Source organism: Aureimonas jatrophae (assembly GCF_900104035.1).
GTDB classification, from domain to species: Bacteria; Pseudomonadota; Alphaproteobacteria; order Rhizobiales; family Rhizobiaceae; genus Aureimonas; species Aureimonas jatrophae.
In genome coordinates, this window is the sequence record NZ_FNIT01000016.1 from 1 (window position 1) to 57,141 (window position 57,141).

A 57,141-nucleotide genomic window follows, 5' to 3' on the forward strand; every position below is an offset into this window, starting at 1 on the left:
ATCGAAAGCAGCAACGGCTCACCGCCCCCCGAGAAATGGACCGCCACCTCGCCATAATAGCTCAAGGCATCGTCCACGCTGTCATCGTAGAGCCCGACCTCGATAGGCGCGTGCCGCCCGAGAAGGCTTGCCGCGTCCGTGCCGAGCGCTTCGGCCAGCTTGCCGAGCTTGTCGTCGGGAATCGGCGCTGCTTCCGTTTCCCAACGCTGGTAGTTCGGCTGCGAAACGCCAACGGCAGCCGCGACCTTCGCCTGCGTCAGGCCCACGCGCGCGCGGAACTCCTTCAACCTATTCGTCATCAGCACCTCCTATTAATACGTATAATATACGTATTAATAGGAGGGAAAGGGCGACTGTTCGTTGTGATCGGGGCTGGTTCGTTCAACAAACGGCCTCTCACATTCTCACAAGCGAAGGCCCTCGCCAGTGACGAGCAGGACCGCAGCCGATCAGGAAACGCGTTGGAGGGCCGCTGGCGGCCTCAAGCCGTTGGCACAACCCTTGCCCCTATCCTTCTCAAAAGCTTTCCACGGGCCGCGAAGCGGCTCGTGACCGCAGATCCGACCGAAGGGAAGGAAGAGATGGTTTGGGTTTGGTTTTTGGATGACAGAAGTGTCACCCCCTTATCCTTCGGGTCGAACACCGCCTCGAAGGGCCGGAACACGGCCGCCGGCGTCTCCGCCAGCCACCGGGCTAGGCCCTTCGCCTCCTCGTAGAACGGCGCGACGAGGGCGGTCAGCTTCACCGTGAGCCCGAGATGCATGCCTCGCGCGCTCCGCCGGATCTCCAGCTCGACATAGCCGAAGCGCACAAGGTCCACGAGGTAGCGCCGGATGGTGCGTGTCGAACGGGCCATGATGTTGCCTGCCGTGCCCTTGGTGATCGACGTCTCCCGGCCCTTGCCGCAGCGCGCTCGCAGCACCTGGAGGAAGGCCTTGGCGTTGGGCGTCAGGCGGTCGTCGCGCGCGGCCGTGGTGGCCATGGGTTGCGCGTACTGACGGCTGTCGTTCGGCGATGGGCGCTCGTGCCGAGGCCGGGCCGCGGGCGGGTGCGCTTTCCCTCCCCTGCCCTGCCCGCCGTCAGCGCCTTGCGCCTTCGCTGTCATCGCGCCGATCGCGGCCGAGCGGCGCTGTGCCTCGGCGATCGACATCAGCCCGGCGCGCTGGTCGCGCCAGATCGCGGCGCGCGCGGCGAAGTCCGGATGCGGTGCGTCCGGCACAGCAGAAACAAGCGCAAACAGGTCCGTTCCGGCGTCCGCCCCTGTCTCACAGGCGCGCGTCAGCACGGGCACGCTCACGCGCGTGCGGAGGTGTTCTTCCGTCATGGTCTCTTCCTTGCGCGAGGCAAAAGGAGGCCGTGGCGGGAAGCCGCGTTTTCACTTGACGATGTGGATGAGGAGGCTTAAACCTGAGGCTGCTTACACATCAGATTGAGGCTCCGGCGGCTCCCGCTTCGGGGCCTTTTTCTTTGCCTATGGCGTCTCCTGAGGTTGCGATGTCTGACGCTCGCGCGTGCCGACTGGCGAGCGTGAGAGCGAGGTCTCGTGGAGGGCGCGGGTGAACGGAGCGGCGTGGCGGAAACACGCGCGACGCAGGCGATCACCGCTGTGCCTCTCGGCACAACGGTGATCGCCTGCGTCGACTGGTCTAAGCTTCGTCATCCCTTTGCCCTTCCGTCGGGCAAAGAAAAGGGGTTCGCCGTTAAGGCGTCCGCTGCACAAATTCAGTCTTGCGGCGCAGAGTCGGAAATGCGAGTCTCGTGTTGCGACACGACGAGAAGGCTTCCGGGACGCTTGTTTCGGGGGCCTTTTCTTTGCTTCAGCCGTCCTTCCGTTCGGTTTCAGTTGTGCCGTCCGCTCGCGGCGGAGGGTTAGGTTCGCCGCGCGTTGCCGCATAGTCCTCGTAGAGGGCTGGCAGCCGATCGGCGAGAAAGTCGGCGAAGTCCGCTCCGAGCGACCGGTCGATCACCAGACGCGCGTCGCGGCCTCTGGCCATGAGCGCAGCGATGCGGCGTCCCGAATGCAATGCCAGGATCGAGCGCTCGCTTGCCGTCGCGGCAGCCGGTGCCCCAGCGCGCAGTGCCGCCGTGAAGCGCTCGTCGGAACCGGCGGGCGTTGCTCCTGTCGCGGCGAGATGCCGGCGGATGCGCTCCAGCGCGTCCGCGGTCCCGGCCAGCTCCGCCAACGCCTGCCACCGGCCTCGGCCGATCTTCGGCGCCCGGCCGATCCAGCTTAGAATGTCAGGAGGGATGGATCGGGCGATGGCCAGAAGCTTCGAGGCCTCTGCCTTATCGATCGCGAGCGCGCGCTGAATCACGGCGCGGCCCTGTCCCTGATCCTCCAGGCGCGCGGCGAACACGGCGCGCTCGATGAAGGTCAGGTCCTGGCGCGCCGCGTTCTCTAGCCCTTGCGCCACCGCCAGCGCATCGTCGTCCATCTCGCGCACGACCGCGCGAACTGGGCGAGCGAGGATGCGCGCGGCGCGAACGCGGCGATGCCCGAAGGCGGTCTGATAGCGGCTCGGATCGGCGGGGTGGCGGCGCAGGAGAACCGGGACCTCCTGCCCGTTTTCGCGGATCGAACTCGTCAGCGCGTCGATAGAACTAGTGTCCTCATCGTCGGGAAAGCGATCGGCGAAGGGCGATGGATCGACTAGAGCGGGATCGATTTCAAGGATGCGCGCCCCGTCCGTCAGGCTCTGACGAAGCGCCTCGTTCTCGCGCTCGACCTGGCTGAAGCTATCTTTCATGGAGCGGACAGAACCCGACGGCACGCGTGCGGCACGCGTCGGGTTGTCTGCGGACAACTCGCCCGTCTCCGGCGGACGGCTGGCGAAGAGCGAGGCAATCGATTGGGTGCGCTTGTTCATCGGCCCCAGGCCTCAGCGAGAAGGCCCGCGATCTCACCATTCACTGCGTTCATGCTGTCCAGCGCCCGCTCGTAGGCGACGCGCCCCACCGAGCCGCGCTCCAACTCGTAAAGCGACTGCTTGGTCAGGCCCGCATTGGCGATCGCCGTGGATTTCCACGCGGTCGCCTGCAGCACGTCCGTACCGAACAGCCCGCGCAGAAGCGCCACAATCTGCGCTTCGGGAACGTCGTTTGGGTCGTGTCGAGTCACCACATAGCGGATGAAGTCAAAGTTGAGGGTTCCACCAGCCTCCTCGATCACGCCCATCAGGTCCGCTGTCATAAGAAGAAACTGGCTCATGGAGGCTACATCCACCATCTGCGGGTGAATGGTCACCAACATAGCGGTTGCCGCGTTCAGCGCGCCGACCGTCAGGAAGCCAAGCTGGGGCGGGCAATCTACCACCACGACGTCGTAGTCTTCACCAACCTCCTCAATGGCGGTCGATACGCGCCGGAAGAACATTTCTCGGCCACGACCGCCCGCTAGCATGGCGCGCGGCGTTTCGTGCTCGAACTCCATTAGTTCCAGGTTGCCGGGAACCAGATCGATCCCGCTGAAGTAGGTCGACCGCACCACTTCGCGCATGGGCCGGCGTTCGCCGTCGTAGCGGATCGCCCCGTAAAGGGTCTCGTTCGCGCCGATGTCGAACTCAGGCTGGTAGCCGAACATGGCCGACAGCGAGGCCTGCGGATCGAGGTCGATCGCTAGCACCCTGTAACCGCCCAGCGCCAGATACTGTGCCAGATGAAGCGCGCTCGTGGTCTTGGCGGACCCGCCCTTAAAGTTGGCGACGGCAAGCACCTGGAGTTTTTCACCAGCGCGTCGCCGGGGCACGAAGGCACGGGCGTCACGGGGACGGTGCCCGGCAAGAAAGGTTCGTAGATCGTTCATCTGCGCCAGACTATAGGACCGCCGCCCGCCGGGGGTTAAATTCGGAAGCGGCCCCAGGCCATCCAGCGAAAGCTGTCTGAGATATCCATCCGAAACGCCGAGGATGCGCGCCGCGTCACCCGACGAGAACGATCGTAGCGTCTTCTGCGCCGCCGGCGGAAACATCGCGTCCCGCATCGAGCGCAGCTGTCCCGACAGGAGATCGGCGTGGCGCAGGATGTGATCCGTGGTGGACGGACGCGGGGAAGGAGCAGGGGCCGGTCGGTTCATCTCTCGCTCGGGTTGGTCAAAACGGTTTTCGTGCGTTTAACGCTCTATATCCGTCTACGATAGGTCTCATGATTCCTAGCGAGTCGCAAGACTTGAATCATTCAGGTTCACAAGCTGCGATATCGCCATTCTCGCGGCGCCAATCTCCGACGACCCTCCGAGTTGTCAGCTGACAACCAATCGACAAACCATGATGGATTGTAGCAGTCGCAAGAGCCTGACAGCTTGAACGACTTCAACGGTCTCTAACCGCAAGCGGAGACCATCCCAATCGACGCCGCGCGGTCGGTTCGGTCTCGGACCCCTTACCGGTACCGTGCTTCGAATAGGTCCTCGACCGCTCTACGCAGAAGGCAGGCGATACACCGACCCGCTAGGTCCTGCGGCCGGTCGTGGATCACGTGGCAGTGTTGGCAATGGGCTCCCGCGTTGCCGGCGACGTCGTGGTTCAGGTGGGTGCAGGCGAGTTGCACGTGCGTCCAGCGGTACGCGACAGTCTCGGAACGGTCGGCACGGTCGGCCAAGTCGGGAAGGGGCGTGCGAAGACGTCGGCCCCGGTTGTCGCGTCAGACCGTGCGAGCAGCATCGAACCAGCTGCCGTCAGCGAGCGTGCAAACGAGCTGGCCGTGTGGGCGACCGCAGTGCTCACAGAACCCCTTGGCACGGCGGAAGCGCACCGAAAGCGAAAGCTCGCGCCAGTCAATCGGGTAGAAGCCGCGTAGCTCGCGCTCAATGGGCACGATCGGCCCGCTCGCCTGCATGTCAGCGTGCGAAAGCGCAGCGCATCGCATCGCGCAAGGCTGTTGCCAGCCTTGCCGTATGGTGTGGGTGCCGATGGCCGTGCGCCTGTTTCGAGCCGTATGTGTTGTGCGCTTGGGTTGCCGGCATGACGGGCGACCGGCAGATAGGTCATCATGACGGCACGAGGGGACAGCCGCGATGGGATCACCGGAAGCCATCGGACAGGGGACTGCTTGATGACACGGCACAGCCCCAACCAGATCGACCTCTTCGCATCCGCTGTCGCCGCACCCCCGTGTGATGAACCGCCCGGGTCAACGGTACGCCCCAAGCGTGCCAAGGCAACCCCAACGCGGACCCTGGCTGGTGCCCCGCACCTGGACGGTCCACCGCTGGTGCCGGCTTTGTCCAATCTGGAGGACATGGCGGGCGCGCTAGAGGCGAGCGGTGCCTACCGCGTCCTGAGGCAGGTCCCCAGCCGTCCCGTCAAGGCTCTGCGCGGCGGCTCGCTGCCGCCGGGCATGCGGCTCGGCGTCGTCCTCGACACCGAGACCACCGGCCTCGACTGGCGCCGACACGAGGTGATCGAGATCGGCATGGTGGCTTTCCTGTTCGACGAGACCGGGATCGGTGACACGGTGGACGTGTTCAGCGCCCTGAACCAACCCGACGGCCTCATTCCGCCAGAGATTACCGAGTTGACCGGCATCATCGACGAGATGGTGGCGGGCCAGCGCATCGAGCCGGGCGCCGTGTCGCGCTTTGCGGAGCGCGCCGATCTGGTGATCGCTCACAACGCCAAGTTCGATCGCCCCGTGGTGGAGCGCTTCGCGCAGGGCTTCGATGAGTTGGCCTGGGCCTGTTCGCTGAGCGAAATCGGTTGGGCGCAGATGGGCTTCGAGGGCACCAAGCTCCGCTACCTCGTCGGGCAGTGCGGCTGGTTTCATGCCGGGCACCGCGCGGTCGACGACTGCCATGCCCTTCTGGCGGTCCTTGCGGCCGCGCGGCGAGCAGGGGAGGCGACGCCATTCCAGCGCCTTCTGGCGGCGTCCGCCAAGCGACGCTGCCGTGTGTGGGCCGATGGCAGTCCCTATGAGCGCAAGGACGATCTGAAGGCGCGTGGCTACCGTTGGAACGACGGGTCGAACGGGCAAATCAAGAGCTGGTGGATCGAGGTCGACGAGGACCGGCATGAACAAGAGGTCGCCTTCCTGCGGGACGAGATCTACCGCGGCACGGGAGACGAACCCTACCTGCAATGGCTGACCGCCAAGGAGCGGTTCAGGGCGTGAGAGCGGTCTGATGACGACAAGCGGGAAGGGCAGGGGAGCCGGACGGCGGCATCGCGAACGCGTGCCGCCCGTGCGCGAGCAGCCGGCGCCAAGGACGGACCAGACCCGTCCCCATCCATCGATGGAGGAGCGCTTGGCCCCTGCGTTCGCTATTATCGATCCTTGGGGGCCGTTCACGCCCAGCGATCACAAACGGATCATGGACGAGCTCTGGGGTGAGGAAGAGGAGGGAGCTGACGCAACATTGTGAACACCATGCCGATGTGAGCATGCTTCGGGTGCTCCGCCGGACCGGGCATCATGCGCTACTTCATTAGGTGCCGATCTGTTCGCGAAACCATCGGGTGACGGCTCGCAGGTTCGTCTCGGAGCGACGCGATGCCTTGATGCAAAGGTAGTAGTCGTCGTGCGTGGGCAATTTGGTATCCGACAGTGTTTCGAGCGTGCCGGCGGCGAGCGCTTCTTCGGCCAGGAAGTCGGGTACGAGCGCAATGCCCAAACCTGTTCGAGCCACTTCCAAGGCTGTCACGTAGTGCGAGACCTGCAACCAGCGTCCGGAGTGCACGTCGTCGAGCCGGACATTCGCGATCTCGCACCAAGCTATCCAGTCGTCGCCAATTCGCGACGGATCCAGCGTCGTTGTTATGAGCGGCAGTGGTTTCCCATCACGTACCTCGGCATGAGGCGAGCGCACCGCGATCAGCAGTTCAGGCCGAAGCCTCAAGGACCAGAACCCCTGTTCCTTCGGCAGCGTCGTGACGAAGGCGTCGGCGACGGCATCGGTGAGCTCGGGATCGCTGGCATACATCTTCAGCTGCAGGTCGATCTGTTCGTGATCGCGCAGGAACGAGGCCAACCGTTTCACGAGCCACCCGGGCCCGAAGCTGCTGCAGATCGCGAGGCGGACGGTTCCGCGATTTGCCCCGACGACGTCGGCAACCGACTGGTCGATCTGCCTGAACGCCATCTGCACGCGATCCGCCAATTGGCGTCCGGCAGGGGTCAGTTCGATGCCTCGACCCGACCGCGCGAAGAGCCGTTCACCCATATCCTCGGTCAGCGCACGCAGTTGATGACTGACAGCGCTTTGCGTGACGCCCAGTTCGTCTGCAGCCCGCGCTATCGAGAGGTGACGCGAAACAGCCTCGAAAGCTTCCAACGCCCGCATCTTGGGACGCCGGACATCACGCACCGACGCGCTCCATGATCGTCCGATCCTTGGCAAGCCCTATCCGAACTCTCGTTTCGGCAAACCGCATGACGCTCGCCACCGGACGAACTTGGAATACGCAGGACAGGAACTCCTGAGGCCACACCGTCCGTGCGCCTGGGTGAACGTCGCGCATCCATACTCCGCCATCGAATTCCTCGACCGTCCTAGAACTGGACACCGAAGCCTCATGGTAGGCCGGCGCAGACGATGACTCGATATGAGTATTTCTCATCTCCAGCGAGAAAAATTCGCACATCGAACAGCTGCGAAATCCGTCCTCCTGCTCCTGCGTCAAGGCTGCGGTAAGAAAGACAACCTACAGATGATGCCGGGTAGTTTATACCAAAACTACTGCCACACAGCACCAAAGTCCGTCCGATGATCTCAAAACGCGGGCTCTGTCTCATCGCCGCCATGCTGTGCCTTCTGTCAACGGAAGCGCATGGTGCTGACGCGACGGTACAGGACATGCAGATCGTCGGGAGGGCCCTTTCGTTCAAGGAGGGACACCGGCGCGGCACGATCGAGATCGCCATCGTCTACGACGGATCCGATGGACGATCCGTCTCGGAGATGCGGGCGGCCGTCGCGGCCCTCGGAGCCGGACTGCGGGTCGGCGACAGCGAGTTGAGACCTGTCGCGGTCGAGCAGTCCGCCTTCAAGTCGGCATCCGACTACGGCGGCGTTTTTGCGACGGGGAGCGTCAACCAGGGACTGCTGCGTAGCGCCTTGGGTAGCAGCGGCGTGCCCTGCTTCACACTCGACGTCGGTCAGGTCAGCAGTGGCGCGTGCACCGTCGCGATCCGTTCAAGACCTTCGGTCTCGATATCGATCAGTTCACGCAACGCGGCAGCGGCGGATGTCCGGTTCGCCACCGCCTTCATCATGATGGTTCGCGAGATATGAGTTCTGTCAGCTTCTGGGTGCTGACCCTGCCGATACTGGTGCTCGCAACGTCGGCGGAGGCGCAGACCGTCGACTACACCGCAGCCGAGCAGATGTTCGGCGAGCCGGTGACGGTTTCCGCGACCGGGAAGCCGCAGAGGGCGAGCGAAGCGCCGGCGTCAATCGATATCGTAACCGCCGAGGACATCCGACGCTCGGGTGCGACCGACCTGCCGTCCGTTCTGCGCTTCGTGCCAGGCCTAGACGTCCGGCGCTATGGGCAGTTCGACGCCGCCGTCGGCATCCGCGGCTACAACACCGCGCTCAACCCGCGGGTGCTGGTCCTGCTCGACGGGCGGCAGGTTTATCAGGACGACTACGGTTACACGCTCTGGTCCCAGATCCCCGTGACCCTTGCCGAGATCCGGCAGATCGAGATCATCAGGGGACCGAACGCCGCGCTCTACGGCTTCAACGCCGTGTCCGGCGTCATCAACATCGTGACCTACGATCCCCTGCGGGATCGAAAGAACGTCGTCGACCTTCGTGGCGGCACCCAGGCACAGGTCTACGGCGAGGGTACTGCGACCGTGCAGGTACCCGACCGCCTCGGGGTGCGCGTCTCAGCCAAGGGAACGCGTGCCGACGAGTTCTCCGGCAACCGCACCGCGGACGCCATCGACGCTCCTCATGTCGGAACGGGCTCGGTCGATGCACGCTTCCGTGTTAACGAGAAGGCCCAGCTCGATATCGCGGCAACGGTCGGTACGATCGAGACCGACTACTACCAGGACCTCGGCTCGTACATTCCGCTCGAGAACACCTCGGACAGCCTACGCGGAGCGCTGAGCGTCGATACGGCCATCGGACTGATGCAGTTCGACGTCTACCGCAACGCGACGACCTTCGCGTCGGGCGGATCCCAGTTCGATCTCGCCTGGAAGCAGGACGTCACCGTGGCGAAGGTAAGTGATCTGGTGCGTTTGGGGAGCGACCACACGATCCGCGTCGGCGCCGAGTATCGTCGAAACACGATCTCGTCCGACGCGTTCGGCGGCGAGATGGGCAGCGATCTGTTCGCAGGATCGGCGATGTGGAACTGGCAGATCGTGCCGAGCCTGTCGCTGACGAACGCCGTGCGCATGGATGTTATGCGGATCGAGCGTGGCGAGGCCGACATCCCCGTTCCAGGTGTCGGCTTGCCATTTGGGGAACGCCGCATAACGGAGCCAAGCTTCAACAGCGCGCTGCTCTGGTCGCCGACGGATGTCGACACCTTCCGTTTGAGCGCGGCTCGCGCCCTGCAGCTGCCCAGCCTCGTTTCCTACGGCCTGCTCTACTCGCAGGGACCGATCACCGTGGCGGGAACAACGGATCTCGATCCGAGCGCGGTCGTCAACTACGAAGCCGGCTACAGCCGGAAGCTTCCCGGACTCGGCGCGCAGATCAACGCTTCGGTCTTCGTTCAGGAGAGCGACAGGACCATCGGATCGCCGTTCGCGTCCGGCTTCAACTTCACCCCTCAAGGCCAAGTCCTGGCGCTCGCCCGCAACTTCGATGGGTCGAGTGCGGTCGGCGGGGAGATCGGCATCGAGGGAGCCAGCGAAGCCGGCTGGCGATGGAACCTTTCCTACGCGCTAGCTCATATTGATGACAGATCGCCTGCCGACCGCCTGGCCGAAGCCCCTTCGGTCAACTACGCCGAGCAGAACCCCGCTCATTCGGTCGTCGCGGGCTTGGGGTACACCTGGCGCAAGCTTGAGATCGACGCGCGGGCCAAATGGCAGTCGGCGTTCGCGGACTTTCAGTTCGACGAGACGATGGCCCGGACGGTCGCCGTCGAAGTGCCGGACTACGTCACCTTCGACGCACGCATCGGCTACAGCATCGACGAGCATGCGACGGTTTCCCTAACGGCCGAGCAGTTCAACTCCGCCGACATCAGAACATCCGCCGGCCGCCAGACCGAGCGTCGGGTCCTGGCGGGGCTCAAGCTCGAGTTCTGATCCCGTATGGCACCTGTAGCGTACGCCGTCACTCACTCGAAGCGAAACGAAGCGCGATGAGCCACCTCCTGGCCGATCTCATGGGATACCGGAATCCCTTCTGGGCTGCGCTCGTGCCCATGGTGTCCGTGCCAGGCGTCGCGCTGCTTCTGCTTCTGCTTCAGCGCGCTGCGCGAGGCGGCTGGCGGAATGGCGCGGTCCTCGTGTCGGTGGCATGCGTCCTGTCCGTCGGCATCAACTGGGCGACCTTCCTCGCGGCTCTCAAGAGTTCATTTCCCCACGTCGGCATCTCGATACCGACGGGCCACGCGATCGCCGCCACCGCCGCCGGTGGAACCTGCAGCTTCCTTGCGATCCGCATCGCGGTGGCCGCACGGCGATCGAGCCGGAACGTGCTTCTGTCGGGCTCGCTGCTGTCGTTCGGCTTCTCCTGCATGATCTTCATCAGCATGGCGGGAATGGTCAGCCCGTTCTCGCTTTCCTACGACTTGTCCGCCGTGCTGGCCGTGATGGTTCTGGGAGCTGCGCTGTCCAGCTTCGCGATCTGGGAGGGGGGCGGCAGGAAGGGACGCCATACCGACGGCATCGCCGTTCTTCTCGGCGCCGGCGCGTTCACGACCGTGGCGTTCGGATCGCCGGCCGCCGTTCTCTCGTTCGGCGACTGGATGACGGCGGTCGCCCAACCCGACGATCTGACCTCGTCGCCGATCGTCGTGATCGGCGCCGCCGAGGGCGTGGTCGTACTCTTTCTCTGCTTAGTCGGATCGCTGATCGACAACCGCGTCGCAGCGAGAGACGAGCTCGAGGCCGATAGACTGCGTCAGCTGGCCGACAGCACCTTCGAGGCGATTCTGATCCATCGCGGTGGCGTCGTGCTCGACGGCAACGTGGCGTCGACGACGCTGCTCGGCGTTCAGGCAACCGAACTGCCGGGGCGAGAGCTGCGGTCGATCTTGGCGGGAACAGGTCAGATCGTCGAGGCGGCGACCTCTTCCGAAACGGTCGAGAGCGAGATCACCGCCCGTGGCGGTAGGCGCGTGCCGGTCGAGATGCTGTCGCGACCGATCCGGTATCGTGGGGATGCGGCAATCGTCACTGCCCTGCGGGACATCAGCGAGCGGAGAGCGTCCGAGGCCCGGATCCGCTTCATGGCATTGCACGACATGCTGACGGAGCTGCCGAACCGCGTCCTGTTAAAGGAACGCCTAGACGCAGGCATCGCGCAAGCGACTTCGACGAGCGGCATGCTTGCGGTTCTGGCTCTCGACCTCGACGGCTTCAAGCTGGTGAACGATACCTATGGGCATGCCGTCGGCGACGACCTGCTGAAACAGGTCGGACGACGCATACGCAACTGTCTTCGCACGGACGAGTTCGTCGCGCGGATCGGTGGCGACGAGTTCGTCGTCATCCAGCCGGGCGGCAACCAGCCTTCCGGCGGAAGCGATCTCGCGCAGCGGATCATCGCCAGCCTGTCGGAGCCCTTCGATCTGGATGGGCGGCGCGCCACGATCGGCACGAGTATCGGCGTCGCCATCTATCCTGCGAACGCCGACGCACCGGACCTCCTTTTGAAGCGAGCCGATATCGCCCTGTACCGGGCAAAGCACGCGGGTCGCGGATGCTTCCGCTTCTTCGATGCTGAGATCGACCATGAAGTCGATGATCGGCCTCAATTGGAGCAGGAGCTTCGGAAGGCGTTGGCGAACGGCGAGCTGAGCCTTGCCTACCAGCCCATCTCCGATGCCACTGGGCACCCGATCTCCTTCGAGGCATTGATGCGCTGGACGCATCCGGTTCTGGGACCGATCTCGCCGGCCCGATTCATTCCAATCGCTGAGGAACGCAAGCTGATCGTCCACATGGGGGAGTGGGCGTTGCGGGAAGCGTGCCGCAACGCTGCGGCCTGGGCCATTCCATGCCGTGTGGCGGTCAACCTGTCGCCGGTCCAGGTTCTCGAGAAGGGTCTCGTCGCCTTGGTAGGGGCTATCTTGTCTGAAACGGGCCTTGAGGCTGACCGACTGGAGCTCGAGATTACCGAGGGCGTCCTGCTTCAGGACGAGGACGCAGCCTGCGCCGTTATTCAGGATCTCGGTGCGCTTGGCGTGAGAGTCGTTCTCGACGACTTCGGGACCGGCTACTCGAGCCTTTCCTATCTGCACCGCTTCCCGTTCCGAAAGCTGAAGATCGACCGATCCTTCGTGCAGCGCCTGAGCGACGACCAGAGCGCGCGAGCGATCGTGAAGGCGATCATCTCGATGAGCCGCGACCTCGGGATCGCCGTCACGGCCGAGGGCGTGGAGACGCAGGATCATCTTGAGCGTCTGCGCCTGTTGCAGTGCCACGAGTTCCAAGGGTTTCTTTTCAACAAGCCAATGTCCGCCGAGGAGGCGAACGATACCCTGTTGCGCAGAGCAGCCGATGAAGGGCTGCTGAATCTCCAAGCACTTCGCGACGATTTGCGCGGTGCGCATAACGAGCCGAAGATTCGGTTTGCCGTGTAGTTCGGGTTTGGAATTGATCTCGGCGCGTTGACCTGACCTATCGTAAGAGCAGCCTGCCGGTTCGGTCGTGCCCGCTCCTTACGAAATCCTAATCCTTAATCCACCAATGCATGCGCACGCTATCGACCCGTGCAGGGCAGCGTCACATACATCGCTACCCGTCCGAGGCACGCTTCCCCAGTCTGCAGCTCCCTTGAAAGGTTAGTGTCGTGCTCCAGCAGATCACCGACAACAACGGGACGCCGACGGACGTCGAGGCGCTGGACCAGGTGGTCGCGCGCGTCGCGCTCTCGCCCGACGGCGTGATCCTGCGCACCAACGCCCTGTTCCTGGAGATGTTCGACTACCGGGCCTGGGACCTGGCGGGGCGCAGCCGCTCGATCCTTCTGCCGCACGACGACGACGGAAGCGGCGAGGAGGGCGTGCGAGCGGCCTTCCAGGACGGCTTGCCCTATGCCGGCGAGGTTCGGCGCGCCAAGCGCGACGGCACGCCCTTCTGGGCCGAGGCGAGCTACGTGCCGATGCGCGACGGCGAAGGATCGTTGCGAGAGATCGTCGTGTTCCTGCGCGACATCACGGCGGCCAAGACGCGGGCGGCCGACGAGGGCGGGCAGATCGCGGCCATCAACACCTCGCAGGCCGTCATCCACTTCTCGCTCGACGGCACGATCCTGGATGCCAATGCGCTGTTCCTCCGGGCGACGGGCTACGCCCTGAACGAGATCGTCGGGCGCCACCACCGCATGTTCGTCGATCCCCTCGAGGCGGCAGCTAAGGACTACGAGACGTTCTGGACGCGCCTTGGCGCCGGGCAGCACGGATCGGGCGAGTACCGGCGCCTGGGGCGCGACGGGCGCCCCGTCTGGCTGCGCGCCACCTACAACCCGATCCTCGACGCCGCCGGCAAGCCCTTCAAGGTCGTGAAGTACGCGACCGACGTGACCGCCGAGAAGCTGCGCCAAGCCGACCACGAGGGGCAGATCGCCGCGATCCACAAGTCGCAATGCGTGGCGGCCTTCAACCTGGACGGCACGATCAACTACGCCAACCAGAACTTTCTCGAAGCCGTCGGGTACCGCTTCGACGAGATCGAGGGGCGGCACCATCGCATGTTCGTGGACCCGTCCCATGCTCATTCGCTCGAGTACGAGGTGTTCTGGAGCGATCTGGCGGACGGGCGGCATCGGAACGGCGAGTTCCGGCGCATCGGCCGGGACGGTCGCGAGATCTGGCTTCAGGCCATCTACAGCCCCGTGCTCGACCAGGACGGCAAGCCGTTCAAGGTCGTGAAGTACGCGACCGTCATCACGCGCGAGAAGCTGCGCCAGGCCGACCACCAGGGCCAGATCGCGGCCATGCACAAGTCGCAGGCCGTGGTCGCCTTCGCCCTCGACGGCACGATCCAAGACGCTAACGACAACTTCCTTGCGCTTACCGGCTATCGCTTGTCGCAGGTGCGCGGCCAGCACCACGGCATGTTCGTGCCGGAGGCCGAGCGGGACGGCGAGGCGTATACCGCCTTCTGGCGCGATCTCGCCGCCGGCATCCACAAAAGCGGCGAGTTCAAGCGCGTCTGCCGTGATGGGCGCGAGGTGTGGATCCAGGCGAGCTACAACCCGATCTTCGACATGAACGGGCGGCCCTTCAAGGTCGTGAAGAACGCCACCGACATCACCGCCGAGAAGCTGCGCCAGTCGGACTACGAAGGGCAGATCGCGGCGATCGACAAGTCGCAGTGCGTCGTCACCTTCGCGATGGACGGCACGATCCTGGACGCCAACGACAACTTCCTTGCCACCATGGGCTACACCCACGGCGAGGTCGTCGGCCGCCATCATCGCATGTTCGTCGAGCCGACATTCGCGGAGAGCGACCAGTACCGCCAGTTCTGGGACAGTCTGCGCGGTGGCGTGTTCCTGTCCTCGAAGTTCCGGCGTACCGCCAAGGACGGGCAGGAGGTCTGGATCCAGGCCTCCTACAACCCGATCCTCGACCTGAACGGGCAGGCCTTCAAGGTCGTCAAGATCGCGACCGACATCACCGCCGACGTCATGCTCGCTGAGAACCTCACCAAGGCGCAGCGCGAGGTGCTCCAGGACCGTCTCACGGGTCTGCCGAACCGGCTGGGTCTGTCGCGCTTCATGCAGGAGGCTCTGGGCGACCCCGACGGGACGCTGTCGGTCCTCTACCTCGACCTCGACCACTTCAAGCCGATCAACGACACATTCGGCCACCATGTCGGCGACCATGTCCTGCGCGAGATCGCGGCGCGCCTGCGACTGGCGCTGGCGAGCGACCAGCTGGCGGCACGCGTCGGGGGCGACGAGTTCGTGGTGGTGGCGCCGGGCCTCACGCGCGAGGCGGCGGCCGAGCTCGCCGAGCGGCTGATCGCGGTGGTGAGCGACCCGATCCGCCACGAGAAGACGAGCCTGACGGTCGGGCTGTCGATCGGCATCGCGCAGGCACCTAGCGACTCGCTGGATGCCGACGAGCTCCTGCGCCATGCCGACGTCGCGCTCTACCGCTCCAAGGGGGGTCATCGCGGCACGCACTCGTTCTTCTCGGACGCGGCTCCCGGCGAGGAGGCCGAGGCCAATCGCCACCTCGCCCACGAGATGCAGTTCGGCATCAAGGCCGAGCAGTTCGAACTCTTCTTCCGCCCCCGCTTCACGGCCGAGGAGCGCGTCCTCGACGCGGTGGAGGCGCAGATCGAGTGGAGCCATCCCGAGCGCGGTCGCCTGACCGCGCCCGCCTTCATGCTCTTGGCCGAGACGAGCGGTCTCGTCGTGCCTCTCGGCGACTGGGCACTGCGCGCCGCGGCCAAGGCGGCCGTGCAGTGGCCGCTGATCACCGTCAGCGTGCCGGTCTCCTCGGTCCAGCTCGTCAGCGGCGATCTGCCGAGCGCGGTGGCGCTGGCGCTGCGCGAGGCGGGGCTTGCCGCCTCGCGGCTCGAGCTGCGCGTCGCCAAGGGCTTCGGTCGCCTCGACCTGGAGCGCATCCGCGCCGATCTCGGCACGCTTCGCCAGATGGGCGTGCGGGTCGTCGTGGAGGGGCAGGTCGTCGGCGAGGAGCTGACCGGAGGGCGTGAGGGGTGGCCGGTGGACCATGTCGCGATCGACCCGAGGACGCGCAGCGATCTGGAGCGGATCGGTCATGCCAGCGTCGCCGAGATCGCTCGCCTCGAAGCCCTGATCGGTCTGGACCACGATGTGGCCGAAGGGGAGGCGTCGGTCCGCGACATTCTCACCCTGCGGTTGGACCGGAACGCTAAGGTGGTAGCGTTCCTGAACGCCGAGCCTCGATCGGCCGACGCGGTGCGGTCGCTTCTCTCGAAGGCGGCATAAGAGGCATGGAACCCTCGACGCTTCTGCGCATCGCCATCGGTGAGGCCCGGGTCGGCATGTTCGTCCATGCGCTCGACGGCAGCTGGCTGGACAACCCGTTCTGGACGCGCAGCTTCACGCTGGCCAGCAAGGGCGACGTCGCACGCCTGCAACGGAGCCCCGTGCGCAGCCTGTTGATCGATCTGGCGAAGGGGCTCGGTCCCTCGGGCGCCGTTGCGGTGACCGACGAGGGCGGCAGCCGACGCGTTGCCGTCCCGACGCCGATCGCCCGGCCGCGGCTGGCGTCCGCCGAGACGCGCGAGCTGCGCCGAGCGGCCGCCATCCTGCACGAGACGACCCGCGAGTTGCGAAGCCTGTTCGAGGGCGTGAGCTCCGGACGGGGGCTGGATCTGGCGGTCACCCGGGACGTGGTGTCGGACCTGGAGGCGGCGGTGCGTGAGCGCCCGCGGGCGCTTCTGACGGTGACGCGGCTCAAAACCAAGGACGAGTACAGCTACCGGCATTCGGTGGCCGTGTGCGCGCTGGTCACGCACTTTGGGCGCCACCTCGGTCTTGATGCGAGCCTGGTCCGCAACCTCGGACTGGCCGGGCTTCTGCACGACATCGGCAAGGTCGCGATCCCGAGCGCGCTTTTGGGCAAGCCGGGCAAGCTGTCCGACGACGAGATGGCCCTGATGCAAACCCATCCCCAGGCGGGCTACGATCTCCTGCGCGACGAGGCCGACCTGCCGGAGGTCGTGCGCGAGATGTGCCTGCACCACCACGAGCGGATCGATGGCCGGGGCTATCCGGCAGGGTTGTCGGGAGAGGCCATCTCAATGCCCGTGCGCATCCTGTCGATCTGTGACGTCTTCGACGCGGTGACCTCGATCCGGCCCTACAAGGATGCCTGGTCGAGCGAGACGGCGCTGGCCCGCATGTCGCAATGGCACGGCCAGTTCGATCCCGTGCTGCTGCTGCGCTTCTTCCAAGGCATCGGCGTGGGATCGACCGGCATGGGCGTCGGCGCCCGGATCGACCATACCGCTCAAGCCCAGCTAGTCGGAATTTCGCATGTTTGAAACTCGCGATAGATATTTGTGATCTGACCATCATACGTCGAACAGACGCCATAGTGGCGCCCGGCGACGCTAGCGCGCCGACTGGCGGATGACCAATCTTGTTGCGACGCTTCGGTATGGCGCGGCCGCGTTGCGATCCTCGCGTCTCCGGTACATGGGCTGCAGGACACGTTGGGTGGCCCCAGCGCGGTCATGATCATCAGCGTAGGAAGCTGTGATAATGAACACCGCCGACGACGCTTTGGTACGGCTCGTTTACTCGTCCAGCATCGCGCCCGGCGTAACCGCTCAGGCCGTGACCGACATCGTGCGCGTATCGACCGAGCGCAATCGCGCGTCCGGCATCACCGGCATGCTGGCGCTCGACGGCACACGAGTTTGCCAGATCTTGGAGGGACCACACGACACGGTCGTCGCTCTACGGCATCATAGCGGTCGATCCTCGCCATTAGGGCGTCGTCGAGCTTGGTCGGAAGTCCATTGAGGTCCGGGCCTACAACTTATGGGGTATGGCCATGCGGTCCATGGCGGAAGCAGCGATGGTTGCGTTCTATCCGTCCGACGGCTTGCCGAGAGCAAGAGTGACAGCGGAGCAGCGATCGATTGAAGCCTTGGGCCGGCATGACACGAAGGCATCCGTCGGCTTCTGACGGGAGCTCTGTGCGTGCTCTGCGGCGATGACGGCAGTCTTCGCTTATGGGGCATTCCTGAAGAGCTGCGCGTTATTGCCGAACTTTTCGACGTCATGTCTTCGTGCTCACGGCGAGTTAAACCGCGCCCTCGAACTCGCGACCGCGACGAAGCCAACCGTCAGTAGGTATCGCACGTCACGGAGTTGTGGCGGCCTTCCCGGCAGGTCGTGGTGGTCGGCGCCTTATACTGCTGACCCCGGAACGGAAAGTCCGGCATTCGACCGTCGGAGGGGCCGCACACATATGACATTCGGTACCACGTCGTGGGACCGGGAACGGTGTCGTCCAGGACGCCGCCGGCGTTGCTGGAGCTGTCAACCACCTGGTACGACCCACCACAGGCGGCGTTCGCTGAACGGAAGCACTGGTCCGAGGAGTCGCTGCACTTGGTCCGGTTCACGCTCTGACCGCTCGGGCCGACGATCGGCGCCTGGTCGTCTGATGCACTGCAACCGGACAAGGCGGCGAAAAGAGCAACGACCACAACCCTACGCATCAACCACACTCCCGACTTGACGCGTGAGAGTTGATCGCAAAGTGTCGTTCCTGTCCAGCGCGTGACACATGCCGGGGAACCACCATGAAACGGATACTGGGCCTTATTGCCGTCCTCGCCGCGCTGTCGACCAGCTTCCCTGCCCTGGCGCAATCGCAGGAGCGCATGCGCTTCCAGGCGGGCAACGACAACGCCCATGCCGAAAGTGCCGTTCGCGGTGACCAGTACCGCGACTACGTCCTCAGCGCGCGGGGTGGCCAGCGGATCTACGTTTCGCTGTCGACGAAAGGCACGGCCTACTTCAACATCCTGCCACCCGGCAGCGACGGCGAGGCGATCTACAACTCCTCCCAGTCGGGCAACGACGGTGGCGTCACGCTTCCGACGTCCGGCGACTACCGGGTGCGGGTCTACCTGATGGGGGCGGACGCCTCCGAGAACAAGCGCGTTTCCTATACCCTGTCCGTCGGCATCAACTGACGGACACCGATGCGTCTCGCGGGCGATCTCGGAAACATCGGTGCAGGATGAAGGCCCCGTAGAGGGCCAGCGGCAGCACCAGAAGCGTGCCGGACAGGAGAAGCGTCAAGCCGCCGATCGGACCGCCATCGTCGGCGATGGGATCGGCGACGTTCGGGGTACTGAGCGTGAGCGTGAAGTCCCAGGCCGCATGGAACAGGATGGCGGGCCATAGCGACTTCGTGCGCACGGCGAGCGCCAGGAAGAACACGCCGCTGAGAGAAGCAGCTACGGCCTGCACGGCGGCGACTTCGAGATCGCCCGTGATCACGCTGTTCAGAAGATGCGCGCCTCCGAACAGGACGCTTGTGGCCAGTACGGCTCGCCATGGCGACAGGCTGGCCCGGAACGCTTGGAAGAGGATGCCGCGGAACATCACCTCCTCCGAGAACCCGACCAGCAGCATGTTGCACGCCAACCGAGCGACGGTGGCGGGCGGTGGAAGACCGGTGGCGATTGCGGCAACCAGGAAGACAACGAGATAGACGGACGGGAGTGCCAGGACGCGCAGCGTCGAGCTTGGATCGGGCGCGTGGAACGAGACATCTCGCCAACCGGCCAGGCGCACCGTGCCGTAGGCCAACAGAGCGGCCAGGCAGATCCACCAGGCAAAACCGGTGTGCAGGCTCTCTTCGACCGCATGGGGCCTATGGGGGCGCCAGTCGCCGAGTAGCGTGACGGCCAGCCAAAGGGCGAGGACACCAACGGCGATGAGGACGCGCCGCGTACCCGTCATGGGATCTCCTTCCACGCCGCGATGACCTGCGGCGCGACCGCGAGAAGGATCAGGAGGAACATCGCGATCGTGCCGAGCAGGATGTGAAGGGCGGCGCGAGCGAAGGCACGAACGCGCCCAACGCCCCTGTGGGTGACGAACCATCCCGTCAGCGTTGTCTGGTACCAGATCAGTCCTGCCAGGAAGATCAGAGTGCCGACCCAATAGGTCGCCTCGGTCGCCAGATGCCCTGTGGTGAGGGCCAGATCGACCGACAGCACGAAGGGCGCGGCCAGGAAGCAGTGGCCGTAGAAGGCGGGCCGGAGCGTTGCGCGCGTCAGCGGTTGGTTCTTCTGGCGCACCGCCTGCACCGCCAGGATCATGGGAAGCAGGCTAAAGGCTGTCGCGCGGAACACCAGAAGGTTGCGCGTGTCGGCGAGCAGGCCGATGGGCGTGTCCTGGTTGGGGGTCAGGCCGATGTCGATCATGTGGGCCAACGCAATCGACAGGAACAGGAAGATCGGCGGGCTGAGCGCGTCGGCGAACTGGTTCTCCGGCGGTCCGGTCAGCTCGCGCTGGGCGTAGTCGAACATCGCAAGGGGGCGACGGATGCAGCGCCACAGCGTGATCGGGTAGAACACGAGCCAGGAGACCAGCTCGTAGAGCAGGGCCTCGACCGACTTGAGGAGGTTCATGAAGTCCATGGACGCGATCCCGCATTTGTTCGAGCCGACGCGCCCTGCAATGGGTGCCGCCAAGCCTAGCATGCATGAAATCAGAGCTACGCCGCTTGTAACGCAGGCCGCAGTGGCGTTCGAGGAATGTCCGGCTCCGGGCACCGCTCAAACAGGGTTGGGCGTCCTAGATGGGTCGAAAGCGGTGGCTTAGCCTACGCGAAGTAACCGGAGATCATCAGGGCGAGAACGGGCTGCTCTCCAGCCGCGACCCGTCGATGGTTCACGAAAGCGATTCCGTCCAGCAACGCCTTGAACTGTTCGGGACACCGAAATGCGAAGTCCTCCGCGTCGTCGATCCGGAGGGCCAGAAGCTCGCCGGGCTGGACTGCCTTGGTCAGCATCCCTGCGCTCGGCTGATCCACGCATGACATGCAATCGATCCAGGCGTCCATGTTCGCGCCGTAGAAAGACGGGAACCCCAAAGCATCGTCGAAGACTTTGTGGAATGAAGCCCAATCCGAAATCAGACCAGTCAGGATCGGCACGAGAACGGTGTTCATCGGGAAGGAATAAAGCTTCCTCGCGGGTCCGCCAATGTCCTCTTTCGGGAATGAACGTCCGGTCTGCGAACGTTTCAGAAGGGTCGTTAGCGGCTGGACCGTTTTTCAGCGTCTGCTTTCCCAGCGCTAAACGGCGCGACCGGGTGGTTAGCTGCCAGGCAGCTTTCGAGCTTGGGAGAGCAGAAGCGGACATGACGTCCGACATCTAAGCCTTGTCCGCCCCCGCTAGGACGCTCAAGGACCGGAAGTGTTCGACCGCAGAGAGCGCTTCGTCGAAGCTGCGGTTGGTCCCAGTCAACGATATCGAGACATCGCCGCGGGTGATCATCCTGTTGAGACCCGCAAAAAGGCTTGCCGGGAAGCGTCCGGGAAACCGACCCCGGTCGCGTAGGTGCAGGATCAGGAACATATTTCCGCGTGCGGAGAAGGGTCTGACATCATCGATCTCGACCCAAGGGATCGTCTGATCGCACCACTCGGGGTAGCGAACACCTTTTGGTCCGATCCGCAGGTGCTCGGTGTTCCCGAAAAGACGTGCAACCCATACAGAACCGAATAGCCCGAAAAGCAGCACACCCGACCACCCTACGATCGTCAGATAGAGGGGATCGTCGCGTTCGGACCCCGGCATCTGACCGAAGGCACCTACCATCGCTAGGCCGATCAGAACGAACCCGAAGCTTGCGACTGCAAGAAGCGCGGTCTTCCAGCGTGACGGATAGGCGACGAAATCGTTCATGCCGGCACACTACCTATCTGACGACTTGCGACCGCTTTTGCTCTTATCATTCGCCAAGCGAGTGGTCTTCCATGGGTCGATAGCTGCCAAGAGTTCGCGTTGCCGTCGCGCGGCCCCTTCGATCATGCCTCGCAATCAGGCACGTCCGGGTCGAGCTCAAGCTTCACCGCCTGGCTGATGGCCCGGTAGACGCTAGTCCTCCCGATACCGAGCGCCTTGGCGATTTGTGTCGGCCCCTCCCCTTGCGCATGGCGGCGCCGGATCTCCTCGTCGGGCACCGACTTCACGCGGCCGACCCCTGCATAGATGCCGCGCACCTTGGCCGCCTCGATCCCAGCGCGCTGGCGCTCCAGAATGAACTTGCGCTCCATCTCGGCCACCATGCCAAGCACTGTCACGACGATGCGCCCGACATCGCCCCCTGTGGTGAGTTCGGGATCGAGGATGCGCAAGGACGCGCCGCGCTGGTCGAGCTCGTGGACGAGGTTCAGGACGTCGCGCGTCGAACGGCCAAGACGGTCAAGGCGCACCACCACCAGCTCGTCGCCTTCGCGCAGGAACTGCATGACGGTCGCAAGCTCCGGTCGATCGTCGGCCGACTTGCCGGACAGTTTTTCGGAGCGGACCACCTGGCAGCCGGCGGCGGTCAGCTTCTCGAGCTGGATGGTGAGGTCCTGGTCGGTGGAGGACACACGGGCGTAGCCGAAACGGGGCATAGGCGGGTCGATTTCGTACCAAAAGGGTGGCTCGGACGGTCGACTTGTACCAGAACCCAGAACCGACCGCTACGGTACGGTTGGCAGCGTTCCATCCTACTGCCCCGTAGCGGTATACCGATCTAGCGCATCAACGGTGCGTCCTTGATCGCATTGTGACATATGAGACGACAGTACCCTTCCAGCTTTGTGATTTCATGCCGTTCGTGCCATCAACGGGTAAATGCCATTCCGATCATAGGCACCGAGGTTCCTTCATGTCCGCAGTCGACACCGTGACCGATGTTCGCGTCAGTGCGAACGGACGAATGGTCCTACCGCTCGCCGTGCGCAAGGCGATGGGTCTGTCCGGGGAGGCGCGCGTGATCGTAACCGTGGAGGGCGACGAGGTGCGCCTGTCGCCGATCAAGCATGTGGTGACGCGCCTGCAAGGGCTCTACCGCGAGCACGCCACCAACGACGCCGATACGGACGCCTTCCTGGAGGAGCGTCGCCAGGACGAGGGTGCGGAACGTTGAGCGCGCGCATCGTCTTCGACACCTCGGCCGTGATCGCGCTTTTGCGCGACGAGGCTGGTGCCGAGAAGGTCGCCCCCTTCGTCGGTCAAGCCGCCATGTCGGCGGTGAACCTTCAAGAGCTGGTCAAGGGCCTGCTTACGCGTGGCCTCGCGCTAGCGGTCATTGAGGAGATCGTCTCGGACCTGCGCCTGGAGATCCACGATCACGACCGCGCGGCCGCGTTCGCGGCGGCCGCCCTCGTCGAGGCGACGAAGGAGCATGGCAGTGGCCTGGGCGATCGCTCCTGCATGGCGCTCGCCATCCAGCTCGGCATCCCGGTCCTGACGGCCGACAAGGCGTGGGGGAAGGTGAAGGTCGAAGGGTTGCGGGTCGAGACGGTCCGATAGGGGTGGTTAGCGGTCTGTCAGCTTTGCGTCAGTGTTAAACCAAAGCTGCCGTCTAGCCGGCGCCGCCGCGTCGATGACGCTGCCGTAGAGGCCCGCCCGTTTCAGCGGCGATGCGCTCACCGATGCCTTCGCCGGGGTCCGCACCAGGCGGCGGACCGACGCGCCTCGGTCCGACAGGAGGTGGCCGATCCGTCCGCCCACATGAGCCGTTGCGCCGGCTACCAAGTAGCCTTCGCTCGTCTCCCTTTTCCGCTCGCTGTGGATGGTACCGGGTCCGGTCAAGACCGGGCCCGGTACCGCTGGAGTTGCGTCAGCCAATCGCCGCCTTCACGGAGGTGGCGAGCGGGGTGGTCGGGCGGCCGATGAGCTTCGACAACTGACGTCCGTCGTCGAACAGCGCGCCCCGCGAGGCGGCTACGTCCCACCCGGCGACCGCCTCGGCAAAGAAGTCTGGCAGGCCGAAGCCCTTGAGGGCGGCGGCGTAATCGGCCTGCGGCAAGTTCTTGTAGGGAATGTCGCGGCCGCTCTGGCGGGAGATCTCGGCCGCGAGTTCGGGCAGCGTCCAGGCCGTGTCGCCGGCCAGCTCGTAGGCCTTGCCGGCGTGGCCGTCCTGCGTGGCGGCGACGGCAGCCGCCTCGGCGTAGTCGGCGCGGGCCGCCGACGACACGCGGGCGTCACCCGCACTGCCGATCAAGGCCCCACCCTGAAGGGCACCGGGCACCGAGCCCATATAGTTCTCGGTGTACCAGCCGTTGCGGAGCACGGTCACCGGCAGGCCGGAGGCGGCAAGGTCGCGCTCGGTTTCGACATGCTCGGCCGCAAGGTCAAGCGACGACGTGTCGGCATGAAGGAGGCTCGTGTAGACGATGCGACCGACCCCGGCTGCCTTGGCGGCCTCGATTACGTTGTGGTGCTGCACAGCACGCTGCCCGATCTCGCTCGATGAGATCAGGACGAGCGTGTCGACGCCCGACAGCGCGGCTCCCAGCGTTACTGGCCGAGCATAGTCGAAGGCGCGGGTCTCGAGGCCGAGGTCGGCTGCCTTCTCGGGCGAGCGGACGAGTGCGACGATCTCGCCGGCTGAGGTCTTGGCCTTCAGGCTCTCGACGACGAGGCGGCCAAGTTGGCCGTTGGCACCTGTGACGGCGATGGTCATGGGACAGTCCTTCCTGTTGTGGTTGGCGTTGGCGAGGAAACTGGCGAAGGGGACGAGCGATCAGCCGCCGTAGCGCGTCATCACCATCGTGTCGGGCTCGATCAGCGGCATGAACTCGCCGGCCGCGGTCGCATTCGCGAAGCTGTTCATCGAGGCTTGGGCGTCGTCGACCGAGTGTTAGTGCACGATGGTCGCCCAGCTTCGGTCGGCGTCCGGTGGTGACTTGCGGCTCAGTAAGCCCGGCTGCTTGGCGACATGCCGGAGCTGGCCGCGGTCGCGACCGCGACGGTCGACAGCACCGCGGCGGTAGCGAGGGAGACGATAAGTTTCATCCGCGTTCTCCTTGCACTTTGGGGGGCCGGGTTGAGCCTGAGGTTGCTCAAGCCGCCGTAATGACGAGACGGGTCCCCCAGGGGTCGACGACCTCCAGGCGCGGATTCGACGTGTCCAAGGAACCGGGCTGCCCGCGCTCGCGGACGGCGGAGAGAGCTTGCGGCTCGGCGAGGAGATGGACTTCGGAGAGCCCCGTGGTCCGGCCGGGCCGCACGCCTGCGCCCCGGCTGTTCCAGACGTTGGTGCCGATGTGATGGTGGTAGCCGCCTGACCCCAGGAATGTGGCGCCGGGATAGTGACAGGCGACGTCGAAGCCGAGCATGCCGGCGTAGAACGCCTCGGCCTTGGCCAGGTCGCCGACCTGAAGGTGCACGTGGCCGACGATCGTGCCCTCCGGCATCCCTTGGAAAGCGGCTCCGTCTGCCTCGGCCATGAGGCTGGCCACGTCGAGCCTCTTCGTCGCCATCTCGACGAACCCGGCTGCATCGAGCGTCCACTCCTCGCTGGGCCTGTCGCGGTAGACCTCGATGCCGTTGCCCTCCGGGTCGGACAGGTAGACTGCCTCGCTCACAAGGTGGTCCGACGCTCCCTCGAGGGGGGCTTGGATCTCGGAAGCGTGCCGGAGCCAGCCGGCGAGAGCCGCGCGGTTCGGCAACAGGAATGCGGTGTGGAACAGGCCGGCATCGCGACGGTCGGCAGGGCTTGCCTCTGGGTCGCGGCGCAGTTCTAGTAGGGTCCGGCCCGCCACGCCCAGCTTGTGGCGGCCGGCGAGCAGTTCCACGGGACGCAGGCCGACCACGTCCTGGTAGAAGCGGCTGACGCGGTCGAGATCGCGCACGTTCAGCGTCACGCTGGCAATGCGGACCGGGGCATCGGCGGAGGTAATGCCCGAAGGCACGGCGGTGGCCGCGGGAAGTCCGAGCGTGTTCGCGCCCACGACGGTTGCGATGGTGGACATGACAGTGCGCCTTGTCAGCTTGGTGGATCGGATCGGTTCGTGGGGAGGATCGGACGTGGGTTCGATCAGCGGATCGAGGGGGTCGCGACGACGGAGGCCCTGCCCGAGGGGCGCAGTGCATGGGCGCCGTCACCGATCAGCGCCTGCACCACCAGCGCGAGGGCCCAGAAAGCCGGATACTCCCAACCCCCGTTCGGGTTGCTGAAGAAGAAGCCGTTGGCGCCGTGCACGGTCACGATGGTGCCGAGGATCAGAGGGACGAGTGCGAGCGCCACGACCCTGGTGTGGATCCCGAGGATCAACGCCAACCCGCCAAGGGCCTCGGCAACCATGACCACGTAGGCCAGTGCGGGTGGCAGCCCGATCGAGCCAAAGAAGCCTGCCGTGCCGGCGGGCGTGAAGACGAACAGTTTCAGTCCGAGATGGGCAAGAAACAGAAAGCCGAGAGCGACGCGCAGAAGCGCGGCACCGTACTCGGTGGAGGTGGGACGGTTCATGGCGGTCGCTCCTTGTTGCATGTAGAAGCTATCCATTCCGCCTGAAGTTGATAATGCTTTATCCGTAGCAATCACCTTCAACTGAGATTGGGAGATCATGGCGGATCGACTGACCGGAATCGAGGTGTTCGTCACGGCGCTGCGGCTGGGCGGCCTGTCGGCGGCCGCGCGCAGCATGGGCATGTCGCCGGCCATGGCGGCGCGCCATCTCGCCGACCTGGAAGCGCGGTTGGGCACCACGCTCGTGAACCGGACCACGCGGCGCCTGTCGCTCACCGAAGCGGGGGCGGATTACCTCGACCGCGCCGAGCGCTTACTCGCGGACCTTCGGGAAGCCGACGCGGAGGCGTCGGCCCGTTCCGTGTCGATCGAGGGCCTGCTGCGGGTGGCGGCGCCCGCGACCTTCGGCGTCATGCACTTGGCCGGCCTCGTCCCCGAGTTCAGGAAGCGTCATCCTCGCGTAACGGTCGAGTTCGGCTTCAGCGACCGTTACGTCGACCTTCTGGAGGAGCGCTGGGACGTTGCGGTCCGGATCGGGCGCCTGGCCGACAGCAGCCTCCTTGCGCGACGTCTTGCCCCGATGCACCTCGCCGTCTCAGCGTCCCCGAAGTATCTCGCCGACCGGGGCACGCCGCGCGTCGTGGCCGAGCTAATCAATCATGATTGCCTCGGCTACACCTTCGCCAGCGGGGTAGGCACGTCCACCTGGAACTTTGGGCCGGACGGCGCGATCCGTGTTCCGGTCCGCGGCAGCCTGCACGCCAACAACGGCGAGGGGCTGGTTCGGGCAGCCGCAGCGGGCCTTGGTCTCGTATACGGTCCGCGCTTCATTGCCGCCGAAGCGCTACGCAATGGCGCGCTGGTCGAGGTGACCCTGGACGTGCCGCTGATGGACCTGGGCGCGGTTGCCGTCATCACCCACCCCAATCGCCGGCCTGCCGCCAAAACGAGAGCCTGGATCGACTATTTGGTCGGCGTTGTCCCAGCCATGGCCACCGATTGGTAGGAACAGTCGGACCCGCAAATCGAACGGATCCTGCAAAAGACCGCCATCACGCTCGTCGTCCACCGATCTGGACGAACGACCGCTTCCGGGTGTCCGCGACTGCTCTGTAGATGACTTAGAGGGATCGATAGCGGAGGGCCGGTAGCCCAGCGTTGCGGTCGGTGGCACTACTGGGGTCGACCAGCCAGGTTTCGGTACGCCTTCCGACATCACAGTCCGGCAGATCGCACTGCCAGTAGCGGCATTACGCTTGATCCCTTGATGCTCGCCATTCGGTGTCATCCCGAAAGAGAAGCCGTCAACAAAGCAGGAATCACCCTGTCGGTGAGCCGTTCGTTGTAAGAGAGGTCGAGAACTGAAGGGAACGGCGAAACAATCCGTTGACGCCGTTCCTCGAATTACAACCCCTTCGACGTTGTCGTAAGCTTGTTGCGGTTATCTGGGAGCGACTCGAAGGGACGCACCAGCATGGCAGCCTACATCCAGGACACGATCCGCAACGAAGAAGCGCGTTTGAACGCGCTTCGCGATCTCAACCTTCTGGACACGTCGCCTAGCGATAGCTTCGACCGCCTGACGCGACTTGCGAGCAAGTTGCTCGACGCGCCCGTTTCCACCATCTCGCTGACGGATCGCGACCGCCAGTGGTTCAAGTCGAAGGTGGGAGTGGACATCACAGAGATTCCCCGTAAGCAGGCTCCGTGCAGCTACGCGATCGGTGACAACGGCATCTTCGTCGTGCCCGACCTACAAGCCGATCCGCGGTTCATTGGCAGTCCGCTTGCTCAGGCGGGCATCCGGTTCTACGCGGGCGCGCCGCTCTTTACGCGCCAGGGCTACGGCCTCGGCACCCTCTGCGTCGTGGACGATAAGGTGCGTGAGCTCGACGACGAAGGCCGACAAGTGCTGCGCGATCTTGCAGGCATGGTGATGAGCCAGATCGAGCTCAGCAGCACCATCGGCCGTTCCGACGCAGTCACAGGCCTGCCGAACCAACATCAGATGTTCGAAGATATTGAGGATCTCGCCCGTCTTCATCCGGGTGAGACCGCGACAGGGTTGATGTTCGATCTCGTGTCCCAAAGGCAGTCGAATCAGGGACAGCGGGTGCTGGGCTCCAGTTTTACCGAGGCCCTCGTTCGCGGCGGTGCGTCGCGCCTGCGCCAGAACCTGGGCAATTCGTCTCGGCTCTACCACGTCGGTCCCACGAGGCTGGCAGTCTTGGTCACGCCAGAGTTCGGGGGCGACCCTGACGCCCTGATCCATTCCCTGGCAAACCTTCTCCGCGCGCCCGTTGAATGCGACGGCATCCCGGTGACGCCGACCTTGGCTGTCGGGTCCTGCCTCTTCCAGCTTGACGAACTATCCCCCCGCGATGCGTTAAGGCGGATGCTGAATGCCGTCGAGGACGCGGCGCTGTCCGAAAACGGCTACGCCGATTATTCGCCAGGACACGACCTTCGTCATGCCCGCAGCTTCATGCTGCTCAATGACTTTCGGGCGGCACTGGAGACACCAGGCCAGCTCCGCCTCGACTACCAGCCTCGTGTCGATCTCGCTAGCGGAGCGTGCAGTGGCGTCGAGGCCCTTCTGCGTTGGACCCATCCGCAGCTTGGCCCGGTCCCGCCCTTCGACTTCATCCCTGATGTCGAGCAGACGGCCTTCGCGAAGCCTTTGACGGAATGGGTGGCCCGGACCGCCCTTGCGCAGATCGTGGAATGGCGGGCAAAGGGCATCGATCTCAAGGTCTCGATCAACGTCTCGGCGCGGAACCTCGACGAGCCGGACTTTGCCGAACGCATGCTCGAGCTTATCCGGGTTGCAGGGGCAGATCCTGCGATGCTGGAGCTGGAGTTCACCGAAAGCGCGGTCGCAAGGAACGGCACGCTTGTCGTTCGTCAGCTTCAGGCGATGCGCGATGCAGGCATCACCATTGCGATCGACGACTTCGGGAGTGGCTACAGCAATCTCTCCTACCTTCAGAAGCTCCCGGCCTCGATCCTGAAGGTAGACCGGACATTCATCGCCGAGCTGGAGACGTCGGAGCGCGACCAAACGCTGGTGCGATCCGTTATCGAGATGGCCCACCAGCTCGGCTACCGGGTGGTTGCGGAAGGTATCGAGACGCAGGAAACCTATGACCTCGTACGGTCCTGGGGATGTGCTGAAGGGCAGGGCTACCTCATGGCAAAGCCAATGACTGCGGCAACGCTCACAGAATGGCTATCGCCGAGGTGTCTCTCCGCAGTGGCCTGATAAAGGGCGGGAGCTGACGCTGACGCAGGCTTAATCAATGCCCCGTTAGAGGCGAAGGGCGGGGCTTGGTTCATTCCGCTGATTCCCGATGGCTTCAAGGACATCCATGACGGACAACCAGCGCGAATCGTTGCGCCAGAAGGCTCTGGCGGAAATCGCCCTTCTCGACACGCCGCCCGAGCGCGAGTTCGATGCGTTGGCGAGGCTTGCGCAGCGCATGTTGGGCACAAGCATGTCATCGGTGACATTGATCGACCCCGAGAGGCAGTGGTTCAAGGCGCGTTGCGGGCCGCTTGCGCCTTGGACGGAGCGCGGGCCTGCCCTGTGCACCGCCGTGTTTGAGAGCGAAGCCCCGGTGACGGTGTCGGACGCGAGCCTCGATCCGCGATTTGGGGACAGCCGGTTCGTGACAGGCGAGCCGCATATCCGCTTCTATGCCGGGGTGCCGGTCGGCGTGCGTCAGGCGAACGGTGACAACGTGACGATCGGCACGCTCTGCGTCCTTGACGACAAGCCGCGCGAGCCGACCGACGAGGACCTGACTGTCCTGTCCGAACTGGCCTGCCTTGCAGAGGCTTTGATCGAAGCGCGGGCCGTCGCGTTGTGGGCGGCCGAAGCCGCCGAGCGGCAGCGCCTTGCGGTGGAGCGACTGGAGCGCGAGCGCCGGCAGTTCAAGCAGGCCGAGCACATGGCGGACATGGGCTCGTGGCGCTACGACATCGCTTCGAACACGACGTCCTGGTCGGACGGGGTCTTCGCCATTCATGAGTTGCCAATCAGCGCTGGCGTGCCAACCGCCGAGATCCTGAACTTCTTCCCGGAACCCGATCGCACGGCGTTTCTGGATGCCGTCATGCGGACGCTCAATACGGGTGAGCCGTTCGAGATGGATACCGACTTCATGACCGCAAAGGGACGGTGGCGGCGTGTGCGCGTTTCCTGCGAGATCGAGTTGTCCAAGGGTCAGCCGGTCGCCTTGATCGGCGTGATCCAGGATGTCAGCGATCGTCATCTGATGGAGGAAACGCTGCGGCGCCAAGCCCGGACCGACAGTCTGACCGGGCTTGCCAACCGAGCCGAATTCTATCGCGTGCTCGACGCACGCCTACGCGAAGCCCGCTCTGCTGGCAACGAGCTTGCGGTGCTCCTCATCGATCTCGACAGGTTCAAGGGCGTCAACGACGCGCTCGGCCATGCGGCAGGTGACGACGTGCTGCGGAAGGTCGCCGATCGTCTCCGTCAGCCCTGCTACGAGGGTTGGTTCTCTGGTCGCTTGGGGGGCGACGAGTTTGCGATCGTCGTGCCCACTAGTTTCGACCACCGAAGACTTTCGCCCATGATCGACCGCTTGCTGCGCGATCTCGACATCCTCACGTCCATGGCAGGGCATATCGCTCGCGTCACTGGAACGGTAGGGATCGCCTGGTCGGGCACGACGGATGGCGACGGCGACACGCTGCTTCGTCAAGCAGATGCGGCTCTTTACACAGCCAAGCGGGCCCGCAAGGGAACGGCGCAGACCTATATATCCAGTAGTTTCATTGACGGGCTTACAGGGTAGGCCAGACCTGGGTCGGCTTCTGGGATGCCGAGAATGAGGCTGAGAATGGCTCGGCAGGGCCGGATGCGGATGGACCGCGTCCGGGTGTCCGCTTCTCCGGCGCCGATTGGCCCAACCGGGTGGTTTGCCGACAGTCCGCTTTCGGTGCATGGGAGCAGAAAACGGACGTAGCGTTCATCGATCGCAGGATGTCGGATGGACGGCATAGGCTGAGCATTTCGGTATAGCAGCTCAGCCTTGCTTGCTAAGTTTGCCTATGCGATGAGCCGCTTGTCGCAACGACGTGATTGCGTTCCGCAAAGCGCCTCGAACGCTGCGAACCGCATCGGCTTGCCGAACAGGTAGCCTTGCGCTTCGGCAACGCGTCCGCGCAGACGATCCGCCTGACCCGGTGTCTCGATGCCTTCCGCGATGACGTCGAGCCGGCAGCCTTGCGCCATGCGCACGATCGCATCGACGATGCCCTGGTCCTTCTCGTCCGTCTCGATGTCGCGAATGAACGATCGGTCGATCTTCAGTCGGGTGATGGGAAGCGTCTTGAGCATCGTCAGCGACGCGAAGCCGGTTCCGAAGTCGTCGAAGGCGATGGCCACGTCCATGGCGCGCAGACGGGACAGGTTGGCCTCGATCACCCGCTCGTTGCGCAGGACGATGTTCTCGGTGATCTCGAGCTCCAGCGCGCTCGCGGGCAGACCTGTCGCTCGAAGGACGTCCTCGACCTGCTGGACGAAGCCGGGGGCCCGCAGCTGCGCGGCGAACAGGTTCACACCGATGCGAAAGTCGGCTTGTCCGGCGTTGCGCAACCGCATGGCGTCCCGGCAGGCCGTCCGCAGGATCCAGTCGCCGACCGGCAAAGCCAGATGGCCGGCTTCCAGGACCGACAGGAAGGCTGCCGGCGACAGCACGCCCACGTAAGGGTAGTTCCAGCGGATCAACGCTTCCGCACCGACGATGCGGCCATCGTCCAGCGCGACCTGCGGCTGGTAGTAGAGCTCGAAGTGCCGCCCGTCCCACGCTTCCTGCAGGTCCTCGGCAACGCCGCGTCGGTCGTTCGAAGCCTGTCGCAGTTCGGGTGTGAACAATCTGACGCGCGCCCGGCCGTTCGCCTTCGCGTCGTAGAGCGCAAGGTCCGCGCCAGCCAGCAGATCCGCTACGCCGATGGGCTCGACCTGCGAAGGCATGACCCCGACGCTGGCCGAGATGTGAGCGATCTGGTGCTCGACCGTGATCGGCTCCTCGATCGCCTCGATGATGCGTTGGGCGACCGCCGTCGCCCGCAACGGGTCCGCGCTGCCATGCAGCAGGACGGCGAACTCGTCGCCGCCCAGGCGAGCCACGAGGTGCGGGGGCTCGATCAGGGTCCGCACGCGCTCGGCCACCACGCGCAGGACCGCGTCGCCGCCCGCATGGCCGAGCGCGTCGTTGACGCCCTTGAAGCCATCCAGATCGACGACGAGAAGCGAGAAGGGCGAGCCGTCCGCCAGGTTCCGCGCCACCAGCTCGGCAAGCGTGTCGTGGAAGAGGGGACGGTTGGCGAGGCCCGTCAACGCATCCGAGAAGGCGAGCGTGCGGATGCGCGCCTCGCTGCGCAGGCGCTCTCGCTGGTCGCGAAAGGCGATGACGGTCTGCAGGCGTCCCGCCAGCCGCACGTCGCTGCGCAACACGCGAACGGGCACGAGGTCGCCGAAGACCGACAGGAGATCGGCATCGGTCTCCTCGCGCTCGGGCAGGCTCAGGCAGTCGAGCTTGGGCAGAAGCGTGCCGAGCGTCATGCCCGTCAGCTCGGCCCGCCGGAAACCCGACAGCTTGGCGAGGCTGTCGTTGGCGGTGATGATCCGCTCTCCCTCGCAGATCGCGAGACCCTCCAGCGCGAGGTTGGCGAGTTCTCCGAGGCGCATGCGTTCGGTGCGCAGCTTGGCCTTGGCGTTGAGGGTCAGTCGCACGCCGACAACGGCAATCGACAGAAGACCGAACGACACGATCGCGACGATCGGGGCCAGATGCTCGGGCGCGACCGTCCATGCGGGAAGCGGGACGCGGGGGTCGAACTGCAGGGTCATCGCGGCCATGCCCCCCAGATGCAGGATGCCGATGCCGGATACCAGCAAGGGCGCGCCCATCAGGTTGACCATCCGCTTGCGCTCGACGGACGCCAGCGTCGCCAGCCCGAACAAGGGCAGACTGATCAGGATGGTCGTCGCGACGAGTTCATGGTCCCAGTAAACATAGCCGCGCACGACGTAGGCCGCCTGACCGACATAGTGGAGGACCGTGACGCCGAGGCCGATCACGACACCGCCGCCAAAGCGTCGCCAGCGCTCGCGCCGTCCCAGCGTCAGCATCAGTCCGGCCCCGATGCCGAGGATGGCCAGCACGAGCGAGAGCACTGTTGTGACGGGCTCGAAGCCGGACTGCATGCCGGGCTGGAAGGCGAGCAGGGCCACCATGTGGGTGGCCCAGGCCGTGCAGCCGGAGGCGACGAGCGACAGGACAGCCCATTTGCGCCGCGCCGCGCCTTCGCACCGTCCTGCCTGCCGGGCAACCGAGAACGATCCGTGCACGCCGATCACGCAGACGATGGCCGCCAGCGTCAGCAAGGTCGGATCGTTCAGGACGCCAAGGCAGGTGAGTAGCAGATCCACGCAGGATACCTCCCGCACGGAACGGTAAGGAGCCGGGGTTAAGAACTCGACCGCGAAGGCCTCTCACATCGTCTGCCAGATCTATATTGTCTGTTCATGATCCTGATCGATGTATCGCGCGGATGCCAGCTGCAATTCATGCGGGTGACACTCACAACCGATAATGATTGGCAAGCGAACTAACCAAATACGAACTGTTATTGATGCGAGCGAAGTCTGAGGGTGACTACGTAGCGGAGCCGGTCACAACAGCCCCTGCCACGCCATAACGCGTCCAACTAGTCGCGTTCTGGATTCCCTCACATGCGTTTCACCATCAAGACCAAGCTAGCCCTCAGCTTCGGTGCCGTCCTCTTCCTGTCAGCTGCCGCCGGCGTGTTCGGTATCCGCAGTCTTCAGTCCACCAACGACGTCTTGACTGACTTCGCCGAGCGGCCCTTCCAGCAAGTGCAGTCGATCGAGGTCATGCAAGTCGAACTGCAGGTCGCCCGGCGATCCATCCTGCGGGCGATGCTTGCAACCGATGCCACCGAATTGGCTCCCATCCGCCAAGGCTACGACGACGCCTGGGCGAATAGCGATCAGCAGCTGCAGCGCTATCTCAGCGCCGTCCAGAGCGCGAGCGGCAAGGCGGAGGTGGCGGACCTTGCGCCTCTGCTGCAGACGACGAAAGCCATCACCGACCAAGCCTTCGATCTGGCGGCGAAGGCTCGACTCACGCCAGGACGAGATGCCTCGAACCAAACGCAGGCTGAGGTAGGTACTGCCAACTGGGGCGCGGATGCGCTGGCCTTCATCAATGACCAGCAGATCCCGGCTGCCACCAAGGCAAGCGATCGTCTGACTCAGCTCCACGAGCGAGCGCAGGGGCGGGCCGCAAGCTTCCTTGCCGAGGCTGCGGCCACCTATAGCTGGACGCGTACGCTTCTGATCGCGCTTGTGGCGGGGGCCTTCTCCATCGGCGTCCTGGCCGCGTGGTTCCTGGCCCGATCCGTCCTTCGCGGCTTGTCTGTCGTGGGTGAGAACGTCAGCCGCATCGGATCGGGCGACATCTCGCATCGGATCGTCCACAAGCGTCGTGACGAGATCGGCGACCTCCTGACCGAGCTTTGCCAGATGCGACTGCATTTGAACGAGATCGTCGGCGACGTCCGTGCATCGGCCGCTCAGGTCGCGTCGGGCTCGACGCAGTCGGCCGCCACGGCCGACCAGCTGTCGTCCGGTTCGACGGAGCAGGCGGCCGCCAGCGAGGAAGCGTCGGCTGCGATCGAGGAGATGACGGCAAACGTTCGTCAGAATGCCGACAATGCCGGCCAGACCGAGAAGATCGCAACGCAGGCGGCATCGCGAGCCGAGAAGACGGGGGGCGCCGTGTCGGCGTCCGTTGGCGCGATGCGGACGATCGCAGAGCGCATTCAGGTCATCCAGGAGATCGCCCGTCAGACCGACCTTCTTGCCCTCAACGCGGCGATCGAAGCGGCTCGTGCTGGGGTCCACGGGAAGGGCTTTGCCGTTGTAGCCTCCGAGGTGCGCAAGCTTGCCGAGCGGAGCCAGGGGGCTGCTACGGAGATCGGGCAGCTCTCGCAGGAGACGCTGGTGGCATCGGAAGAGGCCGGGCGAATGCTGGACGCCTTGGTTCCCGACATCAACCGCACGGCGGAACTTGTCTCCGAGATCTCGGCGGCCTGCCGTGAGCAATCGGTCGGCATCGAGCAGATCAACCAAGCCATTCAACAGTTGGATCAGGTCACGCAAGCCAATGCCGGGGCGGCCAACGAGATGGCGGCAACCTCGGGCCAACTGTCGGAGGAGGCAGCGCGGCTGAACGAGCGGGCTGGCTTCTTCACCTTGGAGGAGACCAAGAACGCTTCCGTCACTCCGGTACAGTCACGCCCTCCGATCTCCGTCACGCCGCTTTCTAACCGTCCGGTCCATGCCATGCAGGAGCGGGCAGCGCAGTTCGCTTCCTCGAGCCATGACGGTCGCTCGCCGTCGGGTGCCGTTCAGCCAACCGTTGGTCGCGATCGGGGCTTCGAGCTGCACCTGGCGGATGAGGGGTTCGAGCGTATGAGCGGCTGACGAAGTTCGGCTGCGTATGTGGGATGGGAACGGACCGTTAAGTCGGGCTGCGTAGTTTCCCATGACGTCGGGGAAGACTTTGGTATGACGCGCACGAACATACCAGCCTACCGAGACCTACCCGACGATGTGGTCGCCGACCTGACGGCCCGCATGTACGAGTCGCGCACCGGCGTCCGGTGGATGGTCCTCATCGCCGTCGCGCCGACGGTTGCAGCCGTCCACCAGTCGCCGTCCCGCGCATTGATCCTCAGCGCGATTGCTGTCTGGCTCGCCTGCATCGTTCGGATTGCTGTCGCCGAGACCTACGAGTGGCTCGGTGACCGATCGCAGTCGAGGCCCAACCAGATCCGTTGGCAAACGGCCTACGGCATCGGCGGCATTGGCCTCTCGGTCGCGTTCGCCGCGTTCACTGCTCTTGTGATCCTTGGCGGCGACTCGCCGATGCTGAATTGGGCGCTCGCGACCGCAGTGGGCATGGCGTATGGCCCGATTCCCTACGTCGCCCTGCAGCCCAAGGTGGGATATCCGCAAACGACAATCCCGCTGGCCGTGCCGGCAATCTTTCTGACGACGTTGAACGATACCACCAGCACGTATCTCGCCGTCTCGATGATTGTCGGCATCGTATCGGTGCTGGGACACTGCCGTCTGCAGTACGCACGAGCGGTCGAGGCGTTGCTGGACCGTCGCTCCGTCGATCGGCTCGCGACGACGGATCCTCTGACCGGCCTTTGGAACCGCCGTCAGCTCGAAGCGGTCGTGCGGCAGGCGCTTCAGGAGAAGCTCGATGGTCTCCACTGGCTCGGCATCGATCTCGATCGGTTCAAGTCCGTCAACGACACGTTGGGGCACGAGTCGGGGGACCTGGTCTTGCGTGCCGCGGCGCAACGAATCACGGTGATCGCAGGAGACGACGCGTTCGTGGCGCGGGTCGGCGGGGACGAGTTCGTCGTGCTTCTGTCCGGCGATCGCCATCGGGCCCGCATGGTGTCCGAGCGGATCTCGGACGCGCTGGGAACATCGATCACTGTACCGCAGGGGACCGCTCGCATCGGCGCGAGCGTGGGCGTCACGGCGATCTGTCCGCACGACACGATCGACGGGATCGCCCGCCGCGCAGACGAGCGCATGTATGCTCACAAGGCTGGAATGAGGGCGGCCGCTTGAACCAGTATCCGTGTCATCACGATCCCAGACACCTGGAATGTCCGGTTTGGGGAAAGTGTTGAAACGCCGGAGGTGTCTGAGTTGGGTCGAAACCAGTCCAACGGCGCCCCGCGAGTTCAGCGGATCAACGAATGCTCAAGCGAGGGACAATCGGGGTCCAGCCTGTGATCGGCTTCAGAAGGGCATTAGGGTGTCGGTCAGCGCCATGTGCCCGACCAGTCCGATGGGAGGTCCGAAGGCCGCGAGGAAGTGCGTCCACCGAACGACGCGGACGACCGTCCGTGTCCACTTCCAACCGCGCCTGCGGGCCTGCCACTCGACCAGCCCGCAGACGAGTATGGACGGGACATACGTCATGGCTGCGAAGTAGCCGACGATCCACCAAGCCATGTACGCGTCGCCCGGGTCGAGGCTGCCTGGGATGGCAACCGCCAGCATGAGGCCGGCAACAGGCAGGCTGAGGAGCGCGACGTAGGGGATGCCGTCGAGCATGGCGCGCAGCCCATCCAGGATCTCCCTGCGGGTAGCGACGGGGACCATCAGAACGGCTGCCATGCCGGTGGCAGGGCGATCGAGGCGAAGAGCGCGCCGATCGGCCCGTACACCGCCAGGAAGTGCGCCCAGCGGAACAGGCGGACGCCGATGCGGAGCCGCCACCAGCCGCGTCGTCGCGACAACCACTCGACCAGTGCGCAGACGGCCATGGACGGCGCGTAGAGGACGGTCGCGATCATACCCCGAGTCCACCAGATCTCGTAGACGCTGTCGGGGTTCGACACGCCTGGCGTACCCAGCGCCCATGCGCCGAACACGAACGGAAGGGCCAGCAGCACGAGGTAGGGAACGAGGTCCAGCGCGTCGCCGAGGCTGCGCAGGACGTCCCGAGGGCGCCACATGAACCGATCGGGCAGCGTCATGCGTCCGCCCTCCGTCCGTCACCCTTACAGTTCATGACTGCGCCATCTGCGGCTGGAGTACGAACCTCCCGGCACGTGGGCGTCTGGCGGTCCTCCAGTACCCTGCCGGGCCAGTATGCCCGGATCCAGGTGCATCTTTCGGTACCGTAGTGACGGGCTGCCGGTCGCTCATGCCGTGCCCTCCCGCCCGCTTGAGGCGCATCAGCCATGCGCGTCTGGGACTGCCTTGCGCCAGCCGCGTGCCGCATAAGGGATAGGCATTGTTCCTCCCAGATTGATGCATAGCCTAGCCCGCTCGGTCCTCCCCCGCAGCGGGCTTTTTCTTGTCCGGTCGCGGCTATCGTCAGCCTTGGGTCATCCCGCCATGATGGATGCGGGTCCATCCAGAGACCCGATCCCATGACGAACCGCTACATCCCCAACGAAGCGGCCTGCCCGGTCGATCTGGAGCTTCTAGGCCTTCTGCTGCGATCGCCCGAGAAGCGCGTCGCCGAGGTGGTGGATGCGCAGGAACCGTCCCGGCGTGCGGCCCTGGCTGCGTTCTGTTTCGGGCGCGCTCACATGCGCGACTTGGCCGTTCAGATCGCGCGCCGATGCAGCGCGGAGACGTTGCGTCGGCATGGCGGGTTGGTTGGCGAGTTGCTGATCGAGCAGATTGACGCCGAACCCGTGAGGGCGCGCAACGGCCGTCGCGCCATCACCCTCGCACGATCCGCCTGACGCCGGCGCGGACGCCGACCGCGTTCGTCGCCATCGAACCCGATCCGAGCCGCGTCGCGAGCGAGATGCCGACGCACGGCTGCACCAGTAGCGGAAATCCTACGCCGAACGATCTGCCGCTGAACGTCAGCCAACCTCAAATCAGCACGCGCTCGACCTCGTCCAGCGTCACCGCGTCCGAACGCCGATCGTAGAGCTGTGTGTTCCGGGTCGACGAGTGGTTCGCCATGGCGGCCGCCTTCTCGATCGTGCCCCCGTTCTTGAGATACGCCGTGATGCCGGTGGCCCGGAACGTGTGGTTGCCGATGCGCGTGCTGATGCCGGCACCGATCGCGCGGCGCTGGATCATCGCATAGGCGTTGGCCTGGGGCAGGGGGGTGCGCGTCAGCTGCCCTGTGCCGCGCCCGATCGTGCGAAACAACGGACCCTTGCGGTCCTCCGCGATCCCGGTCCCCTCCATGTAGGCATGAAGGTAGGCTTCCAGATTGTGGTGGCAGGGCATCTCGTGCCGCTTGCCGCCCTTCTCGTGCAGGCGCACCCATAGGCGTCGGTTCTGGACGTAGGCATCCTCGACACGCATGCCGAGCGCGGCCCCGATCCGGGCGAAGGAGTAAACCATCAGCCCGATCAGCGCCCGATCGCGCAGGCCTACTGGCGTTGAGACATCGATCGCGTCCAGAAGCTGGCGCGCCTCGTGGGGATCCAGCACCGGCGTCTTGCCGCGTCGCACGCTGTGCGAGGGGCCGCGCACGGAGGCCGCCGGGTTCACCGGCACGACCTGGCCGACCACCAGCCAGTCGAACAGCATGCGGACCGCGGCGAGGCGCTGCTTGGCCGTCGGCGCCGATCGTGCCTGGGTCAGCTCCTCGATGTAGCCGGCGACGTGCAGTGGTTGGACGGCCGCGATCGAGGCGACACCGTGCGCCTCGCACCAGCTGAGGAATTCGCCGACGGCACGCCCATAGGCGCGCCGGGTATTGGGGTTGCGGATGTGCGAGGCGAAGAACTCGAGGAAGCGCACCGAGGCGCGCTCACCCGCTGCATCGACGAGGGGCGAGACGTCGAACCTGCCGATCGTCGCGAGAGCGGTCATCGCGGCGCGTCCGCTGCCGCAAGGAAGCGCCGCAACGCGGCTTTGTCCTCGGCGACCAACGCGACGTAGGATGTCGGATAGTCCGCCTGACACTCGCGCGAAACCCGCCCCGCCGGGAAGAGCGGCAGAAGGCTACGGAACGCCGGATTGAAGCGGCGCTTGGGCCATCCGGTCTGCTCGTGCAGCGTGCGAGCGTGTCCGGTGTCGCCAGCCAGCATAAGTTGCGCGACCTCCACCGCGTCCGCATCCGTGTCCCAGCCCATCAGCTGCGCGTCGAGCTGCCGGTAGGTGTCCTCTTCGATCGCGATGCTCCAGGCGCCGATCCGGTCGAAGCTGCGAACGAGGCCAAGGGATTTCAGATCATAGACGGCGTCCTCGACCACCTGCTCGGCCTCGTCGGGGAACAGGGCGCAGAGATCCTCGCGATCGTAGAACTCCATGCCGAGACCATCGGGGCAGTCCTGGACGAGGCGCGCGATCAGCTGCGCGGGCAGGCCGGTGATCGTCTGCTTCGGCGCCAGCAGGTCCTCGTGCCGATCGAGCTGCTCGCCATGCTCGTTCACGCGGTCGGTGGTGGCCGCTTCCCAGCTCGCGCGCTCCTGCGCCGTCTTCGACGGATGGGTGGTCTGGTAGAGGCGGGCGAAGGCACCGGTGACGGGGTTGGTGCCAGCGGCCGCTTCGATCAGCGCTCTGGCGGCGTCGCGTTTGGGATGGGCGCCGGGCGCGACGAGGGGTGCCTTCGGGTCGGTCGGATCGGTCATCGCACGGTACACCCCTGAGCGTCTGATAAAGGACATTATCATATATATGAGTCGTGGCGAAGCGGTCAGCTTCGCTTGAACGCGAGCTCAGAGGAGGCTACGCGGAAATGACCTCTGAGCTCTTTGTACGATCCATACTGCCTCCTAATTAAAAGATGGCTTCTTCAATAGCCCGCCTTATCATGGACCTTCCTGAACCTGATGCATTCTTAAATTCTACACTAGAAAAATTAATACGAGATGCAGGATCAAGTATTTCAACAAATTGAGATACCTTACCTTTGCGCTCTTCAACCACACTTGGCGCAAGCTTTCTCAATATATCAAATAGCGCTTGTATACCAACCGTCTTTGTTATGAACGATGAGGGGCTAGCTTTCTGCCAGAAGCATTCATCACATGCTTTTAGGAAGTTAAGAACTACTCCATATAAGACGGCATCATTCCCATTGATATATATGCTTCTCATTGGAGTTCTATCCCTCGAACCGTCTTTGAGAATAGATCGTGTTCCAATCCGAGATGTAAGCATTGCATTTGTATCCCGCTTTGGATTTGCGGAAATTAATCTAAGGATGCCTTCAACAATTGTAGCTGTAGAAACATGCCAGTCGCGACTTGCGTTTAAATCAGAAAGGGCCTGATCGCGCCTTGGCGATATGGAAATACGTCCGCGCAATGGGGACTCTTTCTGAGTGTTCAAACGTCTTGTAAGAAAAACCGCTAATTTGTCGGGCGACCACTTATCCTCCGCCTCTTCCTCAATATTGTAGCCAAACAACTCATACGTAAGGCTTTTATCTACCTGTTTCTGTGTAGAATTTATGGTTGCAAACAACTGTGCTTGATATGGCTTGCTTAACTCCATAAAAACAGAGCAGATTAAATCCATTTCTTTCCGGCTTTGGTTTGGAACGTTCCGAAATCCATCAAGACGATGCTGACCGTCTATAATTCCCGCAAGCTTCTCTGCGGTAGGAATTGTCAACTCGAAGCAGCCGGAACCCAAATCATCAATCGTCCAGATTGTCTCCGGTTGCTCCTCTCCATCATCAACTGGAGGTTCTTGAGTTCGTAGGTGTCCTGTTTCTGCGTCGTAGTTTGCTGCAAGGATAATTGAGTTGGGAAACGCTGAGTCAGTCCTCCCAATGTAGTCCTCGATTTGCGGCTGCCGTGCACCCGATCGTGCCCGCTGCGTTCCTTCGACTCTATAACCGTCCCGATCGTCCTCTCGAGCGCGCAGACGATCGCTGAATGCGACATCGAGAAGTATATTTGCTGGTATCACAGCTACGTAATATGTATCGAGAGGCTGCACGACTTGTAGAGCTTTTGTTTTGAACGGATAAGTTGCAGTCATAGCTCAAACCCGCTCGTATCACCCTGAAGTTGAATATTCGGATCACTTCCGCCTGTTGGCGCATCTATAGGTGGATTATCGTACAGCCCTATATTATCCGCGTTCGAAATCCACCAGATCCAAAGAGCAAGTAAGCATAACCCAATCACACCAAACCATGGGAAAGCATCTTTGTATTGAGCATATGCGTTCAGGTAGATGGCAAATCCAAATGTTCCAATCAAAGTCATAAAAGAAAAGGCATGAAGACGACGGTTTGGGACAGGCTCAAACATCATTTGCATAAGCGACGACCCTATAAGCGCAGGAAAAAAGGTCGCCATCGACGTGTATATGCTACCAGAATTAACAATAGATCCTGTTATAAAGTAACGACCAAACTCTATTATAATTCCAATACCGCCTAGGACACATACAGATGCTAGAAAGTATGTCCAGTATACTACCTCCCACCGTGGTTTCTTTGTTCGACGCTTTAGCTCATTCCAAACGATGGCAAACCCGTTTTCCGGCCTCGCATGCCCCCCCTCAATGCTCAAGTCCCGCCTCACTTGTATCCGCTGATCCTATTGGTTGTGGATCATCCGCATAAACAATCACCTTCCGTCAAGCAGCCCATGGCCTTCCACGCCCACGTGGTGTTTTGTGGTGCACACTGGTGCAGGATCGACGATTCCTGGAGGTACGATGGCCCGACCGAAAGGAAGACGAGACTTGGTGCGTATGTCCGTCAGTTTGGATCCAGACGCACATTCTGAGCTCTGTCGAATGGCAGCCGATCTCAATCTATCAGCCGCTTGGCTGGTTCGTCGTGCGGTCAGTGAGTTTGTCGGCCGGAGTGAAAAATCCGAGCAGGCAGAGTTGCTGCTCAATCCACACACCAACAAAAGTTCGCATTGAATGCTGCAGTCCCTGCCAAACTTCGACGATTTCCCTTCAATAGAGGACACGTGGAACTCGATCGTTTCGTCAGTGCGGGCGGAGTACCTTTCGGAAACGCAAGACTTTCCGTGGATCATCGGCTTCTCAGGGGGTAAGGACAGCACGGTCGTCACGCACGCTGTGTTTGAAGCACTCCTGCAAATCTCGCCATCTCGCCGGACACGGCCGATCCATCTCGTTTCGAACGATACGATGGTCGAGTCGCCCCTTGTCATTGCTCATCTGGACGTTGTCACAAAACGGATCGCGGAGGCTGCTGATGGCCTCGGTCTTCCGATCACGGTTGCTAGAACCAAACCCGATCCTGACAAAACCTTCTGGGTGCTTCTGATCGGAAAGGGCTATCCGAGCCCGAACATGACCATGCGCTGGTGCACTGACCGTCTAAAGATCCAGCCGACCAGTGGTTACATTAAGCAGCAGGTCTCGGAGTCCAGTGCTGCGATTGTTGTCCTCGGCGTCCGCCGTGACGAGAGCCAGTCTCGTCAGAAATCGATCGACAAGTGGCGGAACACTCGCGGGAGCAATCTCTCACCTCATGAACGCCTCCCGGGAGCGCTCATCTACCGCCCGATCGTCGACCTTGCGGTCGAGGACGTGTGGGAGATCCTTGGCACCCATCATGCACCATGGGGCGGTGACCACACTGCGCTAATCAAGCTCTACCGGGACTCTGAAGGGGGTGAGTGTCCTGTCGTGCTTAGCGCCGACGAAGCGCCTGGTTGCGGCACGTCGAACAGCCGGTTCGGTTGCTGGACCTGCACCGTGGTCGAGAAAGACAAGAGCCTACAGGGGTTCGTGGACGCGGGTCAGCACCACTATGTGCCGCTCCTTGGGTTCCGCGATTGGCTTCGGTCCATCCGCAACAAGCCCGAGATGCGCCAGATCGTGCGCCGGAACGGGAAGGTCTCCTTCAACCAGGACGGTAAGCATATTCCTGGTCCCTTCACGATCCAAGCTCGGCGCGACATCCTCGCTCGCCTCTTGGACGTACAATCGCAATTCGGCGAGCCCCTCATCACCGACGACGAGGTTGATCGCATCCACCATCACTGGTCAGAAGAACTCCAAACCGAAGGCGCCCTTGCGAATGTCTGACAGCTCGCTCGATGAAATCAATCTGAGCGATCTGCCATTGTGGGCGGACGAGGACGCCGCTGCGATCCTCGAGACGATCGCAGCCGAGCATCGCGTTCCGGTGGACGTTCTGACCGAACTCGTCGCCTTGCAGCGGGCTCGTCAGCACCAAGAGCGTGCTGCCGGTATCAACCAACGGATCGAGGAGATCCTGGGACGTATGGACTGATGGGACCGCATCACATGGGGGGCATCGATGTGGATCTCTAAAATCGAACTGATCTGCTTCAAATCCTATCAACGGCAGGAGTTCGAGTTCCCGCAACCCGAAAGTGGACGGAACATCGTTCTCGTTGGCGGCCTGAATGGCTTCGGCAAAACCTCCATTCTGGAGGCGATCTACCTTTGCCTATACGGCAAGGACGCGATGGCGCACCTTGCTCGGGCGGGGCTGAAAACCGACGAGAAGAAGGGCTATCCGACCTTCCTCGAGAAGGCCTTCAACGGCGAAGCGCTCCGCGACGGCCGAGACACAATGATGGTGCGGGTTGTCGTTCAGCGCACCAAGACCAAAGGCGCCGAGATCACGCGCAAATGGTACTTCCGATCGAATGGGACGTGGACCGACGAGGAAGTCACCTACCGGGAGATCGTGCGCGGTGTTCCGGAAATGCCAAAGTCGGATGGTCGGAACGGCTTCCATCTAGCGGAAGTGATCGACGAGTTTTTCGTGCCGGCCCACATTGCACCGTTCTTCTTCTTCGACGGAGAGGAGGTCAAAAAGCTTGCCGATCAGAACCGCGTCGAGCAGGTGAAGCAGGGTCTCGAAGGCCTCCTCGGGGTCGTGCTGCTGCGCTCGCTTACGGAGCGTCTACGGAGCTTTGAGCGCTCCAAACGCGACGGTGTCGCCAACGTCGACGAGGATCGGCTTCAAAGCCTCTACACCCAACTGAGTGAAAACGAGCGTCTGGCATCGGATCTGGAGCGCAAGTCCGTTGAGGTGAAAGGCGATCGTGAGGCCCTGAAGGGCGAGTTTCAGTCGCTTTTGGAACGCATCACCTCGCTTGGGGGTGGGGGTGGAGATGCGGCAACCTACAAGGATCTGATTGAAGAGCGCGAGCAGGTCCGTAACCGTCTGCGCGAAACCCATCGACGCATGGAAGAAGTCCTCGCTGGACGACTGCCTCTCCATCTCGTGTCGAAGGACGTGTTCACATCCTTCAAAACCCAGCTCGAGGAGGAGGTTCGCTTCTTCCAGTGGGAGAACGAGAAGCTGGCTTTGGAACCGCGGCAACGTGAGTTCCAAAGCGCCTACGACAGGCAGACCGAGCACAAGATCGATCCCCCTCTGACCGACGATCAAGAGGAGGTGGTCCGCTCGCGCATTCAGGCCGCTTGGGCGAGCCTCTTCTTCCCACCACCGGACGATTGTGCGGACGAGATCGTCTACGATTTTCTCTCGATCGAACAGCGGACGCAGACGCTCGCTGCGCTTGCCGGCTCGTCGCTCGGCATGCAGGAAATCCAGGAGGTCTTGCGCGAACAGAGCGGGGCAGACGATCGCATCAACGAGCTCGGGCGGAAGATCTCGCGCCTAGAAGGTATCGATCGCGATGGCACGCTCACCGCCCTTCGTGTCGAACTGAAGAAGGTTCAGGACCGGCAAGCCGAGCTCGAGGAAACCTGGCGGGAGGACGAGCGCCGAAAGGTCGCGCTGGATGCGCAAATCCATTCACAGCGTGCCGAATACGAGCGCGAAAGGAAGAAGCTCGACGACTCCTCGCCCTCACGTGAGATCATTGATCGCTCGGAGCGTGTTCGTCGTGTGATCGAGGCCGTGATCCCCGCGCTCTTCCCGTTGAAGGTCAAGGAACTCGCGAGCAGCATGACGCAGGTCTACAAGCAGCTCGCCCACAAGGGCCAAGTGGCGAAGATTGAGATCGGCGACGATGGGTCTACGACAATCCTCAGCAAATCGGGAAAGCCTCTGACCTTCGACCGATCCGCCGGCGAAAATCAGATCTTTGCAACGGCGCTGATCGCGGGTCTGGCGAAGGTTTCGGGCGTTCGCGCGCCGCTGGTCGTCGACACGCCCTTGGGCCGTTTGGACAGCCGGCATCGCCAGAATATCCTCGGGTACTGGACGAGCGACAAAAGCCGCCAAGTCATTCTCCTGAGCCAGGATGAGGAGATCGACGCCGACTTTGAGAAGCGCCTGCGCCAGTCGGTCTCGAAAACATACCTGCTGCACCACATCGACGTCGGGGATGGGATCGGCCGCACCACGGCAATCTCCGACGCCTATTTCACGGAGCGCGGGGAATGAGCGTTCTCAACCTCCAACAGATCATGTCGTCGCGGTTTCGGACTTCGGCCGCGGCCGATGCGCAAACCAAGAGTCTCATGGAGGTCCTCGGACTCTCCACAAAGGCGGCCGTTGCTCGCTTGGCTATTGGTCGCTCTTTATCGCTTGGCGCCTTCAATGGGGAGGCAGTGGATGCGAAGGGCCTGGAGATCCCGGCCGCATCCCTCTTCTCACAGGACGATGTGACGATTTGGGTCGGATTGATCCTGACCCACGCCCGATCCCATGGGATCGCGTTGGACGGAATGGACGCTTTCCGCTCTGCTCTTCGGCAGCATTGGCATCGGGGTGCCGCGATGCTGATCGACGACTGGCGCAGCAGTGGCGAAAATTTCGATCAGTTCGTCGGTACGCTCGTGAAGCGTCGAGCGGACCTCCCAGACGTGGGCACCTCGGCGCGGACACAGAAGCCATCAGCGGCGAACGTCACCTCTGCCGAAGATCAGTCGTCACAGCTCACAAAAGCACTCGGAGAAATCGGCGTCGGGGCCGAGGTAAAAGGCGTCGTTCACGGTCCTCGCTTGTCTCGCTACAAGGTGGCCCTGCGCGACGTGAACCAGCTCGATAAGCTTCGGAAGGGCCTCGAGCGGTTGGCGCTCGCCATGAGCCTACGGGACATGATGCCGGCACTGGGTCACGGTGACGAGGCGAAAACTGTCACCATCGATATCCCGCGGGCTCCTAAGTCGTGGACGACAGCGTCCAAGATCGAGTTCCTTGAGGCTCTAGGCGCCGTAAGTGGAGCCGGAGCCGAGCTCATGGTTTGCCCCGGCATGACTGTGGTCGGAGATCCGGTGCTCTTCGATCTTCGGACCGCCCCTCACCTGCTCGTGGGAGGTGCAACCGGCCAAGGCAAAAGCGTTTGCGTTCACGCCATCCTCAGCTCGCTGATCGTGAAGCACACGCCGGCAACGCTCCAACTCGCTCTGATGGACCCGAAGCGTGTCGAGTTCTCGATCTACGCCAAGAGCCGGTTCTTGTGGCGTGATGAGATCGCCGTCGGCGCCGATGCAGCACGGGAAACCTTGCGGGCGCTCGTCTCCGAAATGGATGCCCGCTACGAACGCATGAGCGAGCTGGGGGTCAACAACATCGGAGATCTCGCTGCCAAGGGTGTCCGGCTGCCCTTTATTGTCGCCTGCGTCGACGAGCTGGCGGACCTCATCATGCAGGATCGCAGCGTCGAGGCGGAGATCATTCGGCTTGCCCAGATGGCCCGAGCCGCCGGTATCCATCTGATCCTTGCAACACAGCGTCCCGACGCGAAAACGTTCAGCGGATTGGTCCGAAGCAACATCCCTGCACGTATCGCTCTGACGGTTCAGAAGGCCTCGGAGTCGCAGATCATCCTTGATGAGGGTGGGGCAGAGGATCTACTCGGGCGGGGAGATATGATCGTCAAACTGGCTGGCTCGTCACTCGTCAGAGCGCATGGCTATTATCTGACGCCAGGCGATGTTGAGAATATCGTAGCACGATGACCGAGATCTCGTTCGACCGCCTGCTCGATACGTCGGGTCTGAAGTGTCCATTGCCGGTCATCCGAGCTCGTAAGCTCATCAAAACGATGTCACCGGGGACGCATTTGAAAATCATCTGCACCGATCCGCTCGCTGACATCGACATTCCGCATATGGCAGCGACTGACGGACATCAGCTCTTGGATAAGGGTCGGGACGGTGACCAGCGTTGGTACGCACTGAAAATTGCCTAGGATATTTTAAACCCAGCTAGCTTGGGTTATATAGCTGCTGTTACGATGGAGAACAGCATGGCCGACGCGACTGAGAAGACGGTTCCGGGGGTTCTTGCCGGTATGGTCCAGCGCGACGGCGAACGACATGGGGCCATCCGAGCCGAGATCGAGCGGAACGGTACGAACTGGGCCGTCGACGAGATCGACCGGCTCCGGCACAAGGTCGCAAGCCTGCAAGCTCGTCTGACGGTCTCGGAAGGACGCAACCGCTGAACACGGTCCACCGCGAGCATGGGATGCGGTTCGTGATCTACGTGGACGATCACGAGCCCGCCCACGTCCACGTTTACGGGGACGGCGAGGCCCGCATCAACATTCTGACGGGCGAGATCATGTCGAACCGGCGCATGTCCCGACGCGATCTAGCTCGTGCCCTGACCTCCGTCCTGGAACGGAAGGCCGAATTTCTCGCCGCATGGGAGAGACAGCATGGGTGATTTCATCCTCGACGAAGACGCCTTCCAAGCCGCGAACCGACGCGGTGAGGACGAGCGTTCTCGCTCACCGATCCCTACATCGGTCCGGTTCGATCGACCCTCGGGACGCATCGTCGTGGAGTTCACGAACGGGGCGGCCTTCATGGCACCGGCGCGTCAGCTCCAGGGTCTCGAGGACGCGTCCGACGACGAGCTGGCGGAGGTCGAACTCCTGGGCGAGACCGGTCTTCATTGGGAGACGCGGGACGTGGACTTTCGGATCGTCGGGCTGATGGCGGGGATCTTCGGGAACGCCCGCTTCATGGAAGCCGCTCGTCGTGGGGGTGAGGCTCGATCGGAAGTGAAAGCCGCTGCAGCCCGCGAGAACGGACGGAAAGGCGGACGACCTCGCAAGGGCGCAGCCTGATGACCACCATTCGAACCTAACCTCTCTGAGCACAGGAGAAGATTTGGTTCGGGTATCGAACATCAGCCGGCAACCGTCAGATCGCCATGAGAACGAGGCCCTTAACCCGCATCACCGCTCGTACCCGCCTCGATCGCGCTCCTGGCTCCTGCTGCGTTCCAGACTGCGCTCGCGGGACTGCTCGATCGTGCGTGTCGCGTTGGCTTCCCGCAAGGCGACATCAACCTGGGAAAGCGTGGTCGCGATCTCGACGCGCTGATCCTGGGTCAGGCCCGGAATGCGATCGACGGCATGACGCGGCGCAAGGCGAGCCTCCATCTCTCCGCGCCACAGTCGGACCTCGTTGAAGGCATCTTTCTGCGACATCGCTCCCAACGCGACCTGGTGCGCGGGCTCCCGGTCGGGGCGCTTCATCGCGTGGGCACGGTTCAGCTCGCGCACCACGGTCATCGCGTCGACAGACAGGGCTGGCACAGGCCGCGCCATGGCTTTGCGCCATTGGATCTCCTGATCGCGCAATCCAGGTTCGAGGCGCCGCGCGGTGTCACGCGCCGTTGCCATCGTGTTGGCGAAGATGGCGACCGCATTCAAAGCCTTCTGCCGATCGCCGTCGGGCTTCAGCAACAGCGTGCGCCCGCCCTGCAGATCGCCGTAGCTCTGAGGCGAGCGTTGAAGCTCCTTCAAGACGCCTGCGACGTTCGACGGCTCCGCAGCCAGGGCGTCGTTGAGCTTCGTCATCGCAGCCTGCGGCTCGCGCCAGATCGTACCGGCGTCACGCTCGGCGATCTGCACGATGTTGACGTAGGACGGATGCGAGACGAGGGCGTGAGCAACCGCCTCGTCGATGGTCTGGGACCAACGCTCGACGGCGGGAAGGAACGGCTTGGGGGCCTCGACCTCGATGACGATGGGGACGTCGCCACTGCGGACGATCGGCTCCTCGACCCGTGCCACAGGCTCGACGGCGTGAGAGCGAGCCGGTGTCTCCGCCTCCGTCGTCGCCGGTGCCACGGTGCGCTCGTAGGCGGCCAGGGTCGCGCGATCGGCACGCTCCTGCGCGTAGCTCGTATCGACCGTCCGCACGGTCTCCAGAAGACCGAGCTCCCATGCCGCACGCGAGACGGCATGGATCGTCGTCCAGTTGGCCTGAAGCGCGTCCCGAACGGGCGCGCGAAGGTGTGCAAGACGCGGTTCGTCATGCGCCTCAGTGAGCGTCCTGCCGATCGCCACGACGGTCGTCGGCGGCACGATTTGGGCGACCCGCTCGGCATAGGCGCGCAGCGGCTCGGCGGTGCGCATGTGGGTCAGCTCGTTCTCGGCCGTGTGGAAGGCCGAGCGACGTGCGAGGCCCTCGTGGTTCATCGCGGCCGAATGCTGCTGGACGTGATCGAGGCGCGCGAGCGCACCCTGCAACAAGGCATCCGGCTCCAGACCGCGGACCTGCTGTTGCTCCTTGGCGATCATCGCGTCGATGCGCGCATCGAGGCTGATCCGCTCACCGGCGGACGCGTCACGAGCACGATCCAGGAACGCGGCCGCATAATCCTTGATCGACTGGAGAACGTCGCTCGGATGCGGCAAGCCGCGGTGTTCGAGGAACGCTTCGAAGCGCGCATGGAAGGTCGGATTGGCCGCAGCCGCGCGATCCGCTTCCAGCGCCGCACGCGCCTCGCGGTAATCCGACGTCGCGCGGAAGTCGAGCGACGTGTCCTTGAGCTTATCAGCGGCCAGGCGCTCCATGGCATCAGCCACGGTCGCGAGCTTGTCGGCACCAGGTCGCGTGAACGCCTCCAAGGGGACGTGCATCGTCACCTCCTCGCGGTGACGCGATAGGGCGACGTAGGTGAGCTGCGCGTCCATCATGCCGCCGGCGACGATGTGAACGCGATCGTGCGTCGACCCCTGCGACTTATGGATGGTGGTTGCGTAGCCGTGGTCGACGTTGATGTAGCCACCGGGTGCAATCGGAACCGCCGTTTCGCGATCCGGCACGTCCACAAACATCGTCCCGTCGGCGAAGCTCGCCACGGTCCCGATACTGCCGTTTCGCACCGCAAGCTGACGATCGTTTTCGAGGAACAGAACGCGGTCGCCGATCGCGAACTGGCGATGGCCGCGAGCCGTCATGATGGTGCGCTCGTCGGCAAGGCCACCCTCGGCTTGGATGGCGGAACGGGCGAGATCGTTGAGATCCCGAACGTCGACATTGGTGTGCGCGAGCATCACGACATCGGTGTTCGCGAGCCAGTCGCTGTGCCACCCAGCGATGGCGGCGCTGAGGGCGTCCGCGCGAGTGTCATGCGGACGGAACGTGTCGTTGCCGTGGTAGATGTTGAGCGCCGACTTCGCGTCACCGGCGCCGAACAGGACGCTCGCCTCGGCATGGTCCGAGCGCTCCTGGCGACGCACCTCGGTCAGCTCGACATAACCGACTTCCGTCGCGATGGTGCGGAACGCGGCGCCCGCTTCGATCGGCTGAAGCTGGCGCGCATCGCCGACCATGATGACCTTCGCGCCAAAGCCGTCGAGCTCGGCCATGACACGCGCCATCTGTGCGGACGCGACCATGCCGGCTTCGTCGATCACGAACACGCTGCCGGGCGCTAAACGGTCGTATCCGCTGCTCCAGGCGTTCTCCCAAGACGCCAAGGTGCGACTTTCGATCCCGGACGATAGTTGCAGGTTGTCGGCTGCCTTACCGGCCAGTGCGGCGCCATAGACTGATGCGCCTTCGCCCTTGTAGACCTCGCCCACGGCCCGCAGAACCGTGGACTTGCCGGCGCCGGCAATACCGACCATCGGCGACAGCCCGGTCGCCTGCGTTAGACGCTCGATCGCAGCGACCTGCTCGGGCGTATAGGCGAAGCCTTGCGTCGCCTGGGCACGCTCAATAGCGGCATCCTTCCGCTGGCGATCGACGGCGAATGATGCGTCGGCCGCGCGCCGTTCAGCGCTCTCCATCATCGCGGCTTCTCGCTCCAGGACGCTTGCGGTCGTGAAGCGCTCGCGCTGCACGATGCTGTTCGTCTCCGGGTCGTGGATCTGAGCCTGGATCGTCACCAGTTCGGGCAACGCTCCGACCCGCCGATAAAGCGAAGCGAAGTCGTCGCCTTCGCCCGCATATCGATGAATGAGGCGAGCGACATCGCGGGTGTCGAAGGTCGACCGCTCGCGAGTGATATGCTCGAGAACGAGGGACGGGTTCTCGACGAGTGCCTGGAAGTTGCGGGCACGTGTTTCGAGGTCCGAGCGGACATGGGCGTCGTGCTCCCGGACGGATCCGATATGGTGGACAAGACCATGATGGGCCGTCGGCTCCAGATCGGCGATCCCGCGATCTCGGAAGGAGCGATGATCCACCGTCGCCTCGATCCCGGCCTCATGCAAGGCGACATTCACCGAGGTCGCCCAAGCCTCGCGAACGGCGAGAAGCTCGGGCTTCGATCCGGCCCATTTTGCGTAGGCGATGGCGCCCTTATCGGACCGGATCGCCACGCCATCAGCGTCAAGTTGGGCGATGGTCTTCGCGCCAAAGCCCGTCTCGGTCAGGGGACGAACGGTGGTCATGATGTGGGCGTGCGGATTGTGCTGCTTGTCCTCAGGGGCATGGTAAGCCCAATCCGCAATCCGTCCGCGATCGGTGTAATTCTGCCGAACGAAGTCGCGAATGAGCTCGATGTTCTGCGCTTCGGAAAGCTCGCGCGGCAGGGCGACGATGAGGTCCGTGGCGTAGCGGGCGTCGATCCGCTTCTCGCCCCGTTCCACCGCGTTCCAAAGGATCTCGGAAGCGGCAACGGCCTGGGGGCCATCCAGGCGATGGACGTCCGGATCGGCGAAGCCGAGCTGGTCGCGAACCCATGCCGGGGCGTCGTCGGGAAGGGCAAGCTCGGAATGAACGCCACCGAGCTTCTTCGAGTAGTTGATCGTCAGCTCGGTCTGCTCGCGGAACATCACGCAGGCATGGCGGTACGCAGCCGACGCCACGGCGGAGCGCCCACTGCCTCCAGACACCACAGATTGGCGAAAGCTGTAGATCGCCACCGAGCCCGTTCCGATCGATCGTCGCTCGTCAGCGACCCCTCCTGAAGCCCTATAGCCTCTGTTGCGAAACGCAACAGGTAAGTGCGCAGTCTGTTGAAACAGCCTGATGCTCGAGCGGTCGCTATGCGACCACATCTTCGAGCAGGGTCGCTTCCGCTCCCGTTGATGGGTCGTGAACAAACTGACGCTGGTCCGGGATCGAAAACTGAGAAGGCAAACCTCCGCTCTCACCCGTTCCCCTGGGAAACGTGCAGTGAACCCAATTGGTCACAAGAGCTAAAACGGGGTGCCGAGAAAGGCGCGCTTTGGTGCCATCGCTGGCGACGAACATCCCATCCTCAGCGCAAACGAGATGACCGAGAAAAGGCCAGAAAGGGATGATGGGTCGTCACCCTTTCCCTGTGTTCGGAAGCGCGTGATGCAGTCACGAGAATGGCTTGCTCACCGCTGATCGGCGCGCACCACCTCCACCTGGTACCGTCGCTCGTAGCGGCGATGGCTGACATAGCGCTTGGGGATGGCACGGTGCTCGCCGGGGTTCAGAAGCTCGTGCCCCCGCGCCGTCATCCGGTGCACCCACGTCGTCTCCAACGCCAACGCTTCCTCGCGCGACCACGCCTCGCCGAGCTGCCGGAAGACCGGTCCCGTCCCCTCGCCGAGGTACTTGGCAATGCGCCGGATGCGGCGGAACATCAGCACCGTATCGTGCGGACGGTTCGCGCGATCCGCCAAACGTTCGCGCAGCTCGGGCAGCATGTTGATGCTGCGACGGTGCTGCTGCCAGCGCTGCTCCAAACAGTGCGTCTGCCCGACATAGAACGGCGTCCCATCCGGGTTACAGATCGCATAGACCCAGTACGTTGGCGCGTACGGATCGGCGCGGTCCCGGAACGTGTCCGGCGTGTTCGACTGACCCATCTCGCGGGCGCACAGCCGTGCGTCGTGCAGCGCGCGCAGGTCCTCCTCGTCGAACAGCAAACCTGCATCCACCGACAGGTCCTCGATCGCCAGCTCGCGCATCTCAACATCAGCCAAACAGGGCATTGGGCTCTTCCTCTCTCCGGAACGAAGTCCCCTTCCCTCCCCTGTCCCTTGCTCTCGGATCCGCGCTGCGTTCGGCCTGTAAACTCGATGCCGGTGATGCAGCGCCAAGGCCCGTTCGCGCGCTTGATCGCGGTGGCACCGGTCCACGCTTGCCGCTAGACTCGACCCCACGAGACCCCATGCGGAAGGACGACGCGCCATGCTGCAGGCTGACTACGAACGGCTCCCCGCCTTCCCCATCCCCGTGCACGTGTCGATGGGCGCCGAGCGCCTCAAACTGCGGGGCGGCACCGTTCGCCTTTACCGCTTTGACGACGGCAGCATCGGTCTCTGGTGGCCGTCCATCGACCGCTGCCACGAGGCGCTGATGCAGATCATTCAGGACCGCGCCGTGTGGAACCGCATGGGCAAGCACTGGTACATCGAGGCGGGAGATGCGAACGCCGTCCTGCGCAATTTCGAGCCCCTGGCAGCCGAGCAACCGCACAGATGACGGACGCCCTGCCGCGTCTGTGGATCCTGTCGGATCTCCATCTGGAGACCGTTCCGCACCCGGACGCCTTTGCGCCGACGCCACCCGACTTCGACATCCTGGTCTGCGCCGGTGACGTCTGGCGCGCCGATCCCCCACGCGGCTTTCGCGTCCTGCGGCGCCTCGCCGGGGAGAAGCCCGTGGTCTGCGTGCTCGGCAACCACGAGCATTGGAACAGCGTGCTGAACGGGCGCCTGCCCGAAGCGCGCAAGGCGGCACAAGCGTGCGGGGTCACCCTCCTCCAGGGCGACATGGTGATGCTCTTGGGCTGCCGCTTCGTCGGCACCACGCTGTGGACCGACTACGCGCTCGCCGGAGACACGGTGGAGCCGGACGAGGAGACCGGCGAGGACATCCGGATCGCGACCGGCACGAGCTCGGGCAAGCTGACGATCGGCGCCACGATCGCGCAGCACCAGGTCGAGCTCGCGCGCCTTGCCGAGCTGGTCGACCAGCACACCGGACCCGAGCCGCTCGTCGTCGTCACGCATCACGCGCCCCACCCCGACTGCGTGCGTCCAGAGGACTACGGGACCTTCTTCGCCGGCAACGGCGCATCAGACCTGTCGGCGCTTCTCGACACCGGACGGATCGATCTCTGGGTGCATGGGCATGTCCACCAGAGCGTCAACATGCCCGTGCCCAGCGGGACCGTCATCCGGTGCAATCCCGCCGGGACGCGCTTTGGCAACCTCGACTTCGACGACACCTTGGTCATGACGCCACGTTGGGTGCCCGATCGCCGCCCCATGCGCGAACGTCTGGCGCGCACGCTCGCCTTGGCGGCGGCCGCGGGACCCTATGCCCCGACCACTTGGGAAGAGGACAAGCGCTTCATGGACGAACTGTCGGGCGAGGAGGACTGACATTTGCCGAGGCGGATCGATCACCCCCGCTTCGATCGGGCTGATCCGCGCTGCCCCGTTTCCCCTATGCCCTCTCTCCGTTCACCAACCCGAACGGAACTGGCATGCCCAAGACACCGCACCGCTTCGACACCACCCGCATCGCTCTCTTCTGCCGCACGCGCCTTGCCGCCCATCTCGCACCCGACGACCTCGTGCGCCTGCGCGCCTATCTTGAGCTCTGCCTCGCCAAAGGGCAGTTCCCGCTCTATCGCGGCTATGCCGTCGACGTCGTGCTCCTGTCCGAGCAGACCGGGATCGAAACGCCAGCGCTGCGAACCGCCCGGCCCCACCTCCAGCCCCTGTGCGACGCCCTGTGCCGAGCCCTAGCCGACCAGCCCTTGCGCCAGCCGGCATCCGCTCGGGCGAGGCCACCGCGGACACCGCGTCCCGCCCAGACCGACGCTGCCGGCACCGGAGCTGCCCCGCGCAAGCCCGGCCCCAAGCCTCGCCCCGTCGTCGCCCATCCCGAGCCGCTCTGGCGTGAATGGACCGATCCCACCGATCTCGCCTTGGCGCTGCGCCTTCATCTCGCCCGCCACGGCGAGAGCGTGGCCATGCTGGCGCGCGCCGTCACCGCCGCCGGCACCCGTCTTGAGCGTCTGACCCTCGACAACTGGATCAAGGAAAAGGCTTCGCCGCGCTCCGTCGCCAGCCTGGAGGCGCTCGATCGCATCGAGGAACGCTACAAGCTCCCCGAAGGCTCGCTGCGCACCAAGCTGCCCCATCCCGCCCGGGCGGCAGTCGGCGACGCGCTGGCCGATCTCCCCGCCTCCGAGCGCCGTCGCCTCGCCTGGCACCTGCCCGACGACTTCGCCCGGCGCACCGCCGCCGAGCAGGACGAGATCCTCGCCTGGGTCCGCACCACCATCATCTCCGGCTCCACCGACTACCGCCGCTACCAGGCCGCCGCCCAGCGCCAGCGCTTCGCCGTACGCTTCAAGGCGCTCGATGGCACCGGACGCTGGACCGGCACCCGCAAGACCCGGTCGCCCGCGGGAGAGGACGCACAGAGCGTCGTCGCTAATTCCGGTGACGGTGATGGCGAGGCCATCATCAGCATGGTCGTGGACGCGCCCGAGCGCCTCCAACGCGAGATGACCGAGCTTCTGCGCTTCAAGACCGCGACGCTGACCGCCTTCGGCCTGCGCCGCTCCGGCGTCTGGAACGCCGAGACCGCCTCGCAGAAGATCGAGCACTTCGGCCTGATGTTCGGGGCCCTCGTCGCTGCACCCGACGGCGAGATCCGTGGCTTTGGCGCCGAGCTCGGCTCCCTGTCCTTTGCCCACCTCCTCTTCCCCCGCCTCTGGGACTGGTACCTGTCCTGGCGAGAGACGCGGCGCGGCTTCTACACCAAATGGGAGGTCGACATGCTGGCGCTCGGCCTGTCGCTCACCCAGAAGGAAACCGGCTGGCTGCGCCAGACCCCGCGCCTTGGCCAGCACCTCGTCCCGATCCCGGGGCTCGTCGACGAGCACGACATCGCGAGCGCCCGCGCCGACTGGAACGCCGCCTGCGATGCCTTGCACGCCCACGGCCGTCATCGCACCCGCGAGCTGAAGCGCGTCGCCCGCATCCACCGCGATCCGTTCGAGCCGATCCTGCCCATCCTCGAGGCCAAAAGCCCGGTCGGGGAGTACCGGCGCATCACCGAGGAGATCGCCCGCCGCATGCCGGACGAGCGATCCTATCCCAAAGCGGCCGCCGAGGCGGCGCGGGCGTTCCTGCTGCTGCGCTTCGGTCTCCACACCGGCTTGCGGCAGAAGAACCTGCGCGAGCTTTTCCTCTGCCCACGCGGCCGCATCCCGACCGCCGAACGCGTCCTGGAAGAGCGCCGGCGGGGCGAGCTGCGTTGGAGCACGCGCGACGGCGGGTGGGAGATCCTGATCCCGGCGCTCGCCTTCAAGAACCACACCTCGTCCTTCTTCGGATCGAAGCCCTTCCGCTTGATCCTGCCGGACCTCGGCGGCCTCTATGACGCGATCGAGGCC

Annotated in this window: 50 protein-coding genes (1 of these 50 only partly in view); 28 read left to right on the forward strand and 22 right to left on the reverse strand. The window is 64.1% G+C overall.

The window, feature by feature from the left end:
* The 4 genes from BLQ76_RS20350 to repA all read right to left on the reverse strand — a co-directional run.
* Positions 1 to 299 (reverse strand): helix-turn-helix domain-containing protein (locus BLQ76_RS20350; protein ID WP_139184077.1); only part of this gene is annotated, 299 nt, incomplete at its 3' end.
* Between the two features lie 182 nt (positions 300 to 481).
* Positions 482 to 1,324 (reverse strand): helix-turn-helix domain-containing protein, encoded by an 843-nt coding sequence (locus tag BLQ76_RS20355; protein WP_244519755.1) that lies wholly within the window; start codon positions 1,322 to 1,324, stop codon positions 482 to 484.
* A gap of 493 nt (positions 1,325 to 1,817) precedes the next feature.
* Positions 1,818 to 2,867 (reverse strand): plasmid partitioning protein RepB, encoded by a 1,050-nt coding sequence (gene repB / locus BLQ76_RS20360; RefSeq protein ID WP_090676997.1) that lies wholly within the window; start codon positions 2,865 to 2,867, stop codon positions 1,818 to 1,820.
* Positions 2,864 to 4,072 carry a plasmid partitioning protein RepA gene (gene repA / locus BLQ76_RS20365; RefSeq protein WP_090676998.1) on the reverse strand — a complete coding sequence of 403 codons (1,209 nt, stop codon included), beginning with the start codon at positions 4,070 to 4,072 and terminating at the stop codon, positions 2,864 to 2,866. The genes repB and repA overlap by 4 nt, the downstream gene beginning before the upstream one ends.
* A 977-nt stretch (positions 4,073 to 5,049) precedes the next feature.
* Here repA and BLQ76_RS20375 point away from each other — a divergent pair.
* Positions 5,050 to 6,105, forward strand: coding sequence for a 3'-5' exonuclease (locus BLQ76_RS20375; RefSeq protein ID WP_090677000.1), 1,056 nt, complete (start codon positions 5,050 to 5,052; stop codon positions 6,103 to 6,105).
* Between the two features lie 313 nt (positions 6,106 to 6,418).
* Here BLQ76_RS20375 and BLQ76_RS20380 read toward each other — a convergent pair whose 3' ends face one another.
* Entirely contained in the window at positions 6,419 to 7,273 is an 855-nt protein-coding gene (locus tag BLQ76_RS20380) for a LysR family transcriptional regulator (RefSeq protein WP_090677002.1), read from the reverse strand.
* Between the two features lie 423 nt (positions 7,274 to 7,696).
* Here BLQ76_RS20380 and BLQ76_RS20385 point away from each other — a divergent pair, with 423 nt between their 5' ends.
* The 7 genes from BLQ76_RS20385 to BLQ76_RS20425 all read left to right on the forward strand — a co-directional run bounded on the left by BLQ76_RS20385 (position 7,697) and on the right by BLQ76_RS20425 (position 18,786).
* On the forward strand, positions 7,697 to 8,224 hold the full coding sequence (locus BLQ76_RS20385) for a hypothetical protein (RefSeq protein ID WP_170842692.1): 528 nt from the start codon (positions 7,697 to 7,699) through the stop codon (positions 8,222 to 8,224).
* On the forward strand, positions 8,221 to 10,209 hold the full coding sequence (locus BLQ76_RS20390) for a TonB-dependent receptor plug domain-containing protein (protein ID WP_090677005.1): 1,989 nt from the start codon (positions 8,221 to 8,223) through the stop codon (positions 10,207 to 10,209). The genes BLQ76_RS20385 and BLQ76_RS20390 overlap by 4 nt, the downstream gene beginning before the upstream one ends.
* A gap of 56 nt (positions 10,210 to 10,265) precedes the next feature.
* Positions 10,266 to 12,713 carry a putative bifunctional diguanylate cyclase/phosphodiesterase gene (locus BLQ76_RS21855; protein ID WP_170842693.1) on the forward strand — a complete coding sequence of 816 codons (2,448 nt, stop codon included), beginning with the start codon at positions 10,266 to 10,268 and terminating at the stop codon, positions 12,711 to 12,713.
* Positions 12,714 to 12,922: 209 nt separating this feature from the next.
* The gene (locus tag BLQ76_RS20405) at positions 12,923 to 16,057 is read left to right on the forward strand and encodes a sensor domain-containing protein (RefSeq protein ID WP_090677008.1); all 3,135 of its coding nucleotides are present in this window, start codon (positions 12,923 to 12,925) and stop codon (positions 16,055 to 16,057) included.
* A 5-nt stretch (positions 16,058 to 16,062) separates the two neighbouring features.
* Positions 16,063 to 17,118, forward strand: a complete 1,056-nt coding sequence (locus tag BLQ76_RS20410; protein WP_090677009.1) for an HD-GYP domain-containing protein — start codon at positions 16,063 to 16,065, stop codon at positions 17,116 to 17,118.
* A 220-nt stretch (positions 17,119 to 17,338) separates the two neighbouring features.
* Positions 17,339 to 17,602, forward strand: a complete 264-nt coding sequence (locus BLQ76_RS20415) for a BLUF domain-containing protein (protein ID WP_090677011.1) — start codon at positions 17,339 to 17,341, stop codon at positions 17,600 to 17,602.
* Between the two features lie 788 nt (positions 17,603 to 18,390).
* On the forward strand, positions 18,391 to 18,786 hold the full coding sequence (locus BLQ76_RS20425) for a hypothetical protein (protein ID WP_090677013.1): 396 nt from the start codon (positions 18,391 to 18,393) through the stop codon (positions 18,784 to 18,786).
* Here BLQ76_RS20425 and BLQ76_RS20430 read toward each other — a convergent pair.
* From BLQ76_RS20430 to BLQ76_RS20450, 5 genes are all read right to left on the reverse strand, one after another.
* Positions 18,779 to 19,561 (reverse strand): CPBP family intramembrane glutamic endopeptidase, encoded by a 783-nt coding sequence (locus BLQ76_RS20430; RefSeq protein ID WP_170842694.1) that lies wholly within the window; start codon positions 19,559 to 19,561, stop codon positions 18,779 to 18,781. The genes BLQ76_RS20425 and BLQ76_RS20430 overlap by 8 nt on opposite strands.
* The gene (locus BLQ76_RS20435) at positions 19,558 to 20,244 is read right to left on the reverse strand and encodes a permease (protein WP_210184201.1); all 687 of its coding nucleotides are present in this window, start codon (positions 20,242 to 20,244) and stop codon (positions 19,558 to 19,560) included. The genes BLQ76_RS20430 and BLQ76_RS20435 overlap by 4 nt, the downstream gene beginning before the upstream one ends.
* Positions 20,245 to 20,429: 185 nt before the next feature.
* Positions 20,430 to 20,777, reverse strand: coding sequence for a barstar family protein (locus tag BLQ76_RS20440; protein ID WP_090677016.1), 348 nt, complete (start codon positions 20,775 to 20,777; stop codon positions 20,430 to 20,432).
* A gap of 205 nt (positions 20,778 to 20,982) precedes the next feature.
* Positions 20,983 to 21,516, reverse strand: a complete 534-nt coding sequence (locus tag BLQ76_RS20445) for an STM3941 family protein (protein ID WP_090677017.1) — start codon at positions 21,514 to 21,516, stop codon at positions 20,983 to 20,985.
* 122 nt (positions 21,517 to 21,638) lie between these two features.
* Positions 21,639 to 22,232, reverse strand: coding sequence for a recombinase family protein (locus BLQ76_RS20450; protein ID WP_090677019.1), 594 nt, complete (start codon positions 22,230 to 22,232; stop codon positions 21,639 to 21,641).
* 257 nt (positions 22,233 to 22,489) lie between these two features.
* On the opposite strand from BLQ76_RS20450, the gene BLQ76_RS20455 reads away from it, so the two are divergent.
* Positions 22,490 to 22,750, forward strand: coding sequence for an AbrB/MazE/SpoVT family DNA-binding domain-containing protein (locus BLQ76_RS20455; protein WP_090677020.1), 261 nt, complete (start codon positions 22,490 to 22,492; stop codon positions 22,748 to 22,750).
* Positions 22,747 to 23,136 (forward strand): type II toxin-antitoxin system VapC family toxin, encoded by a 390-nt coding sequence (locus tag BLQ76_RS20460; RefSeq protein ID WP_170842695.1) that lies wholly within the window; start codon positions 22,747 to 22,749, stop codon positions 23,134 to 23,136. Before BLQ76_RS20455 ends, BLQ76_RS20460 begins: the two co-directional genes overlap by 4 nt.
* Before the next feature lie 310 nt (positions 23,137 to 23,446).
* On the opposite strand, the gene BLQ76_RS20465 is transcribed toward BLQ76_RS20460, so the two are convergent.
* The 3 genes from BLQ76_RS20465 to BLQ76_RS20475 all read right to left on the reverse strand — a co-directional run bounded on the left by BLQ76_RS20465 (position 23,447) and on the right by BLQ76_RS20475 (position 26,080).
* Positions 23,447 to 24,292 carry an SDR family oxidoreductase gene (locus BLQ76_RS20465; RefSeq protein WP_090677022.1) on the reverse strand — a complete coding sequence of 282 codons (846 nt, stop codon included), beginning with the start codon at positions 24,290 to 24,292 and terminating at the stop codon, positions 23,447 to 23,449.
* A gap of 379 nt (positions 24,293 to 24,671) precedes the next feature.
* Positions 24,672 to 25,583 (reverse strand): VOC family protein, encoded by a 912-nt coding sequence (locus BLQ76_RS20470; protein ID WP_090677023.1) that lies wholly within the window; start codon positions 25,581 to 25,583, stop codon positions 24,672 to 24,674.
* A 65-nt stretch (positions 25,584 to 25,648) separates the two neighbouring features.
* The gene (locus tag BLQ76_RS20475; RefSeq protein WP_090677079.1) at positions 25,649 to 26,080 is read right to left on the reverse strand and encodes a DoxX family protein; all 432 of its coding nucleotides are present in this window, start codon (positions 26,078 to 26,080) and stop codon (positions 25,649 to 25,651) included.
* A gap of 97 nt (positions 26,081 to 26,177) precedes the next feature.
* Between BLQ76_RS20475 and BLQ76_RS20480 the strand changes: the two genes are divergently transcribed.
* The 3 genes from BLQ76_RS20480 (at position 26,178) to BLQ76_RS20490 (ending at position 30,903) form a co-directional block, all read left to right on the forward strand.
* Positions 26,178 to 27,086 (forward strand): LysR family transcriptional regulator, encoded by a 909-nt coding sequence (locus BLQ76_RS20480; RefSeq protein WP_090677024.1) that lies wholly within the window; start codon positions 26,178 to 26,180, stop codon positions 27,084 to 27,086.
* A 468-nt stretch (positions 27,087 to 27,554) separates the two neighbouring features.
* Positions 27,555 to 29,342, forward strand: coding sequence for a sensor domain-containing phosphodiesterase (locus BLQ76_RS20485; protein ID WP_090677026.1), 1,788 nt, complete (start codon positions 27,555 to 27,557; stop codon positions 29,340 to 29,342).
* Between the two features lie 106 nt (positions 29,343 to 29,448).
* On the forward strand, positions 29,449 to 30,903 hold the full coding sequence (locus BLQ76_RS20490; RefSeq protein WP_090677028.1) for a sensor domain-containing diguanylate cyclase: 1,455 nt from the start codon (positions 29,449 to 29,451) through the stop codon (positions 30,901 to 30,903).
* A gap of 254 nt (positions 30,904 to 31,157) precedes the next feature.
* Here the strand turns inward: BLQ76_RS20490 and BLQ76_RS20495 are convergent, their stop codons facing one another.
* Positions 31,158 to 33,545 (reverse strand): bifunctional diguanylate cyclase/phosphodiesterase, encoded by a 2,388-nt coding sequence (locus BLQ76_RS20495; protein ID WP_090677030.1) that lies wholly within the window; start codon positions 33,543 to 33,545, stop codon positions 31,158 to 31,160.
* 303 nt (positions 33,546 to 33,848) lie between these two features.
* Here BLQ76_RS20495 and BLQ76_RS20500 point away from each other — a divergent pair, with 303 nt between their 5' ends.
* Positions 33,849 to 35,624: a methyl-accepting chemotaxis protein gene (locus tag BLQ76_RS20500; protein WP_090677033.1), complete on the forward strand. Its 1,776-nt coding sequence runs from the start codon at positions 33,849 to 33,851 to the stop codon at positions 35,622 to 35,624.
* A gap of 84 nt (positions 35,625 to 35,708) precedes the next feature.
* Positions 35,709 to 36,794 (forward strand): GGDEF domain-containing protein, encoded by a 1,086-nt coding sequence (locus tag BLQ76_RS20505; RefSeq protein ID WP_090677034.1) that lies wholly within the window; start codon positions 35,709 to 35,711, stop codon positions 36,792 to 36,794.
* Between the two features lie 174 nt (positions 36,795 to 36,968).
* Here BLQ76_RS20505 and BLQ76_RS20510 read toward each other — a convergent pair whose 3' ends face one another.
* Together BLQ76_RS20510 and BLQ76_RS20515 are read right to left on the reverse strand one after the other, a co-directional pair.
* Positions 36,969 to 37,349, reverse strand: coding sequence for a hypothetical protein (locus tag BLQ76_RS20510; RefSeq protein ID WP_090677036.1), 381 nt, complete (start codon positions 37,347 to 37,349; stop codon positions 36,969 to 36,971).
* Complete coding sequence (locus BLQ76_RS20515) at positions 37,334 to 37,711, reverse strand: hypothetical protein (RefSeq protein WP_090677037.1); 378 nt, start codon at positions 37,709 to 37,711, stop codon at positions 37,334 to 37,336. Before BLQ76_RS20515 ends, BLQ76_RS20510 begins: the two co-directional genes overlap by 16 nt.
* 399 nt (positions 37,712 to 38,110) lie before the next feature.
* Here BLQ76_RS20515 and BLQ76_RS20520 point away from each other — a divergent pair, with 399 nt between their 5' ends.
* Positions 38,111 to 38,431 carry a hypothetical protein gene (locus BLQ76_RS20520; protein ID WP_090677039.1) on the forward strand — a complete coding sequence of 107 codons (321 nt, stop codon included), beginning with the start codon at positions 38,111 to 38,113 and terminating at the stop codon, positions 38,429 to 38,431.
* A gap of 136 nt (positions 38,432 to 38,567) precedes the next feature.
* On the opposite strand, the gene BLQ76_RS20525 is transcribed toward BLQ76_RS20520, so the two are convergent.
* From BLQ76_RS20525 to BLQ76_RS21860, 4 genes are all read right to left on the reverse strand, one after another.
* Complete coding sequence (locus BLQ76_RS20525) at positions 38,568 to 39,524, reverse strand: tyrosine-type recombinase/integrase (protein WP_090677040.1); 957 nt, start codon at positions 39,522 to 39,524, stop codon at positions 38,568 to 38,570.
* The gene (locus BLQ76_RS20530; protein ID WP_139184079.1) at positions 39,521 to 40,285 is read right to left on the reverse strand and encodes a hypothetical protein; all 765 of its coding nucleotides are present in this window, start codon (positions 40,283 to 40,285) and stop codon (positions 39,521 to 39,523) included. Before BLQ76_RS20530 ends, BLQ76_RS20525 begins: the two co-directional genes overlap by 4 nt.
* Positions 40,286 to 40,433: 148 nt before the next feature.
* Positions 40,434 to 41,645 (reverse strand): DNA phosphorothioation-associated DGQHR protein 1, encoded by a 1,212-nt coding sequence (locus BLQ76_RS20535; RefSeq protein ID WP_090677045.1) that lies wholly within the window; start codon positions 41,643 to 41,645, stop codon positions 40,434 to 40,436.
* The gene (locus BLQ76_RS21860; protein ID WP_170842696.1) at positions 41,642 to 41,968 is read right to left on the reverse strand and encodes a hypothetical protein; all 327 of its coding nucleotides are present in this window, start codon (positions 41,966 to 41,968) and stop codon (positions 41,642 to 41,644) included. Before BLQ76_RS21860 ends, BLQ76_RS20535 begins: the two co-directional genes overlap by 4 nt.
* 445 nt (positions 41,969 to 42,413) lie before the next feature.
* Here BLQ76_RS21860 and BLQ76_RS21865 point away from each other — a divergent pair, with 445 nt between their 5' ends.
* The 9 genes from BLQ76_RS21865 to BLQ76_RS20575 are packed head-to-tail and all read left to right on the forward strand — an operon-like array spanning position 42,414 to position 48,628.
* Positions 42,414 to 42,545, forward strand: a complete 132-nt coding sequence (locus tag BLQ76_RS21865) for a hypothetical protein (RefSeq protein WP_244519756.1) — start codon at positions 42,414 to 42,416, stop codon at positions 42,543 to 42,545.
* A complete protein-coding gene (dndC, locus tag BLQ76_RS20540) occupies positions 42,546 to 43,685 on the forward strand; it encodes a DNA phosphorothioation system sulfurtransferase DndC (RefSeq protein ID WP_090677046.1) in 1,140 nt (379 codons plus the stop codon).
* Positions 43,678 to 43,893, forward strand: a complete 216-nt coding sequence (locus BLQ76_RS20545; RefSeq protein WP_090677048.1) for a DNA modification system-associated small protein — start codon at positions 43,678 to 43,680, stop codon at positions 43,891 to 43,893. The genes dndC and BLQ76_RS20545 overlap by 8 nt, the downstream gene beginning before the upstream one ends.
* 27 nt (positions 43,894 to 43,920) lie before the next feature.
* Positions 43,921 to 45,990, forward strand: coding sequence for a DNA sulfur modification protein DndD (gene dndD / locus BLQ76_RS20550; protein ID WP_090677049.1), 2,070 nt, complete (start codon positions 43,921 to 43,923; stop codon positions 45,988 to 45,990).
* A complete protein-coding gene (locus BLQ76_RS20555) occupies positions 45,987 to 47,510 on the forward strand; it encodes a DNA translocase FtsK (RefSeq protein WP_090677051.1) in 1,524 nt (507 codons plus the stop codon). Before dndD ends, BLQ76_RS20555 begins: the two co-directional genes overlap by 4 nt.
* A complete protein-coding gene (locus BLQ76_RS20560; protein ID WP_090677053.1) occupies positions 47,507 to 47,743 on the forward strand; it encodes a sulfurtransferase TusA family protein in 237 nt (78 codons plus the stop codon). The genes BLQ76_RS20555 and BLQ76_RS20560 overlap by 4 nt, the downstream gene beginning before the upstream one ends.
* A gap of 57 nt (positions 47,744 to 47,800) precedes the next feature.
* A complete protein-coding gene (locus BLQ76_RS20565) occupies positions 47,801 to 47,998 on the forward strand; it encodes a hypothetical protein (RefSeq protein WP_090677056.1) in 198 nt (65 codons plus the stop codon).
* A 23-nt stretch (positions 47,999 to 48,021) separates the two neighbouring features.
* Entirely contained in the window at positions 48,022 to 48,222 is a 201-nt protein-coding gene (locus BLQ76_RS20570) for a DUF4160 domain-containing protein (protein WP_425285184.1), read from the forward strand.
* Positions 48,215 to 48,628, forward strand: a complete 414-nt coding sequence (locus BLQ76_RS20575; protein ID WP_090677061.1) for a DUF2442 domain-containing protein — start codon at positions 48,215 to 48,217, stop codon at positions 48,626 to 48,628. The genes BLQ76_RS20570 and BLQ76_RS20575 overlap by 8 nt, the downstream gene beginning before the upstream one ends.
* Positions 48,629 to 48,739: 111 nt before the next feature.
* Here BLQ76_RS20575 and traA read toward each other — a convergent pair whose 3' ends face one another.
* Positions 48,740 to 52,804, reverse strand: coding sequence for a Ti-type conjugative transfer relaxase TraA (traA, locus tag BLQ76_RS20580; protein WP_090677064.1), 4,065 nt, complete (start codon positions 52,802 to 52,804; stop codon positions 48,740 to 48,742).
* A 306-nt stretch (positions 52,805 to 53,110) separates the two neighbouring features.
* A complete protein-coding gene (locus tag BLQ76_RS20585) occupies positions 53,111 to 53,689 on the reverse strand; it encodes a GIY-YIG nuclease family protein (protein ID WP_170842699.1) in 579 nt (192 codons plus the stop codon).
* Between the two features lie 223 nt (positions 53,690 to 53,912).
* Between BLQ76_RS20585 and BLQ76_RS20590 the strand changes: the two genes are divergently transcribed.
* The 3 genes from BLQ76_RS20590 to BLQ76_RS20600 form a co-directional block, all read left to right on the forward strand.
* Positions 53,913 to 54,206 carry a hypothetical protein gene (locus BLQ76_RS20590; protein WP_090677068.1) on the forward strand — a complete coding sequence of 98 codons (294 nt, stop codon included), beginning with the start codon at positions 53,913 to 53,915 and terminating at the stop codon, positions 54,204 to 54,206.
* Entirely contained in the window at positions 54,203 to 55,111 is a 909-nt protein-coding gene (locus tag BLQ76_RS20595) for a metallophosphoesterase (protein WP_244519758.1), read from the forward strand. Before BLQ76_RS20590 ends, BLQ76_RS20595 begins: the two co-directional genes overlap by 4 nt.
* Before the next feature lie 104 nt (positions 55,112 to 55,215).
* Positions 55,216 to 57,141: the 5' portion of a hypothetical protein gene (locus BLQ76_RS20600; protein WP_090677070.1), read on the forward strand. 387 nt of this gene lie beyond the right edge of the window; the window shows 1,926 of its 2,313 coding nt (coding positions 1-1,926); it begins with the start codon at positions 55,216 to 55,218; the stop codon falls past the right edge of the window.

Coding starts and splice junctions, on each gene's coding strand:
- BLQ76_RS20505 (WP_090677034.1), top strand. CDS start 35,709: ATGACGCGCACGAACATACCAGCCTACCGAGACCTACCCGACGATGTG.
- BLQ76_RS20450 (WP_090677019.1), bottom strand. CDS start 22,232: ATGCCCCGTTTCGGCTACGCCCGTGTGTCCTCCACCGACCAGGACCTC.
- repA (WP_090676998.1), bottom strand. CDS start 4,072: ATGAACCGACCGGCCCCTGCTCCTTCCCCGCGTCCGTCCACCACGGAT.
- BLQ76_RS20515 (WP_090677037.1), bottom strand. CDS start 37,711: ATGACGCTGCCCGATCGGTTCATGTGGCGCCCTCGGGACGTCCTGCGC.
- BLQ76_RS20410 (WP_090677009.1), top strand. CDS start 16,063: ATGGAACCCTCGACGCTTCTGCGCATCGCCATCGGTGAGGCCCGGGTC.
- BLQ76_RS20570 (WP_425285184.1), top strand. CDS start 48,022: ATGCGGTTCGTGATCTACGTGGACGATCACGAGCCCGCCCACGTCCAC.
- BLQ76_RS20470 (WP_090677023.1), bottom strand. CDS start 25,583: ATGTCCACCATCGCAACCGTCGTGGGCGCGAACACGCTCGGACTTCCC.
- repB (WP_090676997.1), bottom strand. CDS start 2,867: ATGAACAAGCGCACCCAATCGATTGCCTCGCTCTTCGCCAGCCGTCCG.
- BLQ76_RS20390 (WP_090677005.1), top strand. CDS start 8,221: ATGAGTTCTGTCAGCTTCTGGGTGCTGACCCTGCCGATACTGGTGCTC.
- BLQ76_RS20485 (WP_090677026.1), top strand. CDS start 27,555: ATGGCAGCCTACATCCAGGACACGATCCGCAACGAAGAAGCGCGTTTG.
- BLQ76_RS20535 (WP_090677045.1), bottom strand. CDS start 41,645: ATGACTGCAACTTATCCGTTCAAAACAAAAGCTCTACAAGTCGTGCAG.
- BLQ76_RS20520 (WP_090677039.1), top strand. CDS start 38,111: ATGACGAACCGCTACATCCCCAACGAAGCGGCCTGCCCGGTCGATCTG.
- BLQ76_RS20530 (WP_139184079.1), bottom strand. CDS start 40,285: ATGACCGATCCGACCGACCCGAAGGCACCCCTCGTCGCGCCCGGCGCC.
- BLQ76_RS21855 (WP_170842693.1), top strand. CDS start 10,266: ATGAGCCACCTCCTGGCCGATCTCATGGGATACCGGAATCCCTTCTGG.
- BLQ76_RS21860 (WP_170842696.1), bottom strand. CDS start 41,968: ATGGCGACCTTTTTTCCTGCGCTTATAGGGTCGTCGCTTATGCAAATG.
- BLQ76_RS20555 (WP_090677051.1), top strand. CDS start 45,987: ATGAGCGTTCTCAACCTCCAACAGATCATGTCGTCGCGGTTTCGGACT.
- BLQ76_RS20590 (WP_090677068.1), top strand. CDS start 53,913: ATGCTGCAGGCTGACTACGAACGGCTCCCCGCCTTCCCCATCCCCGTG.
- traA (WP_090677064.1), bottom strand. CDS start 52,804: ATGTGGTCGCATAGCGACCGCTCGAGCATCAGGCTGTTTCAACAGACT.
- BLQ76_RS20455 (WP_090677020.1), top strand. CDS start 22,490: ATGTCCGCAGTCGACACCGTGACCGATGTTCGCGTCAGTGCGAACGGA.
- BLQ76_RS20445 (WP_090677017.1), bottom strand. CDS start 21,516: ATGAACGATTTCGTCGCCTATCCGTCACGCTGGAAGACCGCGCTTCTT.
- BLQ76_RS20560 (WP_090677053.1), top strand. CDS start 47,507: ATGACCGAGATCTCGTTCGACCGCCTGCTCGATACGTCGGGTCTGAAG.
- BLQ76_RS20585 (WP_170842699.1), bottom strand. CDS start 53,689: ATGCGCGAGCTGGCGATCGAGGACCTGTCGGTGGATGCAGGTTTGCTG.
- dndC (WP_090677046.1), top strand. CDS start 42,546: ATGCTGCAGTCCCTGCCAAACTTCGACGATTTCCCTTCAATAGAGGAC.
- BLQ76_RS20545 (WP_090677048.1), top strand. CDS start 43,678: ATGTCTGACAGCTCGCTCGATGAAATCAATCTGAGCGATCTGCCATTG.
- BLQ76_RS20380 (WP_090677002.1), bottom strand. CDS start 7,273: ATGCGGGCGTTGGAAGCTTTCGAGGCTGTTTCGCGTCACCTCTCGATA.
- BLQ76_RS20525 (WP_090677040.1), bottom strand. CDS start 39,524: ATGACCGCTCTCGCGACGATCGGCAGGTTCGACGTCTCGCCCCTCGTC.
- BLQ76_RS20595 (WP_244519758.1), top strand. CDS start 54,203: ATGACGGACGCCCTGCCGCGTCTGTGGATCCTGTCGGATCTCCATCTG.
- BLQ76_RS20435 (WP_210184201.1), bottom strand. CDS start 20,244: ATGGACTTCATGAACCTCCTCAAGTCGGTCGAGGCCCTGCTCTACGAG.
- BLQ76_RS20510 (WP_090677036.1), bottom strand. CDS start 37,349: ATGGCAGCCGTTCTGATGGTCCCCGTCGCTACCCGCAGGGAGATCCTG.
- BLQ76_RS21865 (WP_244519756.1), top strand. CDS start 42,414: ATGGCAGCCGATCTCAATCTATCAGCCGCTTGGCTGGTTCGTCGTGCG.
- BLQ76_RS20475 (WP_090677079.1), bottom strand. CDS start 26,080: ATGAACCGTCCCACCTCCACCGAGTACGGTGCCGCGCTTCTGCGCGTC.
- BLQ76_RS20575 (WP_090677061.1), top strand. CDS start 48,215: ATGGGTGATTTCATCCTCGACGAAGACGCCTTCCAAGCCGCGAACCGA.
- BLQ76_RS20500 (WP_090677033.1), top strand. CDS start 33,849: ATGCGTTTCACCATCAAGACCAAGCTAGCCCTCAGCTTCGGTGCCGTC.
- BLQ76_RS20385 (WP_170842692.1), top strand. CDS start 7,697: ATGATCTCAAAACGCGGGCTCTGTCTCATCGCCGCCATGCTGTGCCTT.
- BLQ76_RS20490 (WP_090677028.1), top strand. CDS start 29,449: ATGACGGACAACCAGCGCGAATCGTTGCGCCAGAAGGCTCTGGCGGAA.
- dndD (WP_090677049.1), top strand. CDS start 43,921: ATGTGGATCTCTAAAATCGAACTGATCTGCTTCAAATCCTATCAACGG.
- BLQ76_RS20480 (WP_090677024.1), top strand. CDS start 26,178: ATGGCGGATCGACTGACCGGAATCGAGGTGTTCGTCACGGCGCTGCGG.
- BLQ76_RS20430 (WP_170842694.1), bottom strand. CDS start 19,561: ATGACGGGTACGCGGCGCGTCCTCATCGCCGTTGGTGTCCTCGCCCTT.
- BLQ76_RS20465 (WP_090677022.1), bottom strand. CDS start 24,292: ATGACCATCGCCGTCACAGGTGCCAACGGCCAACTTGGCCGCCTCGTC.
- BLQ76_RS20425 (WP_090677013.1), top strand. CDS start 18,391: ATGAAACGGATACTGGGCCTTATTGCCGTCCTCGCCGCGCTGTCGACC.
- BLQ76_RS20415 (WP_090677011.1), top strand. CDS start 17,339: ATGAACACCGCCGACGACGCTTTGGTACGGCTCGTTTACTCGTCCAGC.
- BLQ76_RS20565 (WP_090677056.1), top strand. CDS start 47,801: ATGGCCGACGCGACTGAGAAGACGGTTCCGGGGGTTCTTGCCGGTATG.
- BLQ76_RS20355 (WP_244519755.1), bottom strand. CDS start 1,324: ATGACGGAAGAACACCTCCGCACGCGCGTGAGCGTGCCCGTGCTGACG.
- BLQ76_RS20440 (WP_090677016.1), bottom strand. CDS start 20,777: ATGAACACCGTTCTCGTGCCGATCCTGACTGGTCTGATTTCGGATTGG.
- BLQ76_RS20375 (WP_090677000.1), top strand. CDS start 5,050: ATGACACGGCACAGCCCCAACCAGATCGACCTCTTCGCATCCGCTGTC.